Genomic DNA, 57,671 nt, shown 5'->3' on the forward strand with positions numbered 1-57,671 from the left:
CTCGGTTTACAATTCATCTCCTAGTAAAAAATGTTAGTATGATTTTACCATAAACCCTTCAATGACGCCACTATTTTTTATCAATTTTTATTCAATTTTTATTCGATTACAGCAATTTTCATCATGTTGCTTACACCGTCTCGTGTTTTCTTCATAACCGGTGAAGGGATTCCCGCTGTCAATACAACAATGTCTCCCGTTTCTACTAACTGTTTTGCATTAACCAAATCAATTGCATCATTACAAATGTCTTCGGTTGTATGATATTCGATAGATTTGATTGGCAGAACTCCCCAGTAAATCTGCATTTTACGAAGAGTTGCTTCATTTGGAGTCACCCCGATAATATCCGCTTTCGGTTTGAATTTTGAAACTACTCTTGCAGTAGCTCCGGATAATGTTGGTGTGATGATACATTTTGCGTTAAGATTCATCGCAGTGGCAACGGAAGAATATCCGATGGCGCTTGAAATTCCTTTTCTTCTGTGTTCCTGCGCTTTCTCCAATAAAATGTCATAATCTAAGTGTTCTTCCGTATTTTCCACGATATGGACCATCATTTCCAACGCTTCCAAAGGATATTTTCCCTGTGCTGTTTCACCGGATAACATGACCGCATCAGTTCCGTCATAAACTGCATTGGCAACATCAGTCACTTCCGCTCTTGTCGGTCTTGGATTTCTCATCATGGAATCAAGCATCTGTGTTGCGGTAATAACCGGTTTGAAGTTATCATTACATTTTTTGATTAACATTTTCTGTAAATACGGAACTTCTTCTGCCGGAATTTCTACACCCAAATCGCCTCTGGCTACCATAATTCCGTCCGCACAGTGAATGATCTCATCAATGTTTCTGATTCCTTCTGCATTTTCAATTTTAGCAATAACAGGCAAAAACGGAGCGCCGCATTCTTTCAACAATGCCTTAATTTCAAGAACCCCTTCCACAGAGCGGACGAAAGATGCTGCGATAAAGTCTACTCCCTGTTCTACACCAAAAATAATATCTTCTCTGTCTTTCTGTGTTAGTGCCGGAAGACGCACAGGTACATTCGGAACATTAACCCCTTTTTTAGAGCCAAGTTCCCCTCCGTTTAATACTTTACATGTAATCTCTGTACCATTTATTCCTTTTACTTCCAGTTCAATTAATCCGTCATCAATCAAAATCTTTTTCCCCGGTTCAACATCTTCCACAAGGCCTTCATAACTGACGGAAACACGCTTGTTATCTCCCTCTATTTCTTCTGTTGTAAGAGTAAACGTATCTCCTTCTTCCAAAAATACTTTCTTATCTCCTTTAAGTACGCCGGTACGAATCTCCGGTCCTTTTGTATCCAAAAGAATGGCAACCGGTTTCCCTAACTCTTCACGGATTCCCTTTAACATATCCATTCTGCTTTTTTGTTCTTCGTGGTCTCCATGAGAGAAATTAAAACGCGCAATGTTCATGCCCTTTTCTACCATTTTCTTCATTAGTTCACGATCGTTTGTGTTTGGTCCCATTGTACATACAATTTTAGTTTTTCTCATCTTCTTATCCTTCCCTTTTTTCTTATATAATGAAGCACTTATTTGATATGTTCATGCGTAAATAAGTGATCCTGACAATATTCGTACGCGCCATTACATTTTGAGCAGTACCTGAATTCCAAATTCGGATCATCTAACTCTGTTCTTCCACAAACGGCACAGCGGTGTTTTGCACCAGATGCATGTGCCGCTGAATTTGCATTGGCATTGCGTATATCTTTTTGAAATTGTCTTCTGCGATGCATCTGTTTTGGTGAATGCTCCTTGAAACTTCTTGATGATAAATAAAAAATCACAAAGTTTAAAATGGATACACCCGCTGCTATTGCATCTGATTTTGTGATAAGTCCCATAATTCCCGTGCTGTATGCCGGAAGAAATGCCTGCACGATCGTGTAACCAAAAAGTACACCGTCAATGATGGCGAGCCATTTCACTTTTATCGGCAAAACGAAAAAGAAAAGAAACTCCATATCCGGATACATTGCGGCAAAAGCAAAAAACAGTGATAAATTCAAATATGCCGTTCCGATAGGAAACGATATTCCCGTGACAAAATAAGCAATAAATGCTGCAATTACATGGAAAAGCACGCCCGTAAAGAAATACAGATTAAATCGGAATGCACCCCATGTCGCCTCCAGATGCTGACCTATCATATAGTATAAATATAATGCAAACACCATAAAAATCGGACTTGACGAAGGTGGCTGCATTAAAAATGTGACAACTCTCCAAATCTGTCCGTGCATAACCGCCCCAGCGTCCATCGCCAGATATTGATAATAAAACTCAGGTTTTACCAAAGAAATTACAAATCCGACACCATATAGAATGATAATATAATACATCAGATTGTGTATTGCATATCTTCCAAATTTCCGTTCTAATTTCTGAATCCAGTTCATAAAACTATACTCCTCCACAATTTACTTAACATAGAACACATTCTACCTTTTGCAAACACATTTGTCAATTCAATCCAATGACTTTACATGTTTTTTACATTTTCCATACTAAATTTCCAATTGTGTTTTTTTTCTGATTGTCGTATAATGTAGTGTATTGTAAAAAAATACGATTTCATTTTAATAGGAAACAATAGATACCTATATATAGTAAGGAGTAGTTAAATATGCAGAAAACACTACATACATTAGGAATCGATATCGGTTCTACAACAGTTAAAATCGCCGTTCTAAATGAAGAAAACGAGGTTTTATTTTCCGACTACGAACGACATTTCGCAAACATTCAGGAAACTCTTTCTGACTTACTCGGAAGAGCCGTTCATAAACTAGGCACGATAGAAGTTTCTCCGGTAATTACCGGATCAGGCGGACTTACTTTGGCAAAGCATTTAGAAATTCCTTTTGTCCAGGAAGTTATTGCTGTTTCTACTGCCCTTCAGGATTATGCTCCACAGACAGATGTGGCCATTGAACTTGGCGGTGAAGATGCCAAAATCATCTATTTTGAAGGTGGCAACGTAGAGCAACGTATGAACGGTATCTGTGCCGGAGGTACCGGTTCTTTTATTGACCAGATGGCATCATTACTGCAGACAGATGCCACAGGATTAAATGAGTACGCAAAACATTATCAGGCATTGTATTCCATCGCTGCACGCTGCGGTGTATTTGCCAAATCCGATATTCAGCCATTGATTAACGAAGGGGCCACAAAGGAAGACCTTTCCGCCTCTATTTTTCAGGCGGTAGTCAATCAGACTATCAGTGGGCTGGCATGCGGAAAACCAATTCGCGGTCATGTCGCTTTTCTGGGCGGTCCGCTTCATTTTCTGTCAGAACTCCGAGAAGCCTTTGTCCGCACATTAAAACTGGACGACGAACATATTATCGCACCAAAGCATTCACATTTATTTGCTGCGATCGGTTCTGCATTAAATTCCGGCAGGGATCTTTCCATTCAACTTACCTCTTTGCAAATGCGACTTATCAATCGCATCGAAATGGAATTTGAGGTAGAGCGTATGACTCCTCTCTTTGCAAGCAAAGAAGAATATGACGCTTTTGAAGCACGTCACGAAAAGCATCAGGTTCCCGTGAAAGATTTATCTTCCTACAAGGGAAAATGTTTTTTAGGCATTGATGCCGGTTCTACAACAACCAAAGCAGCACTTGTCGGCGAGGACGGAACTCTTCTTTACTCTTTCTATCACAGCAACGAAGGAGATCCGCTCGGAACAACAATCAGCGCAATTAAAGATATTTACGATAAACTTCCTGAAGGCGTTGAAATTGTACACTCCTGTTCCACAGGATATGGGGAAGCCCTGATCAAGGCAGCGCTCTTACTGGACGAGGGAGAGGTCGAAACAGTTTCACATTACTATGCTGCTGCGTTTTTTAACCCTGAGGTAGATTGTATTCTCGATATTGGCGGTCAGGATATGAAATGTATTAAAATCAAGAACCAAACCGTAGACAGCGTGCAGTTAAATGAAGCATGTTCTTCAGGCTGCGGTTCGTTTATCGAAACATTTGCCAAATCCTTAAACTATTCCGTAGAAGATTTTGCTCACGAAGCACTGTTTGCAAAAAATCCTATCGATTTAGGAACACGTTGTACCGTATTTATGAATTCCAAAGTAAAACAGGCACAGAAAGAAGGGGCTTCCGTAGCAGATATTTCTGCAGGACTTGCTTACTCGGTTATCAAAAATGCCCTTTATAAAGTTATCAAAGTTTCTGATGCCTCAGAACTCGGAAAACACATTGTTGTTCAAGGCGGAACTTTCTATAATAACGCGGTTTTAAGAAGTTTTGAAACAATCGCTGATTGTGAGGCAGTTCGCCCCGATATTGCAGGTATTATGGGGGCTTTCGGCGCTGCTCTAATTGCAAGGGAACGTTACGATGAAAGCAAAACAACGACCATGCTCTCCATCGGAGAAATTAACGCCTTGGAATATAGTACAAGTATGACAAAATGTAAAGGCTGTACAAATAACTGTCGTCTGACAATCAATAAATTCAGCGGCGGACGAAGTTTCATCACAGGTAACCGATGCGAGCGCGGACTTGGAAAATCAAAAACAAAAAATGATATTCCGAACCTATTCGCTTACAAAAATAAAAGATATTTTGATTACACTCCTTTATCCGAAACAGATGCGAAACGCGGAACGGTAGGACTTCCACGCGTCTTGAACATGTATGAAAATTATCCTTTTTGGTTTACTTTTTTCGATGCATTAAAATTTAGAGTTGTTTTGTCACCTGCTTCCACAAGAAAAATATACGAATTGGGAATCGAATCCATTCCAAGTGAATCCGAATGCTATCCTGCCAAGTTAGCACACGGACATGTAGAATGGCTTATTCAAAATGGGGTTTCATTCATCTTCTATCCTTGTATTCCTTATGAAAGACAGGAATTCAAAGATGCAAATAACCATTACAACTGCCCTATTGTTACCTCATACGCAGAAAATATCAAAAACAATATGGACGAGATCACAAGCGGCAAAGTTGATTTCATGAACCCATTTTTATCTTTTAAAAATGAAGAGACACTGGATGAACGTTTGACAGAAGAATTCAGCGGAAAGTTTTCCATTACAGAGGCAGAAGTCAAGCAGGCTGTACATTTAGCATGGGAAGAACTTAAAAAATGCCGTGAAGATATCAGAAGAAAAGGTGAAGAAACGATTGCTTACCTTGACAAAACAGGTAAAAGAGGTATTGTTCTGGCCGGACGTCCTTACCATATCGACCCAGAAGTAAATCACGGCATTCCGGAATTAATCAATTCCTATGACATCGCCGTGTTGACGGAAGATTCCGTCTCACACTTGCACCCTGTGGAACGTCCTCTTCGTGTTATGGACCAATGGATGTATCACTCCAGATTATATGCAGCCGCAAATTATGTAAAGACAAAAGACAATCTTGATTTAATTCAATTAAATTCTTTTGGTTGTGGACTAGATGCAGTTACGACTGATGAGGTATCGGATATTTTAACACATTCAGGTAAAATTTATACTTCTTTGAAAATTGATGAAGTAAACAATTTAGGAGCAGCAAGAATCCGTATCCGCTCTCTTCTCTCTGCCATTCGTGTGCGCGAGAAAAAACATATAGAACATTGTATTCAGCCGTCTTCCATCACAAAAGTACCATTTACAAAAGAAATGAGAGAGACCTATACAATATTGTGTCCGCAGATGTCACCGATTCATTTTGAACTTGTCGAACCCGCTTTCCGCTCCTGCGGGTACAACATCGAAGTTTTAGGAAACGACAGTAAATCTGCAATCAATACAGGACTTAAATATGTAAATAATGACGCCTGCTATCCTTCCCTGCTTGTTGTCGGACAAATCATGGAAGCAATTCTTTCAGGACGATATAACACAGAGAAAATTGCAGTTATTATTACGCAGACGGGAGGAGGCTGCCGCGCTTCCAACTATATCGGATTTATCCGACGCGCATTAGAGAAAGCGGGGTACGCACAGATTCCTGTTATTTCCTTAAATCTAAGCGGACTGGAAGAAAATCCGGGATTTAAACTTACACTCCCGCTTGTATTAAAAGGAATGTATGCTGTTGTATTTGGTGATATTTTCATGCGTGCCGTATATCGTGTTCGCCCTTATGAGGTAACACCGGGAAGTACAGATGCGCTTCACGAAAAATGGAAACAAAAGTGTATCACATTTTTAACACAGAAACACCCGAGCCGCCGTACATTCAACAAAATGTGCAAAGAAATTATAGAAGATTTTGATAATCTTCCAATGAACAACGTAAAAAAAGTGCGTGTCGGTATCGTAGGAGAAATATTGGTAAAATTTCACCCAACTGCCAACAACCATTTAGTTGAATTACTCGAACAGGAGGGGGCTGAAGTTGTTGTACCTGATTTGCTTGACTTCTTCATATACTGCTTCTATAACAGTAATTTCAAAGTTTCCCACCTGGGTATGAAAAAATCAACTGCATGGAAAGCGAATTTAGGTATCAAAGCGTTGGAATGGTTCCGTTCCCCTGCGAAAAAGGCATTTGCACAGAGCAAACATTTTACACCGCCTGCTGATATTACAAATTTGGCAAACATGGCAAAAGAAATCGTTTCCCTGGGAAATCAGACCGGTGAAGGTTGGTTCTTAACCGGAGAAATGTTAGAATTAATCGAGAATGGTACAACTAACATAGTTTGTGCACAACCGTTTGCCTGCCTTCCAAACCATGTAGTAGGTAAAGGGGTAATTAAAGAATTGCGTCACCGTCACCCTCTCGCAAATATTGTCGCCATAGACTATGACCCGGGAGCAAGTGAGGTAAACCAGTTGAATCGAATCAAACTAATGCTTTCTACTGCAAATAAAAACTTACAGGAAAATCATTAAAAAAATAGCCAGACTTGGATATTTCCATGTCCGGCTATTTTTTACGCTTATTTCACTAACAATGATTTTCCTGTCATTTCTTTCGGCTGTTCCATTCCCATTAATTCGATAAGAGTTGGGGCGATATCTGCAAGGCAGCCGCCTTCTCTTAATTTATATGAAGGGTCAGCATTCACCAAAATAAACGGTACTTCATTTGTTGTATGAGCAGTAAACGGTTCACCTGTTTCATAATCAACTAACTGTTCTGCATTTCCGTGATCCGCACAGATAAACATCTGTCCGTCAACTTCTTTTAATGCTTCCACAGTTTTACCTACACACTCATCAACAGCTTCAATCGCTTTGATCGCTGCCGCTTCCACACCTGTATGTCCAACCATATCCGGATTTGCAAAGTTGATGATAATTACATCGTATTTATCGGATTTGATTGCTTCCATTAATTTATCACAAACTTCATATGCGCTCATTTCCGGCTGCAAATCATATGTTGCAACTTTAGGAGATTTCACTAAAATTCTGTCCTCCCCTTTGTTCGGCTCCTCTACACCGCCGTTAAAGAAAAATGTAACGTGAGCGTATTTTTCTGTCTCGGCAATTCTCGCCTGTGTCATATTATTGTTTGCCAAAAATTCTCCGAATGTATTTGTAATTTCTGTTTTGTGGAAAGCAACTAATTTATTTTCAATTGTCACATCATATTCAGTAAAGCATACATATGTTGTTTTGATGCGTTCTCCTCTGTCAAATCCGTCAAAATTGTCATCACAGAATGTTCTTGTAATTTCTCTTGCTCTGTCCGGTCTGAAGTTAAAGAAGATGATAGAATCGTTGTCTTTGATCGTTGCAACAGGTTTTCCGTCTTTTACAACAACTGTAGGAAGAACAAATTCGTCTGTTTTATCTGCGTCATATGAATTCTGAACTGCGCACACCGCACATTCCGCTGTTTCTCCCTCTCCTTTTACCATTGCATTATATGCTAACTCAACACGATCCCAACGGTTATCTCTGTCCATTGCATAGTAACGTCCCATAACAGATGCGATTTCACCTACACCGATTTCTTTCATCTTATCTGCCAATTCCTGCACATAATCTTTTCCTGATGCAGGAGGTGTGTCACGTCCGTCTAAGAAGCAGTGTACATATACTTTTTCAAGTCCCTGTTTCTTAGCAAGTTCTAACAAACCATAAATATGTGAATTATGGCTGTGAACGCCACCATCAGATACCAATCCGAACAGGTGAAGGGCTGAATTGTGCTCTTTTGCATTATTGCACGCTGCAAGCAACGCTTCATTCTCAAAGAAATCTCCGTCCTGAATAGATTTAGTAATCTTTGTTAAATCCTGATATACAATACGTCCTGCACCCATGTTCAAATGTCCTACTTCAGAGTTACCCATCTGTCCGTCAGGAAGCCCCACTGCCATTCCGCTTGCATTACCTTTCACAAACGGACACTCAGCCATTAACTTGTCCATAACAGGTGTTTTTCCCTCATAAACGGCATTTGCTTCGTGTTTGTCGTTCAAACCGTATCCGTCAAGAATCATTAAAACTGTTGGTTTTTTACTCATAGTATTATCTCCTTTATGTTAATTCATTAACGTTTTCTTTACCTGAATTATTTTACATGATTTTCTAATCGGTTGCAAGTTTTTCGCCTTTAAATACTCTCCAAAAAATCAAATACTTTCCCGTCAGGTGTATGTAAGAAGTGCATAAGCATATACGCACACATAATTGCAACGTTCTCTTCCCGCAAAATTCTTCTCACTTCTTTTCGATCAGCAAGTACAATTTCAATTTCTTCATTTTCTTCCTGTCCCGCTTTGGACGGTTTTCCTTTTGCATAGCCGTACACCGTTCCACAGGACTCGTCAGTCATTCCAACTGTAGTGAAAAACGGCTTCGTAAACATATCTTTTGCATTAATTGGTGTTAAATCAAGCCCCGTCTCTTCTTTCAATTCACGCACACCTGCCGCCTTAAAATCTTCTCCTTCATCTACCAGACCCGCCGGAAATTCATAAATATAGTCGTCCAGCGGACAGCGGTATTGACGAATAAGTACAATTTTTTCTTCATCATCATTTTCATCTTGATATAAACTGTAGATAATTACTCCGTCCGCTCTGTTTTGTCTCGTTGTTATTTTTAACTCATCAATGTTTTTTGCCCTGGACGCCACATAGTACGTACTTTCTTTTCCCGTATCACTCTTCATTTGCAGTGTGTACATATTCAGAAAACGATTATTTGTTGTCTGGCTTATTTTTTTAATTCTTCTCATACATGCCTCCTTGCATTTTCCTGTAGTCACAAAAAAGAAGCAGGATCTATATCCCGCTTCTTTTTATCAATAGGCATTATTTCCAATTAACAATCTTTCCGAAATCTGTTTTTAAAGAAGCGCCTCCTACAAGTCCGCCGTCAATATCAGGCTGAGCAAATAATTCAGGAGCGCTGTCTGCTGATACAGATCCGCCGTACTGGATACGGATTGCTTCTGCAGTTGCTTCATCATAGATTTCAGCAATACACTGACGAATTGCAGCACAAACTTCCTGAGCCTGTTCTGTCGTGGCAACTTTTCCTGTTCCGATTGCCCAGATTGGTTCATAAGCGATTACTGCTGTTTTAGCCTGCTCTGCTGTTACATCTAAGAAAGCAATTTTAATCTGCTGACGAATAAAGTCAATAGTAACACCCTGTTCTCTCTGTGCTAATGTCTCACCACAGCAGATGATAGGTGTAATACCGTGTTCAAATGCTTTTTTCACTTTTTTATTTACAGTTTCATCTGTCTCTGCAAAGTATTCACGTCTCTCAGAATGTCCGATGATAACGTATTTTACTCCAACGTCCGTAAGCATATTTGGAGCGATTTCTCCTGTATATGCTCCACTTTCTTCGAAATACATATTTTCAGCGCCAATGCAGATATTTGTTCCTTTTACAGCCTCCATTGCCGGAATAATGCTGATTGCAGGTACACAAAATACAACGTCTGCATCTTCTGTTGCTACTAATGGTTTTAATTCATTCAATAAAGTAACTGTTTCACTAGGAGTTTTATTCATTTTCCAGTTACCTGCAATAATTTTTCTTCTTGACATTTTATCGTCTCCTAATTTTATATATTTTGAGGTATATACCGATGAAGTTTTTTAAAGTATGTTCGGTCTACTTATCGTTTGCTGCTGCTACACCCGGTAATTCTTTTCCTTCAAGGAATTCAAGAGAAGCACCGCCACCTGTAGAAATATGAGTCATTTTATCTCCATATCCTAACTGGTTTACTGCTGCGGCAGAATCTCCACCACCAATAATTGTTACGGCATCTGTCTCTGCAAGCGCTTTTGCAACTGCTTCTGTACCATTTGCAAACTTAGGCATTTCAAAGCAGCCCATTGGTCCGTTCCATACAACTGTTTTTGCATCTTTAACAGCGTCAGCAAAAAGAACCTCTGTTTTTGGTCCGATATCCATACCTTCCCAACCGTCAGGGATTTCTCCACTTTCTACAACCTGTACGTTTGCATCGTTAGAGAAATCATCACCGATACGGTGGTCTACAGGAAGAAGTAATTTAACTCCTTTTTCTTCTGCTTTTTTAAGCATGTTTAAAGCGTATTCCATATAATCATCTTCGCAAAGAGAAAGTCCGATTTTTCCGCCTCTTGCTTTAGAGAATGTGTATGCCATACCACCACCGATGATAAGTGTATCTACTTTGTCAAGTAAGTTTTCGATAACAGAAATTTTACTTGATACTTTTGCTCCACCTAAAATAGCGACAAATGGTCTTTCAGGATTATTTACTGCGTTTCCTAAGAAATCAATTTCTTTCTGCATTAAGTACCCAACTACTGCTGTATCAACGAACTGAGTTACACCAACATTTGAGCAGTGTGCTCTGTGTGCTGTACCAAATGCGTCATTTACAAATACGTCACATAAAGAAGCAAGTTCTTTGCTGAATTCTTCTCCATTCTTTGTTTCTTCTGCTCTGTAACGAGTATTTTCAAGAAGAATAATATCACCGTCATTCATTGCTTCTACTGCTGCTTTTGCATTTTCACCTACAACAGTTGCATCTGCTGCAAATTTAACTTCCTGTCCTAATAATTCAGATAATCTTACGGCAACAGGTGCTAAAGATAATTCCGGTTTTGGTTCTCCCTTTGGTTTTCCAAGGTGAGAGCAAAGAATGATTTTCCCTCCGTCTGCAACTAATTTCTTGATTGTAGGAAGTGCTGCTACAAGACGGTTCTCATCTGTAATTTTTCCATCGATTAAAGGAACGTTAAAGTCACATCTTACAAGAACTCTTTTTCCTTTTACATTAATGTCGTCCACTGATTTTTTATTAAGCATAGATTGTGCCTCCTTATTTGTATAAATAAAGGGACCCAGTCCTATAAGACCGGACCCCTTTTGGAATCTTTATCTCTAATTTAAAATTATGCTAATTCAGAGAAATATTTGATTGTTCTTACCATCTGGCTTGTGTAAGAATTTTCGTTGTCATACCAAGATACAACCTGAACTTCTGTTGTTCCGTTGTCTAATGGAAGAGCCATTGTCTGTGTAGCATCGAATAAAGAACCATATCTCATTCCTACGATATCGCTTGATACGATTTCATCTTCGTTGTATCCGTATGATTCGTTTGCTGCTGCTTTCATTGCTGCGTTGATTTCTTCAACTGTTACATTTCCTTCAACAACTGCTGTTAAAATTGTTGTAGAACCTGTTGGAGTTGGAACACGCTGTGCAGATCCGATTAATTTACCGTTTAATTCCGGAATAACTAATCCGATTGCTTTTGCAGCACCTGTGCTGTTTGGCACGATATTAACTGCTGCTGCACGAGAACGTCTTAAATCACCTTTTCTCTGTGGTCCGTCAAGTGTCATCTGATCACCTGTGTATGCGTGGATTGTACACATAATTCCGGATTTGATTGTTGCTAATTTGTTTAATGCGTCAGCCATTGGTGCTAAGCAGTTTGTTGTACAAGATGCTGCAGAAATAACTGTATCTTCCGGTTTTAATGTGTCATGGTTTACATTGTAAACGATTGTTGGAAGGTCATTTCCTGCTGGAGCAGAGATAACAACTTTTCTGGCACCTGCTTTGATGTGTGCTTCTGCTTTTGCTTTTGATGTATAGAATCCTGTACACTCTAATACAACGTCAACACCGATTTCTCCCCAAGGAAGTTCTTCAGCGTTTGCTTTTGCATAAATTTTAATTTCTTTTCCATCTACAGTAATTGAATCTTCACCTGCTGTTACTTTATCAGCTAAAGCATATTTTCCCTGAGATGAGTCGTATTTTAATAAGTGAGCTAACATTTTTGGAGATGTTAAGTCGTTGATTGCAACTACTTCATATCCTTCTGCTCCGAACATTTGTCTGAATGCAAGACGTCCAATACGTCCAAATCCATTAATCGCTACTTTTACTGCCATGATTAATTCCTCCTAAAGTTTAATTATAAAATCACTGTTCAACAGTATATATGTGAGATTCTTTTTTCTTTGTTAAAGAATCATCAGCCTTTTAACATTGTACTAAATTCAAAACAAAAATTCAAGGTTATTTTGCATTTTTATCCAACTTGTATAAAAATTGGTTTTCTTCCCTTAAATTCTGTATAATATTTAAAACCACTGTCTTTTAAAACTTCTTTTGCCCTGTCAAAATCATAAGCAATATTCTCGGGCTGATGAGCATCTGACCCGACGGTAATAACTTCCCCGCCTAACTCTTTATATCTTTTCAAAATAGAAATATGAGGGTGGGCAAATCCAAGACCATACTTAAATCCTGCCGTATTCAATTCTATTCCCTTTCCCTGCATAATTAAAGAGCGCAGTATCTCATCTGTTATTTCCGCATAGTCCTGAAGAAAATAGGATTTTTCTTTTTCCTTTCCATATCGGACAACATAATCCATATGCCCCAAAACATCAAAATCCATCTGTTGTTTCACATATTCAAGAATATTCTCAAACCCATTCCGATACAGAATCGAATCTTCCATCTGATTTTCTTTCTCCTGATGCGGATCTTTCCCGTCAATCAGATGAACGGAGCCAATAACGAAATCAAACGAATATTTCTTCACATAGTTCCCCACAAATGTTTTTAAATGCGGTTGCAGCCCCATTTCAACTCCAATACGGACATCTATCTTTTGACGATACTCTCCCTGCAATTTCCTTAATGTTGAAAAATATTCTTCCGGACAAAAGACAAATTGTTTTCCCTCTTTGTCGTAATCTTTATCCATATGATCTGTGATACATACGGTCGTCAGCCCCTTTTTTATTGCTCCCAGAACCATTTCTTCCGGTGAACAATGGGCGTCTGTTGAAAACTCTGTGTGCATATGAAAATCTGCTCGCATCTGTTACACTCCTATAATCGTACCGCCGCCAATTACATATTCGTCGTCATAGAACACTACCGCCTGTCCCGGAGTAATCGCACGCTGCGGTTCATCAAAAGTACAAAGCACTTCATCTTCCGATGTTTTTTTGATTGTACACCATGCGCCTTTGTGATTGTATCGGATTTTTGCGAACACATGCATTTCCCCTTCCAAATCAGAAATGGACATAAAATTCAAATGGTTGGCACGCAAAGTATATGACATGGCATCTTCATTTGTACCTATAACAACTTCGTTTGTCTCCGGACGGATTTCCAGTACGAAAGCAGGGCGTCCCAAAGATAGTCCAAGACCTTTCCGCTGCCCGACCGTATAATGGATAATCCCTTTATGCTGTCCGAGAATATTACCGTTTAAATCAACAAAATTCCCTGTCTGTATTCTTTCTCCTGTCGTCTCTTCAATAAATGAAGCGTAATCTCCGTCCGGCACAAAGCAAATGTCCTGACTGTCCGGTTTGTTGGCCACCTGTAAATGAATCTTTTCTGCTATCTGACGGATTTCATCTTTCGTATATTCACCCACAAGCATCAGCGTGTGAGACAACTGGTTTTGTGTCAGATTATAAAGAGCATACGTCTGATCTTTTGCCAATGTTGCCGAACGCTTTAGTGTGTAACGCCCGTTTTCCAATTTGACAATTCTGGCATAATGACCTGTTGCAATATAATCCGCGCCAATATCCATACTTCTTTTTAAAAGAGATTCCCATTTTACATAGCGATTACAGGCAATACACGGATTCGGAGTTCTTCCCTGACGGTATTCCTCAATAAAATAGTCGATGACCTCTTTTTTGAATTCTTTTTTAAAATTCATCACATAGTAAGGAATCTCCAACTGACCCGCTACGCGTCGTGCATCGTCAACTGCACTGAGACCACAACAACCGCCGTTTTCTTCCTGAATGGCTCTGTCCTCGTCCTGCCATATCTGCATGGTAACACCGATCACATCATATCCCTGCTCCTTTAACAGATGAGCAGCCACCGATGAATCTACGCCTCCCGACATTCCTACAACTACTTTTTTCTTTTCCATATTAATATTCTTCTACCTCTTCTTCATCTTCATGAATATCTGATTTTGGTTTTTCTAATCCTTCAATTTTAATTCCGTTTTTTTCCGCGTAATCCCACAACGCTGCGTGAATGGCTTCTTCCGCTAACAATGAACAGTGTACTTTTACCGGCGGAAGTCCGTCAAGAGCTTCCATAACCGCTTTATTTGTCACTTTTAATGCTTCATAAATTGTTTTTCCTTTTACTAATTCTGTAGCCATACTGCTTGTTGCCACGGCAGCGCCACAGCCAAACGTTTTGAATTTAACATCTTGAATTACCTGATTTTCATCAATATCCAGATACATTCTCATAATATCTCCGCATTTTGCGTTACCTACTGTTCCCACGCCGCTTGCATCTTCTATTTCTCCTACATTTCTTGGATTTTGGAAATGATCCATTACTTTTTCTGTATACATATTCTTGTCCTTCTTTCTTATTTATTTTGTTTTTTTACAAAGTCTTCGTATAGTGGTGACATACTTCTCAATTTACTTACAATATCTTTCAAATTATCTATTACATAATCAATATCTTCTTTTGTTGTTTCCTCGCTCAATGTCATGCGAAGTGAACCGTGTGCAATCTCGTGCGGCAGACCGATTGCCAACAGAACATGCGACGGATCCAGAGACCCCGATGTACATGCCGAACCGCTTGATGCACAGATTCCTTTCATGTCTAACATGATTAACAAAGATTCTCCCTCGATAAAACGGAAACTAAAGTTCACGTTATTTGGAAGTCTTTTCTTTGCATCTCCATTTAATTTCGCATATGGAATTTCTTCAGAGATTCTTTCAATCATATAATCTCTTAATTGAATTTCTTTATCCGTGCGTTCTTTCATTGTGTCAACTGCAAGTTTTACGGCTGTTCCAAACCCTACGATTCCCGGAACGTTTTCTGTTCCCGCACGGCGCTTTCTCTCCTGTGCCCCGCCATGTACGAACGAACGGATTTTTACGCCTTTTCTAATATAAAGAAAACCGATTCCTTTTGGTCCGTTTAATTTGTGACCACTTGCACTGAGCATGTCAATGTGACATTCATCTACATTTACCGGAATCTGTCCGAATGCCTGCACCGCATCTGTATGGAACAAGATACCATGTTCTTTTGCAATCTCTCCAATTTCCTTTATCGGCTGTATTGTTCCGATTTCATTATTGGCAAACATAATGGAAATAAGAATCGTTGTCGGCCGGATTGCTTTCTTTAACTCGTCCAACTTTACAATACCATTTTCGTCTACGTCCAAATATGTCACTTCAAATCCCTGTTTTTCCAAATATTCCGCCGTGTGCAAAATAGCATGATGTTCAATCTTCGTTGTGATGATGTGATTACCTTTATCTTTATAAGCCTCCGCCGTCGCTTTTAATGCCCAGTTATCCGACTCTGAACCTCCGGCAGTGAAATATATTTCATTTGCCGAAGCCCCAAGTACATCTGCTATAATCTCACGCTGTTTTGTAATGACCTCTTTATTTTTAGAAGCAAAACTGTAGACACTTGATGGATTTCCATAATGTTCAGTAAAATATGGAAGCATTGCTTCTACAACTTCAGGTGCCGTTTTTGTCGTTGCCGCATTATCTAAATAAACAAATCTTTCCATTTTTTCTGTCCTCCCGCTTATTTGTTACAATCTCTATGTTCACATTTTTCAATAGAATTCATCGCTTTGCTTTCGCGCACAAGCTGGTCAAGTTTGATTTCATCAACTGTATTATTAATGCTTTCATTGATTCTCTGCCAGACATATTTCGTTACGCAGCCACCAGCTGCCTCACAACTTTCTTCCGCCGAAAACCCCGAGCATTCTACAGGTTCTAACTTTCCTTCCAGCGCCCGCAAAACATCTCCTACCGAAATATCTTCTTTTTCTTTCGCCAGTACATAGCCTCCTCCGGCTCCTCTGATACTTTTTACCAGCCCTGCTTTCTTCAGCAGTGCCATTAACTGTTCTAAATATCTCTCGGATATTCCCTGACGCGCCGAAATACTGTTAATCGAAACCGGTTCTACTTCGCTATACTGCGCTAAATCAATCAAGGCTCTTAACCCGTATCTTCCTTTTGTTGATAGTTTCAAGTTTTCACCTTCTTTATTTCCGTTTTTCAAATCCCTACTACTTTACTAGGAATTCCTTTTGTAGAATATCACTCCTTTTTTGTTCTGTCAAGGTCATTTCATGAATATGTTTTAAGGAAACAATATCGGAGTCATTTTATGTCCAAAAAAAATGCAATTATTAAAGGAACTTTTGTTTTGACTGCAACCGGTTTTCTCAGCCGGTTTATCGGATTTTTTTACCGGATTTTTTTAAGCCATACCTTTGGTGAAGAAGGTGTCGGATTATATCAACTTATTTTCCCTGTTTTTGCACTTGGATTTTCCCTGACAACAGCAGGCATAGAGATTGCCATTTCCCGTATTGTTGCACAAAAACACTCTCTCCACAGACATGCTGAAGCCCGCCGGACATTGTTTGTTGGACTTACAATGTCTTTTTGTCTTTCTTTTTGCACAATGTTTTTTTTACAAAAACATGCTTTTTTTATTGCAAAAAATTTTCTGCACGATACCCGCTGTACAAATTTACTTCTCGCTGTTTCTTATGCTTTTCCATTTTCCTCCATACACAGTTGTATTTGCGGATATTATCTCGGTTTGAAACGAACCCGGGTTCCCGCCCTTTCTCAGTTGGCAGAACAGATCTCGCGTGTTCTTTTCGTATACGGTGTATGTTACCTGATGTCCAAAAAACATATGGCGCCGTCCGTTTCCATCGCTGTCTTCGGACTTGTCTGTGGAGAAATCATTTCCTCCCTTTACTGTGTTTTTTATTTTTCCCGCAAAAAACCTTCAGGCAAAAATACCGTTTCAAAAATGCAGGGGACGCTTTCTGCCGGTATCGAACTGTTTCGTCTGTCTGCTCCGCTTACCGCAAACAGGATACTGTTGAATATTCTGCAGAGCATTGAAGCCGTCTCGATTCCTTCCTGTCTCATTTTATACAGACTGACAAACTCCGATGCACTAAGCACTTATGGAGTATTGACAGGAATGGCGCTGCCCTGCATTTTATTTCCATCTGCCATCACCAACTCAGTCTCCACAATGCTTCTTCCGACTATCGCTGAAATACAGACACAAAATGATAAAATGCACCTCATCACTCTTGTTAAAAAAGTCACTCTTTACATATTTACTTTAGGCTTTCTCTGTACGATAGGTTTTCTTATGTTTGGGAATTTTATTGGAAATATTCTTTTTCACAGTACACTTGCAGGTAAATTTATTTTAACTCTTTCATGGATTTGTCCTTTCTTGTATACGAACAACACTTTAATCAGCACATTAAACGGACTAGGAAAGACTACGACTACATTTTTCATCAACACGACCGGTCTTCTTATCCGTATCGCAGGCATCTTCATATTGATTCCCAAATTCAGTATCATCGGATACCTTTGGGGACTTCTCGTCAGTCAATGTCTGGTTACTTTTCTGTCCGTTGTTTTTCTTAGAAAATATCTTTCTTCATAAAAACAGGCCGCATATTACTGCGACCTGCTTTTATATGGTTCGTACAAACATTTTCATCAAAATAGGATTCACATATATTTCTGTAAGAATACCAAACAGCATCATACAGACAAGAAAAGCCGTTTTACCGTAATTCCATCTGGACATTGGATATGTGTAAAAATACCAGATAACAACCACATACGCTAATATGTAAAAGATAAACTGGGGCATAATTCCTATGATAAACAAAAGAACTCCCTTCATTCCCATGCGGAAAATAGCAGACACAATCAGAATTCCTCCCGAAAATCCTGTCCAAAAAAGGAAAATGGAAATGACTGCTTTTCTTATTTTCGTCTGACCAAGCAGAATCAGAAAAAGCAACGGAACAACCCTTATCCGTAAAATATAAAAAAGATATTCTTCCGGAATAATTTCAATCGAAGGATATTGGCTTAGAAAATATTCACTGAAAATCCCCGATGTACTAAAAATTTGATTTGAGACGATATTGGCATATAAGATACCCGTGAAAAACCCCAATACACAAAACGCTGTTATATAGGCTTTGCTTTGATGTACTTTCAATTAGATTCCTCCATTCTTTCAGATATTTCATTATATGCCTTGTCTTCTTTTTTATTCTTTTTTCTGCCACACCTCATACGCAAGTAATGAAGAAATTGTCTTTGCGTCCTGAATTTCTCCACTAAAAATTTTTTCTTTTAGTTCCTCCATTGTGAACGCTTCCACGTTGATAAATTCATCTTCATCTAAGCACTGGGCAGTGGATTTTAACTCCTCCGCCACATACACCTCTATTTTCTCGTTTGTAAAGGCAACCCATGTGCGCAAAGTAATCAGATGACTCATTTTTCCGGCAACATATCCTGTTTCCTCCTCCAATTCGCGCATGGCGCATAACAAAGGCTTCTCATCTTTATCCTCTAACTTGCCGGCAGGAATCTCCAACGTTTCCCTATCAAGCGCATTTCTATACTGGCGCACCATCAAAATCTTTCCGTCATTTCTGACCGGAATAATAGCAGTCGCACCATTATGATGAATATAATCCCAGTGTGTTTTCTTTCCGTTTGGAAGCTGTATTTCATCTGTATATACTTTTAAAATAGAACCTTCGTATTTCAACGTTCTGTCTGTTCTTTTCAATTGTTCTCCCATTTTTTTCCCTCTTTCAGTAGTATGTTTTACCGGCATAAGATTCTTCATGAATTTCTCATGCCATTAAAAAACCCTTGTCATCTGACAAGGGTTCTATTTCTCTTATTTTGCATAATCCGTAACACGTGATTCACGAATCACATTTACTTTGATTTGTCCCGGATATTCCAATTCAAATTCAATCTGTTTAGAAATATCTCTAGCCAAAAGTACCATATCTGCATCTGATACTTGTTCTGGAACTACCATAATACGAATCTCTCTACCTGCTTGAATAGCAAAAGATTTATCGACACCTTTAAACTGATTTGCGATGTCCTCTAATTGTTTTAATCTGTTTGTATATGTTTCTAATGTTTCTCTTCTTGCACCCGGTCTTGCGGCAGAAATAGTATCTGCTGCCTGTACGATGCAAGCAATTAATGTCTCAGGTTCCACATCACCGTGATGTGATTCTACGGCATTGATTACAACTGCTGATTCTTTGTATTTTCTACACAAATCAACACCAATCTGAATATGTGATCCTTCCACATCATGGTCAATAGATTTACCAATATCATGTAAAAGACCGGCACGTTTTGCCATTCTGACATCTAACCCAATCTCACCTGCAAGCAGTCCTGACAGTTGCGCAACTTCTATAGAATGTTTCAACGCGTTCTGACCATAACTTGTTCTGAATTTCATTCTTCCCAACAGACGAATCAACTCAGGGTGAATTCCATGAACACCTACTTCAAGTGCTGCATTCTCACCTTCTTCACGAATCATCGCTTCCACATCTTTCTGCGCTTTCTCAACCATCTCTTCAATTCTTGCCGGGTGAATACGACCGTCAAGAATAAGTTTTTCCAATGCGATTCTTGCAACTTCTCTTCTGATAGGATCAAATCCTGATAGGACAACTGCCTCCGGAGTGTCATCTATAATGAGTTCTACTCCCGTCAGTGTTTCCAAAGTACGAATATTTCGTCCTTCTCTACCAATAATTCTTCCTTTCATCTCATCACTTGGAAGTTGCACAACCGAAATAGTTGTCTCTGCAACATGGTCTGCCGCACACTTTTGGATAGCGGTAACAACATACTCTCTCGCCTTTTTCCCTGCCTCTTCTTTTGCCTGCGTTTCTAATTCTTTGATCATCTTCGCAGTGTCATGCTTTACATCTTCCTCAACAGTTTTTAACAGATATTCTTTTGCTTGTTCGGAGGTAAGTCCTGAGATTCTTTCCAGTTCCTGCACACGTTGTTTGCTAAGCTCTTCTACTTTCACTTCACGCTGCTTGATTTGTTCTTCTCTTGCAACAAAGTTTGCCTCACGCTGCTCAATTACATCTGCCTTTTTATCCAGCGCTTCTTCTTTGGAAAGCACACGTTTCTCATATCGCTGTAATTCTGCTCTGCGTTCCTTTGTCTCTTTTTCAAGTTCGTTCTTCGTCTTAATAGACTCTTCTTTTACTTCCAAAAGAGCTTCTTTCTTAGTTGTTTCAGCTGTTTTCAATGCGTCATCTATTATTTCTCTCGCTTTACTTTCCGCATTGCCAATCTTGGAATCTGCATTCTTCTTCAAATTGGAAACGGTAGCAAAGTAAGTAACGATTGCCGTTATAACAAGTGTAATAACTACAGCAATAATTATACTAATACTTGGCACAGGAGCACCTCCTTATTTAATTTTCATTGTACAAATACAACACTTAAATTTTATACTGTTTTGCTAAATCTGTCAAGCATTCCAGTCAGAAATTTGTATCACCTGACGGATACTATCATACGAAAAACCTTTTCTCGCCAGATATCCATATATCTTCTGTCTCTCACTGTCAGTAGCATTATATGGATCAAAACGCTTTTTTTCAACCAGTTTTTTTATTGCGGTTAACTCCTCGCCATCTTCATAGCACTCTTCCATGGCGTTCGCAATCACATCTTTTGCTATACCTTTCTGGCATAATTTTGCATAGATTTCTTTTCGACTTTTACTGTCCTGTCTGCTTAAAACAAACCGCTTCGCATAGGCACTGTCCTCAATATATCCAAAAGATTTCACATAAGAAATTGCAGTATCAATCATGTCATCTGTATAATGTCCCTGTCTTAACTTCGTCCTTAACTGCTCTTCCGTCCTATCCATCTGATTTAAAAGATGTAACGCCCGCAATTTGACTCTCTTCAAAATCACTTCATTCTTTATCTTCTCATAGATTTCTTCTGAAACATCTTCTCCCTGCACAATACGAAAACGGGAAAGCTCACCTTTGTATAATACAAAAGCGAACTTTCCGTCAATATAAACCTTCCATTTTGTCTTTGTCAGAGGTTCTATCTGAGTAACAACCATTTTACTCTTCCTCTTTATCTTCTTTTGTGACGCCAAGTCCATAGTGTTCACGGACTTTTGCTTCCAGTTCTTCCATAATCTCAGGGTGTGTGTGCAGATAAGTTTTGGCATTTTCACGTCCCTGACCGATTTTCTCTCCGTTATAGGCATACCATGAACCGCTCTTATTTACTAAGTCAATACCTGTCGCCAAATCTAAAACATCGCCCTCTTTGGAAATCCCCTTTCCAAACATAATATCAAATTCCGCTTCCTTAAACGGAGGTGCTATCTTATTCTTGACAATCTTGATTCTTGTACGGTTTCCAACCATCTCACCGCTTTGTTTCAATGTCTCGATTCTTCGCACGTCCATACGAACAGAAGCATAGAATTTTAACGCACGTCCACCTGTTGTCGTCTCAGGGTTACCAAACATCACACCGACTTTTTCACGCAACTGATTAATGAAAATAACAACGCAGTTTGACTTACTGATAACAGGAGTGAGTTTTCTCAAAGCCTGCGACATAAGTCTCGCCTGAAGTCCCACATGGCTGTCTCCCATATCCCCTTCTATTTCCTGCTTCGGAACTAACGCTGCCACTGAGTCAATAACTACAATATCCATTGCTCCTGAGCGAACCATTGTCTCTGCAATCTCAAGAGCCTGGTCACCGCTGTCCGGCTGAGAAATATACAGTTCGTCAATATCAACCCCTATATTCTTCGCATATACAGGATCCAATGCATGTTCCGCATCAATAAATCCCGCAATTCCTCCTCTTTTCTGAACTTCCGCTATCATATGTAAAGTAACTGTTGTCTTACCGCTTGATTCAGGACCGTATACTTCTATTACACGTCCCTTAGGAACTCCTCCAAGTCCTAATGCAATATCAAGACTTAAAGAACCTGTAGGAACAGTCTCTACTGACACGTTAGCACCGGCATCACCCAGTTTCATTACCGTCCCTTTACCAAAATCTTTCTCTAATTTAGATATCGCTGCATCTAATGCTTTTAATTTATCGTCTGTTGCCATAATAATCTCCTTTTCATGCGAACCTATGTTCGTTTTCTAGTAATATAGTAGTATACTTTTTTTCAAATGTCAACACTTTCTTGCCGCTGTCACCTTCTTTATTCTATTTTAAATTCTGCGGGAAATGGGAGTGAGATACTCCTTGTCTGAATTGTCTCTTGTAGAATTGTATATACCATATCACATTTATATCATTTTCTCAAGAAAAATATCTCCGCCCTTATCATTGCGGAGATATTTTAACATTTTATTTCATCTGACTGACACGTTCTTCCACTTTTTTATTAAAATTTTCAACTCTTCTGTTATAAGTTGTCGTCATATATTTTGAGTGCAGCATAAAATCTGCCGTAGACAGATTATTTGCAATCGGTATATCATAGACTACCGCTATACGAAGCAGCGCTTTTACGTCAGGATCATGTGGCTGTGCTTCCAGAGGATCCCAAAGAAAAATCATAAAATCAATGTTACCCTCTACAATTTTCGCGCCAATCTGCTGGTCGCCTCCAAGTGGTCCACTGTTATATCCTTTTACTTTAAGTCCTGTTCTTTCTGTAATAAGTCTGGAAGTTGTTCCCGTTCCGCACAGAGAATGTTCTCTTAAAATTTCTTTATTTCTTTCGCACCATTCGACTAATTCTTTTTTCTTTCCATCGTGGGCAACCAGTGCGATGTTTTTTCTCTTGCCTATTTCAAATGTAACAAAATTTTCTTGAAGCATTATCTTCCCTCCTAACTTTAACCGGCCTGTTCCATCTCACCAAATCTTGAAGATGCCAAAAGACCTATCAATATCACCATTAGTATACTATAAATTAGTATAACTGGGAAGAGCAACCTCATACTGATAAATATTCCCGCTACAGCGCCAAATAGTGCCCCCATGCCAAGCGTTGCCGACTGAAACAGCATATAAATCATATTTCTTACGTTTACTCCCGAAGACGCGCCTAATATAGAGTCTGCCAGTACACGCATATACAGTTTATTTGCCTGCAGCACAACATAAATGGCAATCGCCAAAACAATTTCAAATACAGGGATTTTCCATGCAATTCCAAGAGAAACCGCCAATATACTGCCATCGATAAACGAGCGGATATGTTCTATTACCGTTGCATACCACATTTTTCTCACAGGGGTATCCGGAATAAGATATAAATATGGATTTTTCAACTCTTTTTCCCATTTTCCGGTATAACCGGTAGCACAGAAAATAATGTACGCCATAACGAGTAACAGCATCACCTGAGGAGGTATCCCGTTCTCAACCCCTATTATTTTTATAAATAAAAACGCAATGCCAATTATTACAAGAGTCATGCCTCCAAAAATGAAAAATCGTTCCTTTTTATATTCTAATAACTGGCGATAAAAAATCGCTTTCGCTCCCGACGCTTTATAGTCCATTTTCACCGCTTTTTTAAACGTTTTCTTTTTTCCGATGGACATTACCATCTCACCGTTTTTGCTCTTATTACGAAATTCCACATAATCATCGGCAAATTTTGCCGCTTCCTCATAATATCCGCCCGTACATTTCATTTTGTAAGCAATAAAAAACATAATTGCAACAGACAGAAAATATAAAATACTGCAGATTACGTTTAACGTTGTTGCCCCTAAAAACACCATACGGTAAACGGCTATATTCCACCCAAGAAACGGAATCATCTGAATAACGGGATAATCCACAAATTGAGTAAGCGTTTCCGGTGACATTCCATTTTCTCTGAAATAGAAAACAGCCACGCACACTACCCCTAAAAGAAAAACATAAATACTTCTGCAAATCCACGTTGTCGTTTTGAAAGACATTTTTTCGTTTGCATACAAAAATATAATCAGGCTCATCTCAAAGATCAGTTCCAAAATAAGCATACCAAACGAAGTAAGCAGTGCTTTTGGAAAACTGATTTGAAAAACAACCAATTCTCCGTAAAAAATAATGAGTGTCATAACAAAACTGAACATATAGTTTTTCATTGCTCCCATGAGAAGAATCGCTTTAGGCGATATTGGCGCAGTAAAAATAAAATGTGTGTGGCTCGGTTTAAAAATAATTCCCTTTTTCTTCGCATAAGTAACAAAATTAGTAAAGAAAATAAATGTAGTCCATATTGTCAGCAAAGTAACCAATGCTATATTTTCAGTAAAAATACCTGATACCCTCCATGCAAACGCCCCGCTGCCCAAAATAATGGCATATATAAAAATAACAGCGAGAAACAGATAGGTGGTTGGTTTTTTAACTGCCTTTTTCATAAAGTTAATTCCGCTTCTTTTCGTCACATACCAAAGCGCTTTCATTACTCATCACCGCCTGTCAATTCAAAGAACACATCGTCAATATCTTTTTCCCCCAACTCTTCTTTTGTATATGTTCCGATAATTTTTCCTTTTTCCATTACATACATAATATCCCACAGTTCTTTAACCATCTCCAGCATATGTGTGCTGATTAAAACAGTGACATTATTATCCCGCAATTCCAATACAACTTCTTTTAACTCTTTGATAGCTTTAGGATCTAATCCAACCATAGGTTCATCAAATAAAATTACTTTTGGCTGAAGTGCCAACGCACAACAAATGCTGACTTTCTGCATCATACCTTTCGATAATTCATTCCCCAACTTATCCTGTTTATCCCAAAGTTCAAATCTATCCAATACTTGTTTTATCTCTTCGTCCGTAATCCTGCTTTCATATGCTTTTCGTATGTATTCAATATGCTCTCTTACCGTAAGCGCCTCAAACATCGCCGGAATTTCCGGAACATAAGCAAAAAGTTTCTTTGCCTCCAGCGTTTTTGAGGAAAGTCTTTGAATTCCGATTCCACCTTCATATTTCAAAAGACCTGCGATACTTTTAATAATTGTCGATTTTCCTGCCCCGTTCGGTCCAAGCAAAATACCTACCTTCCCATCAGGGACGGTAAAACTTACGTTATCTACCGCCAAATATTTACCATATCTTTTCCTTAAATTCTGTACCTCCAGCATCTCATTTCCTCCTGTCCGTCACTCAGCAGAAAAGCCAAGTGTATTATCTGTTTGGTACAATAATACACTTGGCTTTTTAAATTGTCAATAAATTTTTATTGCTTTTCCGCAATTTCTCCCTGTTTTTTATATATGGATTTTGCCGGAACATATCCTCTTACCATGGACAGCGGATAAATATTTGTATGGCTTCCCACAACCGTTCCCGGATTTAATACTGAGCCGCAGCCCACTTCAACTTCATCTCCCAATATTGCTCCGAATTTTTTCAACCCGGTCTCTACAATATTTTCTTCTGTTCTTATCGTCACAAGAGTTTTATCAGATTTCACATTTGAAGTGATCGAGCCTGCACCCATATGAGATTTATATCCCAAAATAGAATCTCCGACATAATTGTAATGCGGAACCTGTACTTTATTAAACAAAATTACATTTTTCAATTCTGTTGAATTTCCTACTACCGCACCTTCGCCGACAATTGCATTTCCTCTAATAAATGCGCAGTGACGTACTTCCGCATTTTCTCCAATAATTGCCGGACCGTGAATGTAAGCGGTTGTCGCTACCGTGGCATTTTTAGCAATCCAAATATCCTTATCGCGTTTCTCATATTTCTCTTCATCTAATGTTTCACCGAGTTCTACAATAAATGCACTGATTTTAGGGAGCGCTTCCCACGGATAAGTAACGCTGTTCAGTAAATCTTTTGCAATTGTTTCATTCAAGTTAAATAATTCTTTTACCGTTAATTTTTCCATATTTATTTTCCTTTCTTATAAAATCGTGCAGCCGCATCGTAGCAACTACGCAGTTGATATTGATTATTTAGCCCCAACACTCCATGTGTTCTGCTTTTAATGAAATTTTCTAATTTTACCATATACTCTTCCGAGGTAATCTCTCCCTCGGCTACATATGTAAGCCCCTTTTCCCAACTGGCTGTCAGTTCAGGGTTCAGCAGAGAGCGAATGGAATGTTTTACCACATCAAAAATCATCTCGCCCAGCAATGTAGGAGTAATCATCTGTGTCTTTTTATTCAATGACAAATATTTAATGCTCAACAATTTTTTTAAAATCTCTGCCCTTGTTGCACTCGTACCTATCCCGCTTCCTTTAATCTGCGCTCTCAATTCTTCATCTTCTATCAGTTGTCCCGCATTTTCCATCGCTAAGATAATAGAACCGGAATTATATCTTTTTGGAGGTGAAGTCTCGCCCTCCTTTATATTCAACGCCTTTATCTCTAAAACCGAACCTTTCTTCAACTGTTGCACAACTGCAAACAAACCGGAATCCGATGTGTTTTCCTCAGATTCAGCGTCCTTTTTCGTCTGTGGGATTCCAACTACTTTTAAATAGCCTTCCTCTGCAAGCACTTTAAAATTAGAGAAAAACTGTTCTTCACTTATTTTTGTTACAATACTTACCTTCTGATAAACCGCAGGCGGATAAAAAATGCTCAAAAATCTTCTCACAATCGTATCATATACCTGTTTTGAAGTCGATGAGACAGACTGTAAGGCAGATAAGCCCTGACCTGTTGGAATGATTGCGTAGTGGTCTGTTATTTGCTTATCGTTTACATAACGGGTTTTTTCTAAACCTTTGTGGCTTCCAAAACTTAAAATATCACTCAAATAAGGTTTCGCCGTCTCATACTTAGATAGACCGTTTAGATTTTTGGATATTTCTTTTGCAACGGCCGTTGACAATACTCTCGCATCTGTTCTTGGATATGTGACGAGTTTTTTCTCATATAACTCCTGAACAATCCTAAGTGTCTCGTCCGGGCTGATTTTAAATCTTTTGGAGCATTCATTTTGCAATTCCGCAAGATTGTATAAAAGAGGAGGATTTTTCTTCTCCTTCTTCTTCTCAATAGATACCACCTGAGCTGTAAGAGGAGTCTCCTCACTCAAATATGCAATCAGTTCTTCCGCCTTTTCTCTGGTTTTAAAGCCATTTTCCTTATATAAATCAAAAGATTCAAAATACTTAGAGCCTTTCACCGCTTTCCATTCCCCGTCAAAACTTTGTTCGTCTAATTTCAATGTACTCAGTACACGATAAAACGGTGTCTTGACAAAGTTGCGAATTTCGCGTTCTCTTCTAACTACCATTCCTAAAACACATGTCATAACCCTTCCTACTGAAATAACAGTGAATTTCGTATGCCGATAGTTAGAAATACTGTTACCGTATTTCAGAGTCAGCAGTCGTGAAAAATTAATTCCCATAAGATAATCTTCTTTTGCCCGCAGATATGCAGAAGCTGAAAGATTGTCATACGCCGATAAATCTTTCGCCTCCTTAATTCCTCTTAAAATTTCTTCTTCCGTCTGCGAATCAATCCACACTCTTTTTCTAAGTTTGTTTTTTACCTTATCTCCAGCCATCTGCTCTACAAGCCGATAAATATATTCTCCTTCGCGTCCGGAGTCGGTGCAGACATAAATAGTGTCTACGTCATCACGGGTTAAAATTCCACTGACCGTCTTAAACTGTTTTTGCACTGCCGGAATAATTTCGTATAAAAATTCTTTCGGCAAAAACGGCAGCGTTTCCAACCGCCATCGTTTCATTCCCTCATCATACACTTCCGGATAACTCATTGTAACTAAATGTCCCACACACCATGTAACAACGGCTTCTTCCGATTCCAAATAACCGTCTTTTCTTTTTGTATTTAATTTTAATGCCTTTGCAAATTCCTGTGCCACACTCGGTTTTTCTGCTATATATACTGCTTTTCCCATAAAATTACTCTACACCAAACTTAAATACTGTGATGGTTCTGTAATTTTCTCCGGCAGGACAAAGAGGACTTTTGAAATTGTCTTTATTAATCGCATCAGGGAAATACTGTGTTTCAAAGCAGACTCCGTGACGCACATCATAAACCGCCCCATTTTTCCCAATTTCATTTTCAACAAAATTTCCTGTATATAATTGCATTCCGGGTAAGTCCGTATACACTTCCATGACAATTCCGCTTTCATTTGAAGACATTTCAGCCACCTTATCGAATTTACCATTATTTTCCAATACCCAGTTATGGTCATAGCCTCTACCGAAAATAAGTGGTTCATACTGTTCCTCTATATCTCGTCCCAGTGGTTTTTTCACACGGAAATCCATAGGTGTATCTTCAACTGCAACAATTTCCCCTGTCGGAATGGACTGTATATCTGTTTTCGTAAAGTATTCAGCGGCAATTCCCACTTCCTGATTCATGGCACTTCCTGAATCATGCCCGTTCAAATTGAAGTAACTGTGGTTTGTCATGTTGATAATCGTATCTTCACTCGGAACACTGTAATATTCTATTTTAATCTCATTATTTTCTGTAAGCGTATATTTTACTTCCATATCCAGCGCTCCCGGGAATCCCTGATCGCCGCCCCTGCTGTGCAAAGTAAATGTAATACTCTCATAATTTTTTGAACGGACTTCCCACATTCTTTTGTTATAGAAATCTGTTCCGCTGTGCAAGTTGTTGCTGTAATCATTTTTTTCCAAATAATATGTCTTGCCGTTAATGGTAAATTTTGCTCCTCCTATACGATTTGCACATCTTCCTACACTCGCACCAAAAAACAGCGTTCCATTTTCATATCCCGTAACATTGTCATATCCTAAGACAACGTCTAAATACTCATCATTTTTATCCGGAACCATAACCTTCACTAATGTTGCCCCGAAATCCGTAACGGAAATACTCATTCCCGATTTATTTGTAATTGTATATAAAGTTGCCTCTTTTCCTTTTGAAGTCACACCAAAACTTCCAGAAATCATACCCATTATTCATCTCTCCTTTTACTTTAATTATTTTGCCTGAATATAACCTTGCGCAGTTAATGTCTCTGCACAAAGAATTGCTCCCCCTGCTGCCCCTCTGACTGTGTTGTGTGACAGCCCTACGAATTTAAAATCATACACCGTATCTTCTCTCAGTCTTCCAACAGAAATACCCATACCATTTTCAAAATCTACGTCCAGTTTTACCTGAGGGCGGTTCTCTTCTTTCAAATATTGAATAAACTGTTTTGGTGCACTTGGAAGGTGCAGTTCCTGTGGAGTACCTTTAAAACTTAATAATCTGTCAATCAACTGCTCTTTTGTCGGTTTCTTTGCAAATTTTACAAACACGGCAGAAGTATGTCCGTTTAAAACCGGGACACGGATACATTGTGTTGTAATTACAGGCATCTGCGCCTTTACAATCTCTCCTTCAACTACTTTACCCCAGATTTTCAGAGGCTCCTGCTCACTTTTTTCTTCTTCCCCACCGATAAACGGAATAATATTTTCTATCATTTCAGGCCACTCTCTAAAAGTTTTACCCGCTCCCGAAATTGCCTGGTATGTTGTTGCAACAACCTCTGTCGGTTCAAACTCTTTCCATGCGGTGAGAACAGGCGCATAACTTTGGATAGAACAGTTTGGTTTTACTGCAACAAAACCTCTTGTTGTGCCGAGCCTTTTCTTCTGCGATTCAATCACTTTAAAATGCTCCGAATTTATCTCTGGAATTACCATAGGCACGTCCTTTGTCCAGCGGTGTGCGCTGTTGTTAGAAACAACAGGTGTCTCCGCCTTTGCATAAGCATCTTCTATATCTCTTATTTCCTCTTTCTTCATGTCAACCGCACTGAAAACAAAATCCACCTGCGCCGCAATGTTCTCTACCTCATGCACATTCATCACTGTGAGATGTTTCACTTTTTCAGGAATGGGCGTATCCATTTTCCATCGGTTTCCAACCGCTTCCTCATATGTTTTCCCTGCTGATTTAGGGCTTGCCGCTACTACCGTTACCTTATACCACGGGTGATTTTCAAGCAAAGAAATAAACCGCTGTCCAACCATACCTGTTGCCCCCAAAATTCCTACTCTTAATTTCTCTGTCATCTTTGCATTCCTCATTTCCTATCGTCTTTTGTTGTCGTTTATCTTTCTCTCCTGCATGGAATATACGCAGCCGCAATAATCCTGCCGATAAAGATCATATTCTTTTGAAAGTTCAATTGAACGTTTGTATCCGTTTTTCTTTTTAAAATCAGACTGTAAATATTCCACCCCATATTTTCTTCCCAGCATAGTGCCGATTTCGTTTAATTTGTCTGCATTTTTCATCGGACTGATGCTGAGTGTAGTCGTAAAATAATCAAATTCACCCTCCCTGGCAAGTCTTGCAGTTTCTTCCAATCTGAGAGCGTAACACTTAAAGCAGCGTTCCTTCCCCTCTTTTAAATGTTCCAACCCCTTTGCCATTTCATAGAATTTCTCTTTGTCATAATTTCCTGCAATAAACGATACCGGATATTTCATTTCCCCGATAAGTGTCTGCTGCTCTAAAATACGCTTTGTATATTCACTTTCCGGGAAGATATTCGGATTATAATAAAATACCGTAATTTCAAAATGCTTTGATAAATATTCCAGTACATAACTGCTGCACGGTGCACAGCAACTATGCAATAACAGTCTTGGAGTTCGTCCTTCTTTCTCCAATTTTACCAGTAATTTTTCCAATTCTTTTTGATAGTTCATTGTCTTTCTCCATAAATACTTTATTTTATAGATTATACTCTTTCTCCTCACTGCAATCAAGCACTCATTTTGAAATCTCACATAAACTACTATATACGGAAAATGGAGGTTTTTATGGAAAATATATTAGAAATTAAAAATCTGAGTTATACTCATCACACTTTGGAGGGGGAAACACCGGCATTGGATAATATTTCATTTGCCTTAAAGGAAGGAGAATTTTTATCTGTTGTAGGCCCGTCAGGGTGCGGCAAATCCACCCTTCTCTCTATTATCTGCGGATTGCTGACACCTGATGCTCCTTCCGTTTTCTTTCAGGGAAAATCACTTAAAGAAAACAATGACAAAATAGGTTATATGCTTCAACACGACCACCTTTTTGAATGGCGTACAATCTATCAGAACGTTCTGTTAGGATTGGAAATTCAACACAAACTCTCCGTGAAAACAAAAGAAAAAGCAAAAAAACTGCTTGAGACTTACGGTTTGAAGGAATTTTCCAACGCAAGACCATCAGAATTATCCGGAGGTATGCGCCAGCGCGCCGCTCTTGTCCGCACTCTTGTTTTAGATCCTGAACTTCTTCTCTTAGATGAACCTTTTTCTGCACTGGACTATCAAACAAGATTAAAAGTAGGTGATGACATTGGACAGATTATCCGAAAAGAGAAAAAAACTGCCATTTTGGTCACGCACGATTTGTCCGAAGCAATTAGTTTAGGGGACAGAGTTCTTGTTTTATCAAAACGTCCCGCCACCATTCAAAAGACAGTTGAACTTCGTTTTAATTTAGAAAATGACACGCCTCTTCAGAGAAGAAACACGCCTGAATTTAAAGATTATTTTAATTTAGTATGGAAGGAGTTAAATAAAAATGAATGACATCTCTACCGCACAAATGCTTTATTTAAAAAAGCAAAAAAGGCATAAATATATTGTCTCTTTTTCCCGTGTACTCATTTTAATACTTTTCCTGCTTTTATGGGAATTTACCGCGCACTATGAAATCATTGATTCTTTTGTCTTTAGCAGCCCGTCAAAAATCGTAAAATGTTTTTGGTCAATGGTTTTGGATAAAAGTATTTTTTCTCATATTGGCATTACGCTTTATGAGACAATTTTCAGTTTTCTTTTCGTTATTTTTTTCAGTATACTGATTGCCATTTTACTATGGTCCAGCCAAAAGTTATCAGATATTACCGAGCCTTATCTTGTTGTTTTAAACAGTCTTCCAAAATCGGCTCTCGCACCGCTTTTGATTGTATGGCTTGGGGCAAATCCAACAACCATTATTGTCTGTGGAATGTCCATAGCCATTTTCGGAAGTATTTTAAATTTATATACAAATTTTGTTCATGTGGACGAGGAAGAAATAAAACTTATCTATACTTTACACGGAAACCGATTTCATGTTTTAACAAAAGTTGTTTTGCCAAGTTCTGTTCCCGCTATTATGAACATGATGAAAGTAAATATAGGACTTTGCCTTGTGGGTGTTGTAATTGGCGAATTTCTGGCGGCAAAAAGCGGATTAGGATATCTTATTATCTACTCCAGTCAGGTCTTTAAAATGGATTGGCTTCTTATGTCCATCGTTCTTCTCTGCATTATGGCAATGGTACTTTACACATTTATTTCCTTCATTCAAAGGCAGTATCAAAAAAGACTGTAAATTATAAACAGTTGCGGAAAACCGCAACTGCATTACATATCTGTTTTATTCTTCTTTTGCCCATTCATAGGAATATTTTACGGCCTTATTCCAGCCTTTAATTCTCTTTTCTCTTTCTTCCTCCGTAATCTCCGGTACAAAACTTTCGTCTTTCTGCCAGTTTTTAACAACATCTTCTTTATCTGCCCAATAACTCACGGCAAGACCTGCAAGATACGCCGCTCCCATCGCTGTCGTCTCCACACATCTCGGGCGGATTACAGGCGCATTCATAATATCTGCCTGTACCTGCATCAGAAAATTATTGGCGCTTGCTCCACCGTCTACTTTAAGGGCAGGAATGGAGATTCCCGAGTCTGCTTTCATTGCTTCCAACACCTCATGCACCTGATAAGCGAGAGATTCCAATGTCGCCCGTATAATATGATAGCGATTTACTCCTCTTGTAATTCCAACAATTGTTCCTCTTGCGTACTGATCCCAGTGGGGCGCTCCAAGCCCTGTAAAGGCGGGAACAACATAGCAGCCGTTTGTATCTTTTACCTTTTGTGCCATACTTTCAGATTCTTTCGCTGAATCAATCAGTTTCATTTCATCTCGCAGCCATTGAATCGCGGCGCCCGCCACAAAAATAGACCCTTCCAAAGCATAATTTACTTTTCCGTCTAATCCCCACGCGATTGTTGTGACTAACCCGTGATTGGAAAATACCGGTTCCTCACCTGTGTTCATTAAAAGAAAACACCCTGTCCCATAAGTATTTTTTGCTTCACCCTTCTGAAAACAGGTTTGCCCAAACAATGCTGCCTGTTGGTCTCCCGCCGCACCGGCAATGGCTATCTCGTCTCCAAAAAACGATGAATCCGTCATACCATACACGCAACTTGACGGTTTTACTTCCGGAAGCATCTTTTTAGGAATCTGTAATTTTTCCAATATTTCATCGTCCCACTCTAATGTATTGATATTAAACAACATTGTTCTGGAAGCATTTGAGTAATCTGTAACGTGTACTTTCCCTTTCGTTAATTTCCAAATAAGCCACGTTTCTACCGTTCCAAATAAAAGTCTGCCTTCCTCCGCTTTTTCTCTCGCGCCCTTCACATTATCCAGAAGCCATTTTACCTTTGTAGCAGAAAAGTAAGCATCAATAATAAGCCCTGTCTTTCTGCGGAAAAATTCCGTCATGCCATCTTCTTTTAATTTGTCACAGTAATCCGAAGTTCTTCTGCACTGCCATACAATTGCATTGTATATGGGCTCTCCTGTTTCCTTGTCCCACACAATTGCCGTTTCTCTCTGATTCGTAATTCCTATTGCCGCAATATCCTTTGCGGAAGCACCGATTTTATTCATAGCCTCCACCGCCACGCCTAACTGGGTAGACCAAATTTCATTGGCATCATGCTCCACCCAGCCCGGTTGTGTAAAATATTGTGTGAATTCTTTCTGTGCCGCGCTGCACATTTCTCCTTTTTCATTAAATAAAATACATCGATTGCTCGTTGTCCCGGCATCAAGCGCCATAATATATTTTCCCATACATATCTCCTCTGTTTATGGGGAAATTGCCTCTACAATCAGATGAAATCCGTTCACCTTTGAAATAATAACATTTTGGCCTTTTTTAATTTTATCATGAGTGACTCGCACTTTCTGAACTTCGCCGTCAATATTTGCCTTTCCTCTGTAGTCAATGTCTGTTATTGCAATCCCCGTCTTATATAAATACCGGTCTGTTTTCTTCGCCTGACACTTTCCAATCATATCCCGCTCAAAGTAAACAACCAATCCTATTATAACGGATAATATAAGCCATTGCCAATATTCTTCTGAGAAAAATGCAATTCCCGCCGCACAGATTGCATATGAATTCATTGTAGAGCCACCACTCTGATTCTTAAAATAATAGAAAGAAAGGTTCGCCCATTTTTCAGATGCCGCTGCGATAACTCCTCCCAACATTAATATTACTCCTACTATTTTTATCATAACCGTGTATGTATCTAATGTTCTCAAGCACCAAATCAAAGCGAGACCTAACAGTGAAAATATAGAATAATAAATCATATTTTTCTTTTCCGAAGTTAAATTATAAATTGTTGCGAATGCATCGCCCACCTCTTTAGGACTTCCCATGGACAAAATTGCCTGCTCCAGAGCCGCTTTTTCGTCCATGCCTTCTTCCATATATGCTTCTTTTTGCTCTTCGATATGACCTTTGATTTCTTCTGCTACCGCCAACTTTACTTCCTGACTTTGAATCGGCTTAATCAGACTTTCAATATAATTATGCAGTTCCATAACAGGTCCCTCCAATAATCTGTGTCACAGCCTTAGAATATTCATTCCATTCCCTTTTCTTTGTTGCAAGTTGTTTTCTGCCTTCTTCCGTAATCTGATAATATTTTCTCTTTTTTCCCTCCGCTTCCTGCTCATACGATGCAAGTAGTTTTTTCAATTCCATGGAATGCAGCAGAGGGTAAAGAGTTCCTGCCTTTAACTCAAACACATTCTCAGAACGTTCCCTCAACGTTTCCATGATTTCGTAGCCATACATATCTTTCTCGCTCAACAGTTGCAAAAGCAGCATAATATTATTTCCTGACAAACTGCTCTTCTCCGCCATATCTGTTCCTCCTTTCATATGTAGATTATCTATATATGAATCATATATCGAACATCTATATATGTCAATACTTTTTCGCCATAAATTTCAAAATATAATAACGACAAAAAAAGCCACAGACTATATCTGTGACTTTCTCCTATTCAAGCTGAAAATCGGACTTGAACCGACGACCCCTTCATTACGAGTGAAGTGCTCTACCAACTGAGCTATTTCAGCATCTGGCTGCGCTTAACGCAGCCACAAATAATATTATATACGATTTTCAGAATTTTGCAACTGTTTTTTTTCTTCATTTTCTTTCATATGGAGTGTAATCTGCTGATATGGGATTTCAATATGATTTTCATCTAAAGCCAACTTAATTTCTTCCAGCAATCTCCATCTTGTCGGCCAGTATTCTTCCGTTTTAACCCATGCACGTGTTCCAATAACAACAGAACTTGCGCCCAACTGATCTACAAACACTAAAATTTCTTCATCTTTCAGAATACTTCCATCTGCTTTCAGAAGACCTTCAATAATCTCTTTCGCTTTTCGCAAATCAGCTTCATAAGCAATATCGATGCTTAAATCCAACCTTCTGACGTCCTTTGCCGTCACGTTTGTCAAACTCGTGTTTGCCAGTGTTCCGTTTGGAATAACAATCGTTTTGTTATCAACTGTTGACAATTTTGTATAGAAAATCTGTATTTCCTTTACCGTACCTTCATTCTTCTGACTGTCTTCTATGATGTAATCTCCTACCACAAAAGGTTTTAATAAAAGAATCAAAACACCTCCCGCAAAGTTAGATAAACTCCCCTGCAGGGCAAGACCGATCGCCACACCTCCTGATGCCAGCAATGCCGCAACAGACGCCGTATCTACACCAAACTTCGCTGCGATAGAAAAAATCAGCAGTGCATACAGAACAACTTTTACCATCGAATCAATAAACTGCTGCACTCCTTTATCCGCGCTTGAGCGCTCAAAAGAGCGTTTTATAAGTTTACGGATAATTTTAATTACTTTTCTTCCGATAAAGAAGAAAATAATAGCCAAAAGCACTTTCACTCCAAAGCCTATCAGTGCCGGAATATTGTCATTAATATATTGTGCGAATTTCCCCATTTCCTTTGCGGCTTCACTCGTCACTTCCGTTACTTCTTTTGTCACTTCCCCATTTGCCGTTTTTTCTAATAATATCATTCTTACCTCCTTATCGAATAGTTAAAAATGCCGCTAAGTTTCCTCTTCGCCCACATGATGCGCGATGAGAGAAAAACACTTCGTCATTGCAGCAGGTACACACATTTGACACAGCCATATGTTCTTTTTGAATTCCCGCCTCCAAAAAAACATATTCATTTGCCTTCCAAAGATTTAGTTGATACTTTCCGTTTTCTTTGCGATAGAACAAGTCTCTCCATTGTTCCCCGTCAAACGCTTTCTTAAATTCCTCAATCACATCTTCGCTTACCTCATAACAGTCCTGACAGATAGAAGGCCCTATTGCCGCGAGAATATCCTTTGGATTTGAGCCGTACTCTTCCTGCATTTTCTCAACTGTACTCTTCCCTATCTTGCCAACTGTTCCCCTCCAGCCGGAATGACTGAGTCCGATTACTCTTTTCACCGGATCAACAAAAAACAGCGGGACGCAGTCTGCATAAAACGTTGTGAGGCAGATGCCCGGAATATTGGTTACAAGACCGTCCACGTCATCGTAATCTAACGGTTTTATAAGTCCCTTTCCTCTGTCCTCTTCTGTGACAACACGGACATTTGTCGTGTGCGTCTGATTTGAAAAAACAATATTCTCCTCCTGTACTTCCAATGCGGCCGACATTCTTCTAAAGTTCTCCCGTACGTCCTCTTCCCTGTCTCCTCTGGAAAAACTAAAATTCATTGTACTGCATACCCCTTTGCTCACTCCGCCCAATCGGGTAGAAAATCCATGTTTAACCATTTTGGTCTCTTCAAACAACGGGTAAGTCAAATAATACACACCATTTTTCTCATTTTCCTGAAATATTTTCTCTTTGTTTTTATATATAATATTCATTTTCTCACCTATGAAATGTAATCAAACGCATTTTTTATTATTTCTATCTTTTCTCCGGTAATGCCAATAACATCAAATCGGCAGGCTGTATCGGTTATCTGATGTTTTGTCATATAATATAATGCCGCTCTGCATATTTTTTTCTGTTTGCTGACTGTTACTGCCTCAAAAGGTGTTCCTTTTTGATTATCGGAACGGTATTTCACTTCACAAAATACAAGCGTTTTACCGTCACAGGCAACAATATCAATCTCTCCCATTCTGCACTGAAAATTATATTCTATAATGGAGTAACCTATTTTCTTCAAATACTCTCCCGCCTGCTTTTCAAAGGCACTCCCTATTTCTCTCTTATTACTTTTCATCATTTATATAAAGTTTTTGATAAATGTTTTGCGGTGGATCAGTGTGGCACCATTTTCTTTCAATGCCTGAATATGTGCCGCAGAACCGTACCCTTTGTTACTCGCAAAGTCATATCCCGGAATTACTTTATCGTATTCTTTCATCAGTCTATCCCTTGTCACCTTAGCAATAATGCTGGCGGCTGCAATGGATACGCTTTTGGCATCACCTTTGATAATCGGTATTTGCCGTATATTTACAGACGGTATGGTGACTGCATCATTTAAAAGTAATGTAGGTTGTACTTTCAAATTGTCGATTGCCATTCTCATCGCCTCGTAAGTTGCCTGCAAGATATTAATTTCATCAATTCTCGCCGGACTTACAATGCCAATCCCTGCCGCAACTGCCCTCTCCATAATAATATCATACAGTTCTTCCCTTTTTTTCTCTGAAAGTTTTTTTGAGTCATTCAAATATAAAATCATCTCATCTTTCGGAAGAATAACCGCACCTGCAACAACCGGCCCCGCCAGGGGACCGCGTCCCACTTCATCTATCCCGCAAATATATTCCTCCATGCAGTTTTCCTGCTCATAGCGGCTCATCTCTTCGATTCTTTTTATCTCCGCCTGCAGTTTTTCTTCTTTCTTTTTATATTTAGCAATCAGGCTGACAACACCTGTTCTGCTATCCCGGGCATATTGCTCATATAATAACGGTAACTTTTCTTTGTCAGCCTGCTCAAATTCATGTTTAATTTCACTAATACTTTTATTCATGGGAAACTACTCCTATCCTGTCAAGAGGCCAAATCCTTACCCATGCTCTCCCCAGCAAATCTTTTCTTTTCAGCACACCGACATTTGGCACTCTGCTGTCAGAACTGTGATTTCTGTTATCTCCCAGCACAAAATATTCATCTTCTCCAAGTGTAATCGGTTCCTCTGCAATTCCCGAATCCTGCATAACTTCTGCACCGTAGTCCTTTTTTAACTTTTCTCCATTGATATACACATAGCCGTCTATAATCTGTACTGTTTCTCCGGGAAGACCGATAATTCTTTTAATATAATATGTATCTTCCTCATATTTGTATGGAAATACAACGATTTCATATCGTTTCGGATCCCTAAAACGATATGTCAATTTATCCACTAAAAGATTATCACCGTCATGTAATGTCGGCTGCATAGACTGCCCGCTTACCCTTGTGCGGACTCCCACATAAGTAATAATGAGATAGGTAAATAACAGGATAATCCCAATATAAATTACCCAATCCAGTATCTCTTTAAAAATGCTCTTTGATTTTTCCTTATCTTCCATACCCTATTTCTATTCCCCTTTATTCATAGTCTTCCGGAAATTCAAGTGTAATTTTTCCCAGTCTTCCATTTCTGAAATCATCTGTCAGAATCATTGCTGCCTTTTCCATATCCAATTCATTTCCTCTCAACAGGCAATGTCTGTTCTTGGCAATTTCCATAAGACATGCATATGAATCTTCCTGCTCTTCTATTCCGTATTTTTCTGCTAAAACACCTGTATAATGTGCATTTAAAAACTTTATCAACTCTCCTGCCAATTCTTCCGTATTTAAAATCTCATCTTTAATTGAACCGATAAATGCCAATTTCAACCCGACCTGCTGATCTTCAAACTTAGGCCATAAAATTCCCGGTGTATCAAGCAATTCAACATTCTTATTCAGGCGAATCCACTGCTTCCCTTTTGTCACACCCGGTTTATTTCCCGTCTTCGCACAGGCTTTTCCTGCCAATGCATTGATGAAAGTTGATTTTCCCACATTTGGTATACCGACAACCATCGCCCTGACCGGACGGTTTAAGATACCTCTTTTTCTGTCTCGCTCAATCTTTTCCTTACATGCTTCCTGAATTACCCCTTGAATCGATTTAATTCCCCCGCCTTTTTTCGAGTTCACTTTCACGACAGAATATCCCTTCCCACGAAAATATTCTGCCCAGGCATCTGTCTGTCTGTCTTCTGCCAAATCCGATTTATTTAGCAAAATAAGTCTCGCTTTATTTTTCCCCAGTTCATCTATATCTGGATTTCTGCTGCTCATCGGAATTCTTGCATCTACAAGTTCAATTACCAAATCAATCAATTTTATATTTTCCTGCATCATGCGCTTTGCTTTCGTCATGTGCCCCGGATACCATTGAAAATGCATACTATTTCTCCTCTATATGTTGAAAAAGGGACAAGATACACTATTGTATTTGCCCCTCTCTCTCATTTACTATTTTACTAATTCTTTTACTTTCGCTCTCTTACCAACGCGTTCTCTTAAGTAGTTCAATTTAGCTCTTCTTACTTTACCTCTTCTTACTACTTCAACTCTCTCTACGTTTGGTGAGTGTAATGGCCATGTTTTTTCAACGCCGATTCCGTTAGAATTCTTTCTTACTGTAAATGTTGCTCTAGTGCTTCCACCCTGTTTCTTTAATACAGTACCTTCAAAAATCTGAATTCTTTCACGGTTACCTTCTTTGATTTTACCGTAAACTTTTACAGTATCACCTACGTTAAATTCAGGCACTTCTGCTTTTAACTGTTCTGCTTCAATTTTCTTAATAATATCGTTCATCTTGTGTGACCTCCTTATAATTTGGACGTTCTTAATACAACTTTTGTATCAGAGGACCATCTCTGTTCTTCTCACAACGTCAGTAGTGTATCACATTTCTTAACTGTTTGCAAGCATTTTCTTTTCTTTTTCCGTTAATTCCGCTTTCTCCAACAAATCCGGTCTCGCTTTTGCCGTTCGGAGAACGGATTGTTCACGTCTCCATTTTTCTATATTGGCATGATGTCCTGACAATAAAATCTCCGGCACTTTTTTCCCCCGCCATTCTTCCGGACGTGTATACTGGGGATATTCCAAAAGGTTATCCTGAAACGTCTCAAATTCAGCCGACACATTATTGTGCAAAACTCCCGGTATCAGTCTTGAAATAGCGTCTATCATAACCATAGACGGCAGTTCCCCGCCCGTCAGCACATAGTCGCCTATGGAAACGTAATCCGTTACAATTTCCTCTAAAACCCTCTCATCTATCCCCTCATAATGGCCGCATAAAAATACCAGTTCCTCTTCATTCGCAAACTCTTCCGCCATTTCCTGCGAAAATGTTTGTCCCTGAGGGGAAAGATAGATAACTCTCGGCGCTTTTTTACATTTTTCTTCGACAGATTTATATGCAAGATAGACAGGTTCCGCCTGCATTAACATTCCTGCACCACCGCCATATGTATAATCATCTACGCGATTATGCTTATTAACCGCAAAATCTCTTATATTCACCGCCTCAATTGTCAGAAGATTATTTGCAATCGCTCTTCCGATAATACTTGTATTCAATCCGTCCATAACCATGTCCGGAAATAAAGTTAATATATAAAAGTTCATTTTTATACCAATCCTTCTAGCAAATGAATCACCATTTTACTTTTTTCAATATCTACGTTTAAAATACACTGCCTGATTGCAGGAACCAAAACTTCTCCGTGTTTCTCGGAAGAAATGACATACACATCATTTGCCCCTGTTTCAATGACGTCTTTTAATACTCCGAAGAATTCGTCCTCCTCTGTATATACATTCATTCCTATCATATCCGCAATAAAATATTCGTTCTTTTTTAATTTTACCGCATGTTCTCTATCCACAAAAAGGCTTTTGCCTTTATATTTTTCAATATCATTTATATTGTCTATTCCTTTAAATTTCAGAATTGCAAACTGCTTGAAAAATTTCACACCCTGCACTTCCAAAACCATCTTTTCTCTTCCCGTATCAAGGATAACCTGTTTTAATTTTTTGAAACGATTTATATCATCTGTTGTCGGGAAAACTTTTACCTCTCCCCTTACACCATGTGTAGAAGATATAATTCCAACTTGTAATAACTGTTCCATACGTTCTCCTTTTATCTGCACCAAAGTTGCAAATAGACATCGCTTATGCGATGTCTACTACTACTTTCTTGTCTTCTTTTGCAGCTGCTGCTTTTACAACAGAACGAATTGCTTTTGCAATACGACCTTGTTTTCCAATCACTTTACCCATGTCAGCATCTGCCACGCGTACTTCGATTACAATTGTCTTTCCTTCTGTTTTTTCTGTAACAACAACACTGTCAGGGTCATCTACCAATGCTTTCGCAATTACTTCTACTAATTCTCTCATTACGCGTACCTCCGCGAGTCAGATTATTTTTCAATTCCTGCTGCTTTAAAGATTTTTCCAACTGTTTCTGTAGGCTGTGCACCGTTCTGTAACCATTTTTTAGCGGCTTCTTCGTCTACTTTGAATACACTTGGGTTTTGGTTTGGATCATATGTTCCGATTTCATCGATAAATCTACCATCTCTTGGTGATCTAGCGTCTGCTACTACGATACGATAAAAAGGAGCTTTTTTCTGTCCCATTCTTTTTAATCTAATTTTTACTGCCATTTCATTCACCTCTTCTTAAAATTCTTTTATCTATGTGTTAAAAAGGAAATCTGAATTTACCTTTCTTACCACCTTTGCCACCCATCAGTCCCGGAATCTGTTTCATCATTTTTTTAGACTGTTCAAACTGTTTTACCAGTCTGTTCACTTCACTTATATCCACACCTGCACCTTTTGCAATTCTGTGCTTTCTCGACGGATTTAAAATATCCGGATTCTGACGTTCTTTTACTGTCATTGAGTAAATAATCGCCTCAATTCTAGCCATTTTCTTCTCATTCTCTTCGGAATCCAAGTCTTTCAACTGATTTCCCTTCACTCCCGGCATCATACTCAATATGCTTGAAAGCCCGCCCATATTTCTCATCTGTTTCATACTTTCTAAGTAATCCTCAAAATCAAACTGAGCTTTTTTCATTTTCTGAGCCATCTGTTTTGCTTTGTCTTCATCAATCTCAGCACTTGCCTTTTCGATGAGACTAAGCACATCGCCCATTCCTAAAATACGCGAAGCCATTCTGTCAGGATAAAACTGTTCTAAATCCGATAATTTTTCTCCCATACCGACATAAAAAATCGGTTTTCCGGTTACTGCTCGAATAGATAAAGCCGCACCGCCTCGGGTATCACCGTCCAATTTCGTAACGATTACGCCGTCAATTCCAATCTTGTCATTGAACGTCCCCGCTACATTTACAGCGTCCTGTCCCGTCATGGCATCTACCACTAATATCGTCTGATGTACGGTAACTGCTTCTTTGATTTGCTGCAGTTCTTCCATCATCTCTTCATCAACATGAAGACGACCTGCCGTATCCAAAATCACGATGTTATTGCCATTTTTTGCCGCATGTTCCAATGCTGCTTTTGCGATATTCACAGGTTTATGGTTCTCACCCATTGTAAAAACTTCAACACCCTGTTTCTCGCCATTTACCTGCAACTGTTTAATTGCCGCAGGACGATATACATCACAGGCAACAAGCAGTGGTTTCTTCCCTTTAAGTTTAAACTTTCCTGCAAGTTTTGCTGTTGTCGTCGTCTTACCTGCACCCTGAAGACCTGCCATCATAATAACTGTTGTGGCCTGCCCGGGTTCTAATTTAATCTCTGTTGTCTCGGAACCCATAAGTTTTACAAGTTCTTCATTTACAATTTTGATTACCATCTGCCCAGGATTCAACCCGCTCATTACGTCCTGTCCAACCGCACGTTCCTGAACGTCTTTTATAAATCCTTTGACTACTTTGAAGTTTACGTCCGCCTCTAAAAGAGCCATTTTAACCTCTCGCAATGCCGTCTTCACGTCATCTTCCGTCAGGCGTCCTTTACTTCTTAAGTTTTTAAATACATTCTGTAGTTTCTCTGTTAAACTGTCAAACGCCATACTATAACTCCTCCAGGATTTCTGTTGATATTTTCTTAATATTGTCTATCAACATTCCCATCTCTGTCTGTTCTGCTTCCAAAACTTCATTAATCTGATGAACCTTTTCCTTTATCGCCAAAAACTTCTCTACTAAATGTAGTTTCGCTTCATAGCCGGCTAACGTCTTATTGCACCGCTTTATCAAGTCATGAACACCCTGCCTGCTGATTCCTTCGCTTGATGCAATCTCACTCAAAGATAAATCTTCCAATATAAACTGTTCATAAATATTCTTTTGATGTTCATTCAGCAATTCACCGTAAAAATCATACAATAAAGCCTGCTCTAAAATGTTATTCATTTTCATCACCTTTAGTATAATACATTATATTCAAATTGGTGTCAAGTATTTTTTCTTGACACTTTATTTTACTGACAGCAGTTTTTTTATGTTGAGTTCTCCCCACCCCTGCTGGTTTTTGCATTTACCTAAATCTACACAGGTCTGACGCAGTCTTAATTTCACTTCCACATTTGTCATTTCGGGATATTTTGACAAAAGTAATGCCACTGCTCCCGATACAACAGGCGTTGCCATAGACGTTCCGCTTTTATGCGTATACGCCCTTCCTTTTTTTCCATATCTGCTATTGCAGGAATAAATTTTTGATCCCGGTGCTACCAAATCCGGTTTCATAACACATTCCTCCGTAGGCCCTCTCCCTGAATAGTCCTGAAGAGGTCCCTCTATAGTAAAAAGTTCTATTCCATCATCGGAAGCGCCTACGGTAATTACCTTTTTGCTTACTCCCGGAACTGTGATGCTCTGTCTTTTTGGTCCATAATTACCTGCCGCAACTACAACGACCATTCCTCTGTTCCACAATTCTTCTACCGCTGTGAGCAATTTTTCTTCCTCGGCTTTTTCCGTATTGGGAAGTGTTCCGACAGAAATATTTACTACTCTTATGTTATATTTTTCGCTATTTTGTAATATCCATTTAATCCCTTCTATAACATAAGTAATTTCCCCATTCCCTCTTTTATCCAACACTTTTAATGGAATCAGATTGCATTTTGGCGCGATTCCGCTGTAAACACCATCGGATAATTTTCCGCTTCCACCTATAATGCCCGCAATGTGTGTCCCATGACCATTATCATCATAGAGCATTTCCTGCTTGTTTACAAAATCTTTAAAATAAGTAATTCTGCTGTCAAAATCAGGGTGCAGTGCAATACCTGTATCCAATACGGCAACCCCTATCCCTTCGCCTTCCACTCTGTAACTTTTCGTATCTTCACACCAATAGGAAACCTTCTCTTTTACCTGTTCCATTTTTATTACCCTTTTTGTTTAATTTATTCATGTACACGCAGTTTTGCAATAAAAGAAAAATATTTTCATTCTTTTTTCCTTTTTAAGAAACATAAATAACCCCTCTCACATATCATAACATTGTAAATAAACAATTTATGGAGGCTTTAATATGAGCGATTTAAGTGCAACAAACTGTGGCTGTGGCTGTAACGAAGGAAGAGAATGTGGATTTAACAACAATTCATGCCTGTGGATTATCCTGCTTTTATTCTTCTGTGGCGGAAATAATGGCTGTGGTAATTTTAACAACGGCGGAAATGACTGCTGTCTTTTAATCTTATTACTTTTATTCTGCTGTGGCGGTAACGGATTCGGAAACAACAATGGCGGTTGTGGCTGCTGTTAATAATTTCTGGCAGAAAATCGGGGAATTCATCACGAATTCCCCTGCTTTCTATAAACTATCTAAAACTCTTCTCGCCTTGCGAACGCGCTCTTCACTCGTTCTCCATATCTCATACTCACTCATGGAAGCCAATCCCATATTTACGTCCGGATTTCTATATTGCATCTCACTTTCCAGAGAGAGTTTTCCTGACATATGATATGATGTTGCATTTGTTTCTCTATAAAGAGACTCGATTACATTTCCGTCAACACCGCCTCCAACAAGAATTTCTATTTTATTTTCACTTTTTTCCACCAACTGTTTCAAAAGTTCTGTGCCTTCTGCCGCACAATTCTTCTGCCCCGACGTCAGTATTGTATCAATTCCAAGTTCTTTTGCCTGTTCTAATGTTTCCAGCGGATTTTTACACATATCAAATGCTCTGTGTAAAGTCACTTTCATTTCTCCCGCCTCTTCCATAAGTTCTTTCATCTGATTCATATTCAGATTCCCGTCCGGTGTAAGACTTCCGATAACAACTCCGTCTGCTCCTAACTGTCGAAACATTCTCACTTCCTCTTTTAATATTTCATGCTCATACTCCGTATAACAGAAATCACCAAATCTGGTTCTCAGCAATGTTCTGATTGGTATATTCACCGTTTCTCTTATCTTCTGAAACAGTGCTTTTGATGGCGATAACCCACCGATAACCAATCCACTGCACAATTCTATTCTGTCTGCCCCTCCCGCTTTTGCTGCCACGGCAGATTCCACTGAATCTACACAACATTCTAATACGCTTTTCATACTGTCCTCCTTGCTTCCAAAGTAAAAAGAATAAGGAAATGCTATCCTGCATTTCCTTATTCTCCGGTTATGTATTTTCCCTAATTATAGGAATTATTTACATAATAATTTGAATTCATCTGCAACGTGCTGTACCTGTGTTCCGATGATTACCTGTACGCTTGTTTTTCCAGGACGGATTACACCTGCAACACCTGCTGTTTTAATTTTCTTTTCGTTTACTAAAGTATTGTCTTTAACTTCAAGACGAAGTCTTGTAATACAGTTATCAATAGAAGTAACGTTTTCTTTTCCGCCTAAACCTTCTAAGATGATTTTTGCAACTTCTGTAAAGTCATTGTTTGCTAAAACTGCTTTTGATTCTGCTTCCACATCATCATCGTCTTCTCTACCCGGAGTTTTTAAATCAAACTTTGTGATAGCAAAACGGAATACTACGTAGAAGATAATGAATGCAGCAATACCTAAAGGAATGATCATCCATGTCTTCTGAGCAGCCGGTAATGAAGATGAGAAGAATAAGTCAGTTGCACCTGCTGAGAATAAAAATCCTGCACGGAATCCTAAAGCTGCAGTAACTGCTACGAAAATACCGTATAATAAAGCATATACTACATATAATGCCGGTGCCAAGAACATGAAACCAAATTCGAATGGTTCTGTAACACCACAAAGGAATGCACAAACAGCTGCTGAAGCAACTAAACCGATTGCAACTTTTTTCTTGTTGTCTTTTGCTGTGTGAATCATAGCTAAAGCAGCACCAGGAACACCAAACATCATACATGGGAAGAATCCTGACATGTACATACCTAAACTCCAAGAAACATCTGCTGATGTTTTTCCAGCCCAGAATGCCTGTAAATCACCAAGTCCGATTGTATCAAACCAGAATACGTTGTTCAATGCGTGATGTAAACCTGTTGGGATTAACAAACGGTTTAAGAATGCGTAGATACCAGCACCTACTGCATCTAATTTCACGATTGATTCACCAATTGTAACAAGACCAGCGAAAATAATTGGCCATACGAATAACAATACTGCTGATGTCAAGATAGAAACAACACCTGCAACGATTGCTACGCTACGTTTTCCACTAAAGAATGCAAGCCATGAAGGTAATTTTGTTCCTTTGAACTTGTTGTAGCAAGTAGAACCAATAATACCGGAAATAATACCGATAAATGGGTTAGCAATTTTCTGGAATGCAAGTAAATATTTTGCATTTTCAGCAACTGATGGTCTGATAACTGTTACTACACCTTCTGAAAGAAGTGTTGTAATCATTAACCAAGATACCATAGCAGCAAGTCCTGCTGTACCATCATTATCGTCTGACATACCAACACCAACACCGATTGCAAACAGGATAGCCATGTTATCAATTAACGCTCCTCCTGCTTTAACAAGAAACATACCAATGATTTCTTTCATACCATTGATATCACCACCCTGCATAGTTGCAGGACATAAAAAGTACCCGATACCCATAAGGATACCACAGATAGGTAAGCATGCTACTGGAAGCATTAATGCTTTACCAAGTTTTTGAAGATATTTCATAACTCTTTCCTCCTTTTCTCTCATTTCTCATGATTATCTTCTCTTATATAAAACCTCGTATGACGAAGTTCAATACCTGTACTATTTGATGATCGTCATCACTTCATCTTTCGTATTTACCGTTTTTCCTGTTGTAGTTTTGATTTCACTATAATCAGCAGTATTACAGATAATTACCGGAGACACTACTTCTAAACCTGCATTTTTGATTGCTTCAATGTCAAATTCCAATAATAAATCTCCCACTTTTACCTTATCACCGGCTGCCACATGTTCTTTGAACGGTTCACCTTTCAATGTAACCGTATCCAATCCTACATGAACAAGAATTTCAATTCCGCTCTCGGATTTCATTGAGATTGCATGTTTTGTATCAAAAACCATTTCTATTGTTGCATCAATTGGAGCATATACTTTCCCAACAGACGGAACAATCGCAATACCTTTTCCTAAAATTTCTTCGCCAAAAGTAGGATCACTCACTTTTGCAAGTTCGATTGCCTCTCCCTCGATTGGAGCATATAAAACTTCTCCTTTTTTACCAAATCCTAATTTCTCTTTTAATGAACCTAGCATTTCTTTCTCCTCTTCTTTACTTCATTTCCCGAATGATTTTTCTCAATTTCAAAATCATGGACGGAGCGACTGACAATTCATCTACTCCCATTTTAACAAATGTTTCCGTCAACTCTGTATCTGCACCGAGTTCCCCACAGATTCCTGTCCATTTACCCGCTTTATGCGAATTGTCTACAACCATCTGAATCATTTTCAGAACGGCTTTATGATGCGGATTGTAGAAAGAATCTAATTTTTCATTCTGACGGTCAATCGCAAGTGTATACTGAGTCAAATCATTTGTACCTATACTGAAGAAATCTACCATCTCAGCCAGTTCATCGCTAATCATAACCGCCGCAGGAGTTTCTATCATCACGCCCTCTTCCACATCTTTATATGGAATATCGCATTCGTAAAGTTCTTTTTTTACTTCTGCCACAATCCGCTGAATCTTCTCCACTTCCTCCACAGATGTAATCATCGGATACATAATGGAAATATTGCCATATGTGGACGCTCTGAAAATTGCTCTTAATTGTGTTTTGAAGATTTCCGGCTGTGAAAGGCAGATACGGATTGCTCTGTAACCAAGTGCAGGATTTTCTTCTTCACCTAAGTCCAGATAGTCAGCCTGCTTATCAGCGCCAATATCCAATGTTCTGATAATCACTTTCTTGCCTGCCATATTCTGCGCAACCTGTTTGTATGCCTGGAATTGTTCTTCTTCGCTCGGAAGTTCATTGCGGCCTATATATAAGAATTCACTTCTAAATAAACCGATTCCTCCTGCATCATTTTCCAAAACATATCCCACATCGGAAGCACTTCCGATATTAGCGTAAATTTCAATTTTCTTTCCGCCAAGTGTTATGTTTTCTTTTCCCTTTAATTCTAAAAGTAATCTTGTTTTTTCTTCTTCTTCGGCAATTTTTGTTAAAGTGGCATTTCTCACTTCTTCTGTCGGCTCTAAAGTCATCTCACCTTCAAAACCGTCTACAACCGCTTCCATGCCTGTCTTTAACTCTTCTAAATTCATATCTACGCCAATCAGCGCCGGAATATTCATCATACGCGCTAAAATAGCCGTATGGGAATTTGTCGAACCATGTACCGTAACAAAAGCAAGTATTTTTTCTTTATCCATCTGCACGGTTTCACTTGGAGTCAAATCATCTGCAACTACAATTACAGGCTCATCAAAGTCCATATCATTTTCTTCGCCGCCGATAAGGTTTTGTACAAGTCTTTCTGAAATATCTTTAATGTCTGCCGCTCTTGCACGCATGTAATCATCGTCCATACTTGCAAACATCTCTGAAAAACTGTCTCCTGCGGAAGCAACCGCGTATTCAGCATTCACTTCCTGAGTGCGTATGATATTTTCAATTGCCTCGTTAAAATCGGCATCGTCCAACATCATCTGATGCACTTCAAAAATCGCAGCGCTCGCCTCTCCCACTTCTTTTAAAGCCTTTTCATATAATTTCTGTAACTGGGCACAGGCAAGTTCTTTTGCCTGACTCACTCTCCCGATTTCCCCTTCTACATCGTCTGCCTTTGTTCGTTTGACAACGTAGTCATTTTTCTTTAACACGGAAATCTTACCGAGAGCAATTCCTTTATAAACTGATTTTCCTTTTAAACATTCCATATTTCCTGTTTCCATCGCCTCTTGTAAATCTTATAAATTTGCTTCAAAAAATGCTTTCACACCTTCAAATGCTGTATCTTCGTCTTCACCCTCTACAGAAACTTCCACAGTCTGTCCACATTTTACCGCCAATGACATAACTGCCATAAGTCTTGTTGCCTCTGCTGATTTACCCTCTTTTGTAATTGTAATTACACTCGTATAGTTCTTTGCTTCTTTCGCAAGCATTCCTGCCGGTCTCGCATGAATTCCTAATTCATCTTTAATTGTGTACTCAAATTTTTTCATTGTTCTTAACTCCTTTTTAACTCTTTTTGTATATCATTTATGGAATAATGATCGTTTGAATATGTACCGCAAGAAAACCTTCTTCTTCTCTTATAACCGGCACTTCTAATTTTCTTTCCACTTCTCTGCATATGTGGCGTGCAATCATGCCTGCTTTTGCATACTTTTCCTCAACAAATTGATTCAAATCTATATTGATTTTTTCTTTTGCCTTAGATCTTGCAATCATATAATACAGATGACTCATCAGCCTGATGCCGCCCAATGATTCACGGCTGATATGCTGATCAAGCATCTTTTCTATATCCAACATACATTCATCAATAATTTGTGTAATCTTAAGTGTCTCTGACACTTCCGCATCAGACAATCCCGAGTGAACGTGCAATGCAATAAATCCCGCCTCGTCATCTGTAATTCTGTAGCCCGTCATCTCTTCAATAATTTCACGGCTTTTTACAACCACTGTATACTCTTTCCCAAACAACGCTTTAATATCTGCAATAAAAGGATTTGGAAGATAAATATTCTCCTCTGCTCTCTTCGCTGCAAACGCAATATGATCCGCTAACGGAATCAATATATCCGGATTGATTGTTTTGAAAACGACTTGCGCTTCATCAATAACCCGTTCTGCCGCCTCTAAATATTTTGGTTCAATACCTTTCACAGCATTGATTACCGAACGTTCATTTTCCCTGACTGCCAAAGTGTAGATCTTCGCATCTTTGATTGCAGTAAATGTATCGCCTGGTTTTTTTCCAAACCCAATCCCTTTTCCCACTAAGATTCTTTCACCCTCATCGTGTTTCGCAAGAAAGGCATTGTTATTCAACAATTTTATAATTTGATACATGAACCGAACTCCTTCACTTCTTCAATTAAAAAAGACATAAACATATTCTAATAATCCAACCGCCACTATTATGCAATTGAACTACGGAATAGTTTATGCCTGCTTATCAGTAACACACTATTATCTGCACTCTCGATTATCTTTTTTAACTATATCATATTGTAACAATATAGGCAAGTTGTATTTTTTACGAAAGCATCATCATTTTTTTGTCGAGATTGCACAAATAATATTTAATATTATGAGTTTTGTTCTTCCTTTTTTTTGTTTTGCAAATTCTTTTTTTCTCCCTCGTTTTGTTTTTCTGAAAGTTTTTTCTTAAGCATACAGTTTTCGTCCAGTTCATATACCGCATTTCCGTCAATAATCAGTTTTCTCATTTCTTTTCGCTCCTTTCACTCTCCTGTTATTACTATATGAGCATTTCATATTTTTGATTTTTTATTCATATATATCTACAACGTTACATTTTTAAGGAGTGCTAATGGACGAAACGATAACAGATAAAATGACGCCCTTTGACAGGATCATTTCATCGAAAGAATTGCAAATGATGAAATTAATCATTCCTTATACACCTCCGGCGAACCAACATATGCTGGCAGTCTATGTGAAATTTCTGGAATTGAAGCGTACGATGACCATGTTTCGTCAGACTCATCAAAACATACATACTCAGACCTTTGAAAAAACCATCTCTTCCCCTCTGGATATTATTGACGAAATTCGTCCCTATCTGTCCGAAACGGAGAGAAATTCAATAGACTCTATTTTAAATGTATTTAATATGATGCAGATGCTCTCCACTATGGAGCAAATGTCTTCTGACGCGGGAACTTTCAATCCAATGGATATGGTAAAAGAGATGCTCACACCGGAACAGCAGAATATGTTTGAGATGTACAGTACGATGTTTCAGGAAAATGAAGATAATCAAAATGAGGAAGGAGATTCTTAATATGGAAGATTGGCTGAACCGCCCGGAATTGAAACAAATCGATCCCGTCAAATTAGAATTAATGAAAACAGTTATTACAAAAACAAAAGGAAAATCAGGAAATGATTTAGCCCCTATTTTGCTTTCATTGATTATGACTGCAAATAAAAAGGGAATACGTTTCTCCACTGATGAAATTACTTTTATTATGGATTTAATGAAAGAGGGAAAAACTTCCGATGAACAGGCTCGCATCGACAAAACAGCACAAATGATTCAATCGGCACTAAAGAAAAAATAAAATCGACATTTCTTATAAAAATCTGTTATACTGAAACAAATTCAATGTACAAAGGAGTTCTTTACAATGCGAAATATAAAATTAACACTTGAATATGACGGAAGCCGCTACCAGGGCTGGCAGAGACTTGGCAAAAATGAGTCTTCCAATACGATTGCGAATAAAATCATAGAAGTAATTAAAAAAATGACAAACGAAGACGTGGAACTTTTCTGCGGTGCAAGAACTGAAGTCGGTATACACGCATACGCGCAAATTGTCAACTTCAAGACAACTTCCGACATGAAACTTGGGGAAATCAAACAGTATTTAAACCGCTATCTTCCGATGGACATTGCCGTTACCGATATTGAGGAAAAACCGGAACGTTTTCATGCTTCTTTAAACGCCACATCAAAGATTTATATGTACCGCATGGCAATCGGAGAAGTGCCGAGTGTTTTTGAACGCAAATATACTTATTATGTTTTCAAAAAACCTGATGTCGATGTCATGAAACAGGCCGCCCTTCTTCTTGTCGGTAAACATGATTTCAAAAATTTTTCCACAGTAAAGAAAAGCAAATCGACTGTCAAAGAAATATACGACATCGATATTTATACTGATGATGAGGAAATTCAAATCACATTACATGCCAACGATTTTCTGCACAACATGGCTCGTATGGTTATCGGCACTTTAATTGACATTGGACTTGGAAACCGCAAAAAAGAAGAGATAGAGGATATTTTTAACCCGGAATCTTCCGTGCAGGCAAGTTCACCGTGTGACGCAAAAGGTTTGTATTTGCAGGAAGTATTGTACGAGAGATAAGTTAAAAAGGGAATGCGACTCACCGCATTCCCCTTCCATAGTTATCCGCTCTATCCAAGATATTCTGTCAACTCATCATATCTTCTTTCCATTTCCTCATGGCCATGTCTGTAAAATTCTTCTAATTTTTCCATATTTCTTTCCAATCTGGAAATCATTGCAACTTCCGGACGAATCACAAATATTTTTCCTTCTTCTTCCAACTGCTCAATCTTATCCATTGTCCGATTATATATTACAGGACGTTTTATCAGCGTTTTTACAAGTTCGGGATATTTTTTGTAGGCTGACTCATACAGTTTCCTCTTCGCTTTTGTGACGAATTTCTTTCTGTAACCTTTATTTTTCGTCAGGACAATGACCATTTTTTTATTGCCATACTTCATCGCTCTTCTTATTGGAATGGAATCCGATAATCCACCGTCCAAATATGGAATTCCATCTATATTGACAATCGGCGAAATCAGAGGCATGCTGCTGGAAGCACGGCAGATTTTCATCAACTGCTCCTTACTATCTCTCGAATCCATATATTCCGCCTTTCCCGTAAGGCAGTTAGTTGTTACCCATTCCGTATATATATCCGAGTTAAAATAAGTATCATAGTCAAAAGGAAAAATCTCATTTGGAAATTTATCAAAAATCATATCCATATTAAGCAGGCTTTTTTCTTTAATAAACTTCCGTATTCCCATGTAATAATCGTACTCGTCTTCCTGATGTATCATGCACTTTTTCGTTCTCTCAATTTGTCGGGAAACATAGTTTACTCCATTACAAGTCCCCGCAGAAACACCTACGACATGGGAGAAATACAAATCCTTTTCCATGAGGTAGTCCAACACTCCTGATGTAAACACTCCCCTTACTGCTCCGCCTTCCAAAATCAAAGTTCCTTTTTTCATCTATATCACTCCCCATTTTTTTATTTTTCTAAATTATATACCCATTTTTCTTTCGTGCAAACATATTTTTCAAATTTTACTTTATTTTTAGAATTATAGTTTTTCTCATCAAAACTTTTGTAAACCTTGCCATTTTACTGCTCTCATGCTAAGATAAGCGTTGGAATAATTATTATTAGGAAACAATATTTTAAAATAAAGGAGAGTCCATTATGATTAGTGCAAATAATGTCACATTGCGTCTTGGCAAAAAAGCCTTATTTGAAGATGTAAATATTAAATTCACCGCCGGCAACTGCTACGGAATGATCGGAGCTAACGGTGCGGGAAAATCTACTTTCTTAAAAATCCTCTCAGGACAAATTGAACCGACAAGCGGTGAAGTAGTTATTTCCCCGGGCGAACGTCTTTCTTTCTTGCAGCAGGATCACTTTAAATATGATGATTATCTTGTACTTGATACCGTTATTATGGGAAATGCAAGATTGTATGAGATTATGAAAGAAAAAGAAGAAATTTACGCTAAAGAAGATTTCACTGACGAAGACGGCATGAAAGCCAGTGAATTGGAAGGCGAGTTTGCTTCCATGAACGGTTGGGAAGCGGAATCTGATGCTGCAACTTTATTGAACGGTCTTGGAATCGAGACAGATTTACACTACAAATACTTAAGAGACTTGACAGGTGCCGAGAAAGTCAAAGTACTTCTCGCTCAGGCTTTGTTTGGAAACCCTGACATTCTTCTTCTCGACGAGCCTACAAACCACTTGGATCTAGACGCTATTGCATGGTTGGAAGAATTTTTAATCAACTTTGAAAATACGGTTATCGTTGTATCTCACGACAGATATTTCTTGAATAAAGTATGTACACAGATTGCTGATATTGACTACGGTAAAATCCAACTTTACGCAGGTAACTATGACTTCTGGTATGAATCAAGCCAGTTAATTATCCGTCAGATGAAAGAAGCAAACCGCAAGAAAGAAGAAAAAATCAAAGAATTACAGGAATTTATTTCCCGTTTCAGCGCCAACGCTTCAAAATCCAAACAGGCTACATCACGTAAAAAGGCTTTGGAAAAAATTCAACTTGACGATATTCGTCCTTCCAGTCGTAAATATCCTTACATCGACTTCAGACCAAACCGCGAAATCGGAAACGAAGTTCTTACGGTTGAAAACCTTTCCAAAACAATTGACGGTGTAAAAGTTTTGGACAACCTTTCCTTTACAATTACACGTGAGGAAAAAGTTGCATTCGTCGGCGGAAATGAATTTGCCAAAACAGTATTATTCAAAATTTTAGCCGGTGAAATGGAAGCCGATGAAGGTACTTATAAATGGGGTGTTACGACTACACAGGCATACTTCCCTAAAGACAGTTCTAAAGAATTTGACAACGATTACACAATCGTTGACTGGCTTACACAATATTCAGAGAACAAAGATGCAACTTATGTTCGCGGTTTCTTGGGCAGAATGCTCTTTGCCGGAGAAGACGGTGTGAAGAAGGTAAAAGTTCTTTCCGGTGGAGAAAAGGTACGATGTCTCTTATCTAAGATGATGATTTCAGGGGCAAACATCTTAATTTTAGACGAGCCGACTGACCACCTGGATATGGAATCCATCACTGCCTTAAACAACGGATTGATCAAATTCCCGGGTGTGATTTTATTTGCTTCCCGTGACCACCAGATTGTGCAGACAACCGCAAACCGTATTATGGAAATTGTTCCGGGCGGTAAATTAATCGACAAAATCACAACTTACGATGAATATCTCGCAAGTGATGAAATGGCAAGAAAACGCCAGACTTACTCTGTGGATAATTCTGAAGTAGATAACTAATACAAAAGCGTTATGCAGTCACTTAAATCATTGACCGCATAACGCTTTTTTCTACATCATCTGTTTTTGTTCAGCCTCTTCCATCGTTGTATATCCGTAATACTCCGTCGTCTGACGCATAATTTCCTCCACCATATTTATCTCTTTCTTTGCAAACTCTACAACCATCGCCGCATATCTGACAAGAGTTTCCATCGAATATGTTTTTAACTCTCCTCTCAGATAAGTTTCAAAAGAAATATTATTCATCTCATCTTCCGAGGTGTGAATCAATCTCGCCTGCCCTGATAAATGGGGATATTTTTTTGCGAACTCTTCTCTCCACTCCACCTGTATCGGAATAATTCCTTCTATTATTTTAAGTTTTTGTTCCCCAACTGCAGGAAGGTTCTCCTTAATCCCATCGTACTCTTCTTTCGACGCACTCTCCATCATATAGGCGTATTTTTCCATAACTAAATTACGCCCGCATTTTTCTCCCTCTTTCAAATCTTTATAATAGGAATTTAGTAATTCCCCGTTCCACACGGAAAACTGACTTTTTCTCATAATATCAAATGTATCAAAATCGTCCTGGCAGGAAGCGCGACCTCCTGTATTCCTCACTTTTTGAAACATTGTCCACTCTAACTTTACAATCTCTTCTATTACATACATCTTGTTTTCCCTCCGTAATATTCTTTCCACATGACATTCAAGAAAGTCTTCCTCCCCTTCTGTCAACTGCTGTTCTTTTAACTCCTGCAAAATCATAGCACAAATTTTCTCTATAATAAAACTTTTTTCTTCGGGTGTCTGCACAGAAAATAATTTATCAAACCAAACTTTTGCTTCCGACAATTTCGGAAGATTTTCCATTTTTCTAAATACCCATTTATAATAAGGCATAAATGTGTTATTCAACAGATAAATCAGATTACACCCGGCCTGTACAAATTCGCGAAGCGCCATTTCCCCCGCCGCATACTCTCCTCTTTTTACGCACCGGAGATAATTGTATTGTCCCGCCTGCGCGGTCAGCGCGGTCATCTGCGCGATTTTGCGAATCCACACTTCACGTGGATAACCTTTTTTCAACTCTTTTTGCACATACGAAAATCTTCCCTCTCCATCTTTAAAGAGTTCACCGGCAGTCACCTGTGCCAATGCCGTTTCAGATACGGAAAACCACGCCCGCTCTTTTTCTTCTTTCGTATGTTTATCCGGATATAACAAAACTTCATATAATTCTTTTCCGAGAAACTCCTCATAAAACGTACTTACATTTAGTACGCCCACTCTGTTCTTTCCATGAGTTGTAATTTCCCGTGGCGGCAGATTCCCAAACGCTTTCGGAAGTCTTTCATATTCTCTCTGTACATCGCTTCCTATTTTTTTATAATCCTCTTCCTCAAGCCAGATACAAAATGCAGGTCCAAAATCATGATCCCTGGAAAACGTATCATCAAATCCAAAACATTCTGAACCATGTCCCATAAGTCCCACCGTTATCTTATCAAAATATTTAGGGAATTTTTCTTTCAGCATTTTCTCTCCAAACATTTCATAATACATGCGTGAAATTTCCATTCCCTTTTTCTGTTTTACTCGCGCTGCCCAAGCCTTTTGGCGAAGATACTGCGCCTGCTTACCATATCCGCTTTCCTCCAATACAATCGCACAATTTTCACATGTAATAGCATAATTTTCGCACTCTCCATAGTGTTCCAATATCTCTTTTAATGCGTTTGTATAATACGCAACAGATTGTCCATAATCTTTTTTC

General features: G+C 38.8%; 60 protein-coding genes and 1 tRNA gene (1 of these 61 running past the window's edge). 9 read left to right on the forward strand and 52 right to left on the reverse strand.

Annotation, left to right across the window (positions count from 1 at the left end; genetic code table 11):
- Positions 1 to 98 precede the first annotated feature (98 nt).
- Both pyk and ACYQ35_RS06935 read right to left on the reverse strand, forming a co-directional pair.
- Positions 99 to 1,535: a pyruvate kinase gene (gene pyk / locus ACYQ35_RS06930; protein ID WP_009756948.1), complete on the reverse strand. Its 1,437-nt coding sequence runs from the start codon at positions 1,533 to 1,535 to the stop codon at positions 99 to 101.
- 38 nt (positions 1,536 to 1,573) lie between these two features.
- Positions 1,574 to 2,443 carry a hypothetical protein gene (locus tag ACYQ35_RS06935; protein WP_459831575.1) on the reverse strand — a complete coding sequence of 290 codons (870 nt, stop codon included), beginning with the start codon at positions 2,441 to 2,443 and terminating at the stop codon, positions 1,574 to 1,576.
- A 227-nt stretch (positions 2,444 to 2,670) separates the two neighbouring features.
- Here ACYQ35_RS06935 and ACYQ35_RS06940 point away from each other — a divergent pair, with 227 nt between their 5' ends.
- Positions 2,671 to 6,915, forward strand: a complete 4,245-nt coding sequence (locus ACYQ35_RS06940; RefSeq protein WP_459831578.1) for an acyl-CoA dehydratase activase-related protein — start codon at positions 2,671 to 2,673, stop codon at positions 6,913 to 6,915.
- A 47-nt stretch (positions 6,916 to 6,962) separates the two neighbouring features.
- Here the strand turns inward: ACYQ35_RS06940 and gpmI are convergent, their stop codons facing one another.
- The 10 genes from gpmI to ACYQ35_RS06990 all read right to left on the reverse strand — a co-directional run bounded on the left by gpmI (position 6,963) and on the right by ACYQ35_RS06990 (position 16,551).
- On the reverse strand, positions 6,963 to 8,501 hold the full coding sequence (gene gpmI, locus ACYQ35_RS06945) for a 2,3-bisphosphoglycerate-independent phosphoglycerate mutase (protein ID WP_459831581.1): 1,539 nt from the start codon (positions 8,499 to 8,501) through the stop codon (positions 6,963 to 6,965).
- An 89-nt stretch (positions 8,502 to 8,590) separates the two neighbouring features.
- Positions 8,591 to 9,217: an NUDIX hydrolase gene (locus ACYQ35_RS06950; RefSeq protein ID WP_459831584.1), complete on the reverse strand. Its 627-nt coding sequence runs from the start codon at positions 9,215 to 9,217 to the stop codon at positions 8,591 to 8,593.
- A 76-nt stretch (positions 9,218 to 9,293) separates the two neighbouring features.
- The gene (gene tpiA, locus ACYQ35_RS06955; protein WP_009756943.1) at positions 9,294 to 10,043 is read right to left on the reverse strand and encodes a triose-phosphate isomerase; all 750 of its coding nucleotides are present in this window, start codon (positions 10,041 to 10,043) and stop codon (positions 9,294 to 9,296) included.
- 67 nt (positions 10,044 to 10,110) lie between these two features.
- On the reverse strand, positions 10,111 to 11,304 hold the full coding sequence (locus ACYQ35_RS06960) for a phosphoglycerate kinase (RefSeq protein WP_009756942.1): 1,194 nt from the start codon (positions 11,302 to 11,304) through the stop codon (positions 10,111 to 10,113).
- A gap of 86 nt (positions 11,305 to 11,390) precedes the next feature.
- Positions 11,391 to 12,404: a type I glyceraldehyde-3-phosphate dehydrogenase gene (gene gap / locus ACYQ35_RS06965; protein ID WP_009756941.1), complete on the reverse strand. Its 1,014-nt coding sequence runs from the start codon at positions 12,402 to 12,404 to the stop codon at positions 11,391 to 11,393.
- A gap of 140 nt (positions 12,405 to 12,544) precedes the next feature.
- On the reverse strand, positions 12,545 to 13,345 hold the full coding sequence (locus tag ACYQ35_RS06970) for a histidinol-phosphatase HisJ family protein (protein WP_459831593.1): 801 nt from the start codon (positions 13,343 to 13,345) through the stop codon (positions 12,545 to 12,547).
- 3 nt (positions 13,346 to 13,348) lie between these two features.
- On the reverse strand, positions 13,349 to 14,431 hold the full coding sequence (mnmA, locus tag ACYQ35_RS06975) for a tRNA 2-thiouridine(34) synthase MnmA (protein WP_459831596.1): 1,083 nt from the start codon (positions 14,429 to 14,431) through the stop codon (positions 13,349 to 13,351).
- Position 14,432: 1 nt separating this feature from the next.
- On the reverse strand, positions 14,433 to 14,873 hold the full coding sequence (gene nifU / locus ACYQ35_RS06980; RefSeq protein WP_009756938.1) for a Fe-S cluster assembly scaffold protein NifU: 441 nt from the start codon (positions 14,871 to 14,873) through the stop codon (positions 14,433 to 14,435).
- A gap of 17 nt (positions 14,874 to 14,890) precedes the next feature.
- Positions 14,891 to 16,075 (reverse strand): cysteine desulfurase NifS, encoded by a 1,185-nt coding sequence (gene nifS, locus ACYQ35_RS06985; RefSeq protein WP_016361559.1) that lies wholly within the window; start codon positions 16,073 to 16,075, stop codon positions 14,891 to 14,893.
- A gap of 17 nt (positions 16,076 to 16,092) precedes the next feature.
- Positions 16,093 to 16,551: an RrF2 family transcriptional regulator gene (locus ACYQ35_RS06990; RefSeq protein WP_009756936.1), complete on the reverse strand. Its 459-nt coding sequence runs from the start codon at positions 16,549 to 16,551 to the stop codon at positions 16,093 to 16,095.
- A gap of 138 nt (positions 16,552 to 16,689) precedes the next feature.
- Between ACYQ35_RS06990 and ACYQ35_RS06995 the strand changes: the two genes are divergently transcribed.
- Positions 16,690 to 18,009, forward strand: a complete 1,320-nt coding sequence (locus ACYQ35_RS06995) for a putative polysaccharide biosynthesis protein (RefSeq protein ID WP_459831603.1) — start codon at positions 16,690 to 16,692, stop codon at positions 18,007 to 18,009.
- Between the two features lie 30 nt (positions 18,010 to 18,039).
- Here ACYQ35_RS06995 and ACYQ35_RS07000 read toward each other — a convergent pair whose 3' ends face one another.
- The 13 genes from ACYQ35_RS07000 to ACYQ35_RS07060 form a co-directional block, all read right to left on the reverse strand.
- Positions 18,040 to 18,579 (reverse strand): stage II sporulation protein M, encoded by a 540-nt coding sequence (locus ACYQ35_RS07000; RefSeq protein WP_459831606.1) that lies wholly within the window; start codon positions 18,577 to 18,579, stop codon positions 18,040 to 18,042.
- A gap of 51 nt (positions 18,580 to 18,630) precedes the next feature.
- Positions 18,631 to 19,173: an NUDIX domain-containing protein gene (locus ACYQ35_RS07005; RefSeq protein WP_009756933.1), complete on the reverse strand. Its 543-nt coding sequence runs from the start codon at positions 19,171 to 19,173 to the stop codon at positions 18,631 to 18,633.
- Positions 19,174 to 19,275: 102 nt separating this feature from the next.
- A complete protein-coding gene (gene rny, locus ACYQ35_RS07010; protein ID WP_009756932.1) occupies positions 19,276 to 20,829 on the reverse strand; it encodes a ribonuclease Y in 1,554 nt (517 codons plus the stop codon).
- A gap of 72 nt (positions 20,830 to 20,901) precedes the next feature.
- Entirely contained in the window at positions 20,902 to 21,516 is a 615-nt protein-coding gene (locus tag ACYQ35_RS07015; protein WP_009756931.1) for a regulatory protein RecX, read from the reverse strand.
- 1 nt (position 21,517) lies between these two features.
- On the reverse strand, positions 21,518 to 22,540 hold the full coding sequence (recA, locus tag ACYQ35_RS07020; RefSeq protein ID WP_459831614.1) for a recombinase RecA: 1,023 nt from the start codon (positions 22,538 to 22,540) through the stop codon (positions 21,518 to 21,520).
- Positions 22,541 to 22,787: 247 nt separating this feature from the next.
- Positions 22,788 to 23,264 carry a methylglyoxal synthase gene (locus ACYQ35_RS07025; protein ID WP_009756929.1) on the reverse strand — a complete coding sequence of 159 codons (477 nt, stop codon included), beginning with the start codon at positions 23,262 to 23,264 and terminating at the stop codon, positions 22,788 to 22,790.
- Positions 23,265 to 23,281: 17 nt separating this feature from the next.
- Entirely contained in the window at positions 23,282 to 24,853 is a 1,572-nt protein-coding gene (locus ACYQ35_RS07030) for a putative ABC exporter domain-containing protein (RefSeq protein WP_459831619.1), read from the reverse strand.
- On the reverse strand, positions 24,853 to 25,548 hold the full coding sequence (locus tag ACYQ35_RS07035; protein WP_009756927.1) for an ABC transporter ATP-binding protein: 696 nt from the start codon (positions 25,546 to 25,548) through the stop codon (positions 24,853 to 24,855). The genes ACYQ35_RS07030 and ACYQ35_RS07035 overlap by 1 nt, the downstream gene beginning before the upstream one ends.
- A 95-nt stretch (positions 25,549 to 25,643) precedes the next feature.
- Positions 25,644 to 26,309, reverse strand: a complete 666-nt coding sequence (locus tag ACYQ35_RS07040; RefSeq protein WP_459831625.1) for an acyltransferase — start codon at positions 26,307 to 26,309, stop codon at positions 25,644 to 25,646.
- A 2-nt stretch (positions 26,310 to 26,311) separates the two neighbouring features.
- Entirely contained in the window at positions 26,312 to 28,309 is a 1,998-nt protein-coding gene (locus tag ACYQ35_RS07045; RefSeq protein ID WP_459831628.1) for a DNA topoisomerase, read from the reverse strand.
- A gap of 4 nt (positions 28,310 to 28,313) precedes the next feature.
- Positions 28,314 to 29,357 (reverse strand): aldose epimerase family protein, encoded by a 1,044-nt coding sequence (locus ACYQ35_RS07050; RefSeq protein WP_009756924.1) that lies wholly within the window; start codon positions 29,355 to 29,357, stop codon positions 28,314 to 28,316.
- 24 nt (positions 29,358 to 29,381) lie between these two features.
- Positions 29,382 to 30,467: an aspartate-semialdehyde dehydrogenase gene (gene asd, locus ACYQ35_RS07055; RefSeq protein ID WP_009756923.1), complete on the reverse strand. Its 1,086-nt coding sequence runs from the start codon at positions 30,465 to 30,467 to the stop codon at positions 29,382 to 29,384.
- 18 nt (positions 30,468 to 30,485) lie between these two features.
- The gene (locus ACYQ35_RS07060) at positions 30,486 to 31,109 is read right to left on the reverse strand and encodes an epoxyqueuosine reductase QueH (RefSeq protein WP_009756922.1); all 624 of its coding nucleotides are present in this window, start codon (positions 31,107 to 31,109) and stop codon (positions 30,486 to 30,488) included.
- A 114-nt stretch (positions 31,110 to 31,223) separates the two neighbouring features.
- Between ACYQ35_RS07060 and ACYQ35_RS07065 the strand changes: the two genes are divergently transcribed.
- Both ACYQ35_RS07065 and ACYQ35_RS07070 read left to right on the forward strand, forming a co-directional pair.
- Positions 31,224 to 31,991, forward strand: a complete 768-nt coding sequence (locus ACYQ35_RS07065) for an ABC transporter ATP-binding protein (RefSeq protein ID WP_459831634.1) — start codon at positions 31,224 to 31,226, stop codon at positions 31,989 to 31,991.
- Positions 31,984 to 32,781 (forward strand): ABC transporter permease, encoded by a 798-nt coding sequence (locus ACYQ35_RS07070; RefSeq protein WP_009756920.1) that lies wholly within the window; start codon positions 31,984 to 31,986, stop codon positions 32,779 to 32,781. Before ACYQ35_RS07065 ends, ACYQ35_RS07070 begins: the two co-directional genes overlap by 8 nt.
- A 45-nt stretch (positions 32,782 to 32,826) precedes the next feature.
- Here the strand turns inward: ACYQ35_RS07070 and glpK are convergent, their stop codons facing one another.
- From glpK to ACYQ35_RS07160, 18 genes are all read right to left on the reverse strand, one after another.
- On the reverse strand, positions 32,827 to 34,323 hold the full coding sequence (glpK, locus tag ACYQ35_RS07075) for a glycerol kinase GlpK (RefSeq protein WP_459831642.1): 1,497 nt from the start codon (positions 34,321 to 34,323) through the stop codon (positions 32,827 to 32,829).
- A 15-nt stretch (positions 34,324 to 34,338) separates the two neighbouring features.
- A complete protein-coding gene (locus tag ACYQ35_RS07080) occupies positions 34,339 to 35,085 on the reverse strand; it encodes an NfeD family protein (protein WP_009756918.1) in 747 nt (248 codons plus the stop codon).
- Positions 35,072 to 35,410 carry a PadR family transcriptional regulator gene (locus ACYQ35_RS07085; protein ID WP_009756917.1) on the reverse strand — a complete coding sequence of 113 codons (339 nt, stop codon included), beginning with the start codon at positions 35,408 to 35,410 and terminating at the stop codon, positions 35,072 to 35,074. The genes ACYQ35_RS07080 and ACYQ35_RS07085 overlap by 14 nt, the downstream gene beginning before the upstream one ends.
- Positions 35,411 to 35,556: 146 nt before the next feature.
- Positions 35,557 to 35,629 (reverse strand) — tRNA-Thr (locus tag ACYQ35_RS07090).
- 33 nt (positions 35,630 to 35,662) lie between these two features.
- On the reverse strand, positions 35,663 to 36,601 hold the full coding sequence (locus ACYQ35_RS07095; protein ID WP_009756916.1) for a mechanosensitive ion channel family protein: 939 nt from the start codon (positions 36,599 to 36,601) through the stop codon (positions 35,663 to 35,665).
- Between the two features lie 10 nt (positions 36,602 to 36,611).
- The gene (gene pgeF / locus ACYQ35_RS07100; RefSeq protein WP_009756915.1) at positions 36,612 to 37,457 is read right to left on the reverse strand and encodes a peptidoglycan editing factor PgeF; all 846 of its coding nucleotides are present in this window, start codon (positions 37,455 to 37,457) and stop codon (positions 36,612 to 36,614) included.
- An 8-nt stretch (positions 37,458 to 37,465) separates the two neighbouring features.
- Complete coding sequence (locus tag ACYQ35_RS07105; protein WP_009756914.1) at positions 37,466 to 37,822, reverse strand: YraN family protein; 357 nt, start codon at positions 37,820 to 37,822, stop codon at positions 37,466 to 37,468.
- A gap of 3 nt (positions 37,823 to 37,825) precedes the next feature.
- Entirely contained in the window at positions 37,826 to 38,584 is a 759-nt protein-coding gene (locus ACYQ35_RS07110; RefSeq protein WP_009756913.1) for a ribonuclease HII, read from the reverse strand.
- The gene (lepB, locus tag ACYQ35_RS07115; protein WP_009756912.1) at positions 38,577 to 39,131 is read right to left on the reverse strand and encodes a signal peptidase I; all 555 of its coding nucleotides are present in this window, start codon (positions 39,129 to 39,131) and stop codon (positions 38,577 to 38,579) included. The genes ACYQ35_RS07110 and lepB overlap by 8 nt, the downstream gene beginning before the upstream one ends.
- Before the next feature lie 19 nt (positions 39,132 to 39,150).
- The gene (gene ylqF / locus ACYQ35_RS07120) at positions 39,151 to 40,002 is read right to left on the reverse strand and encodes a ribosome biogenesis GTPase YlqF (protein WP_459831656.1); all 852 of its coding nucleotides are present in this window, start codon (positions 40,000 to 40,002) and stop codon (positions 39,151 to 39,153) included.
- A 69-nt stretch (positions 40,003 to 40,071) separates the two neighbouring features.
- A complete protein-coding gene (gene rplS / locus ACYQ35_RS07125) occupies positions 40,072 to 40,419 on the reverse strand; it encodes a 50S ribosomal protein L19 (protein ID WP_009756910.1) in 348 nt (115 codons plus the stop codon).
- A 99-nt stretch (positions 40,420 to 40,518) separates the two neighbouring features.
- A complete protein-coding gene (gene trmD / locus ACYQ35_RS07130) occupies positions 40,519 to 41,241 on the reverse strand; it encodes a tRNA (guanosine(37)-N1)-methyltransferase TrmD (RefSeq protein WP_459831660.1) in 723 nt (240 codons plus the stop codon).
- A 2-nt stretch (positions 41,242 to 41,243) separates the two neighbouring features.
- The gene (gene rimM / locus ACYQ35_RS07135) at positions 41,244 to 41,750 is read right to left on the reverse strand and encodes a ribosome maturation factor RimM (RefSeq protein ID WP_009756908.1); all 507 of its coding nucleotides are present in this window, start codon (positions 41,748 to 41,750) and stop codon (positions 41,244 to 41,246) included.
- A gap of 43 nt (positions 41,751 to 41,793) precedes the next feature.
- A complete protein-coding gene (locus tag ACYQ35_RS07140) occupies positions 41,794 to 42,021 on the reverse strand; it encodes a KH domain-containing protein (RefSeq protein ID WP_009756907.1) in 228 nt (75 codons plus the stop codon).
- 23 nt (positions 42,022 to 42,044) lie between these two features.
- Positions 42,045 to 42,290: a 30S ribosomal protein S16 gene (gene rpsP, locus ACYQ35_RS07145; RefSeq protein ID WP_009756906.1), complete on the reverse strand. Its 246-nt coding sequence runs from the start codon at positions 42,288 to 42,290 to the stop codon at positions 42,045 to 42,047.
- Between the two features lie 37 nt (positions 42,291 to 42,327).
- Entirely contained in the window at positions 42,328 to 43,677 is a 1,350-nt protein-coding gene (ffh, locus tag ACYQ35_RS07150; protein WP_009756905.1) for a signal recognition particle protein, read from the reverse strand.
- A 1-nt stretch (position 43,678) separates the two neighbouring features.
- Positions 43,679 to 44,020: a YlxM family DNA-binding protein gene (gene ylxM, locus ACYQ35_RS07155; RefSeq protein ID WP_009756904.1), complete on the reverse strand. Its 342-nt coding sequence runs from the start codon at positions 44,018 to 44,020 to the stop codon at positions 43,679 to 43,681.
- Between the two features lie 63 nt (positions 44,021 to 44,083).
- Entirely contained in the window at positions 44,084 to 44,998 is a 915-nt protein-coding gene (locus ACYQ35_RS07160; protein WP_009756903.1) for a S8 family peptidase, read from the reverse strand.
- A gap of 151 nt (positions 44,999 to 45,149) precedes the next feature.
- On the opposite strand from ACYQ35_RS07160, the gene ACYQ35_RS07165 reads away from it, so the two are divergent.
- Entirely contained in the window at positions 45,150 to 45,386 is a 237-nt protein-coding gene (locus tag ACYQ35_RS07165; RefSeq protein ID WP_009756902.1) for a hypothetical protein, read from the forward strand.
- A 48-nt stretch (positions 45,387 to 45,434) separates the two neighbouring features.
- On the opposite strand, the gene ACYQ35_RS07170 is transcribed toward ACYQ35_RS07165, so the two are convergent.
- The 7 genes from ACYQ35_RS07170 to ACYQ35_RS07200 all read right to left on the reverse strand — a co-directional run bounded on the left by ACYQ35_RS07170 (position 45,435) and on the right by ACYQ35_RS07200 (position 51,480).
- The gene (locus ACYQ35_RS07170; RefSeq protein WP_459831672.1) at positions 45,435 to 46,178 is read right to left on the reverse strand and encodes a copper homeostasis protein CutC; all 744 of its coding nucleotides are present in this window, start codon (positions 46,176 to 46,178) and stop codon (positions 45,435 to 45,437) included.
- 93 nt (positions 46,179 to 46,271) lie between these two features.
- Positions 46,272 to 47,744 (reverse strand): N-acetylglucosamine-specific PTS transporter subunit IIBC, encoded by a 1,473-nt coding sequence (gene nagE, locus ACYQ35_RS07175; protein ID WP_459831675.1) that lies wholly within the window; start codon positions 47,742 to 47,744, stop codon positions 46,272 to 46,274.
- 81 nt (positions 47,745 to 47,825) lie between these two features.
- On the reverse strand, positions 47,826 to 48,320 hold the full coding sequence (locus ACYQ35_RS07180; protein WP_459831679.1) for a PTS sugar transporter subunit IIA: 495 nt from the start codon (positions 48,318 to 48,320) through the stop codon (positions 47,826 to 47,828).
- A gap of 16 nt (positions 48,321 to 48,336) precedes the next feature.
- On the reverse strand, positions 48,337 to 49,956 hold the full coding sequence (ptsP, locus tag ACYQ35_RS07185; RefSeq protein WP_459831772.1) for a phosphoenolpyruvate--protein phosphotransferase: 1,620 nt from the start codon (positions 49,954 to 49,956) through the stop codon (positions 48,337 to 48,339).
- 30 nt (positions 49,957 to 49,986) lie between these two features.
- On the reverse strand, positions 49,987 to 50,244 hold the full coding sequence (locus ACYQ35_RS07190; protein ID WP_009756897.1) for an HPr family phosphocarrier protein: 258 nt from the start codon (positions 50,242 to 50,244) through the stop codon (positions 49,987 to 49,989).
- 37 nt (positions 50,245 to 50,281) lie between these two features.
- Positions 50,282 to 51,100, reverse strand: coding sequence for a PRD domain-containing protein (locus ACYQ35_RS07195; RefSeq protein WP_459831684.1), 819 nt, complete (start codon positions 51,098 to 51,100; stop codon positions 50,282 to 50,284).
- 239 nt (positions 51,101 to 51,339) lie between these two features.
- Positions 51,340 to 51,480 (reverse strand): hypothetical protein, encoded by a 141-nt coding sequence (locus tag ACYQ35_RS07200; protein WP_459831689.1) that lies wholly within the window; start codon positions 51,478 to 51,480, stop codon positions 51,340 to 51,342.
- Between the two features lie 104 nt (positions 51,481 to 51,584).
- Here ACYQ35_RS07200 and ACYQ35_RS07205 point away from each other — a divergent pair, with 104 nt between their 5' ends.
- The 3 genes from ACYQ35_RS07205 to truA all read left to right on the forward strand — a co-directional run bounded on the left by ACYQ35_RS07205 (position 51,585) and on the right by truA (position 53,151).
- On the forward strand, positions 51,585 to 52,058 hold the full coding sequence (locus tag ACYQ35_RS07205; protein ID WP_459831692.1) for a hypothetical protein: 474 nt from the start codon (positions 51,585 to 51,587) through the stop codon (positions 52,056 to 52,058).
- A 1-nt stretch (position 52,059) separates the two neighbouring features.
- Entirely contained in the window at positions 52,060 to 52,338 is a 279-nt protein-coding gene (locus ACYQ35_RS07210; protein ID WP_009756893.1) for a hypothetical protein, read from the forward strand.
- A gap of 66 nt (positions 52,339 to 52,404) precedes the next feature.
- Positions 52,405 to 53,151 carry a tRNA pseudouridine(38-40) synthase TruA gene (gene truA / locus ACYQ35_RS07215; RefSeq protein ID WP_459831695.1) on the forward strand — a complete coding sequence of 249 codons (747 nt, stop codon included), beginning with the start codon at positions 52,405 to 52,407 and terminating at the stop codon, positions 53,149 to 53,151.
- Positions 53,152 to 53,201: 50 nt separating this feature from the next.
- Here the strand turns inward: truA and ACYQ35_RS07220 are convergent, their stop codons facing one another.
- Positions 53,202 to 54,056: a patatin-like phospholipase family protein gene (locus ACYQ35_RS07220; RefSeq protein ID WP_459831698.1), complete on the reverse strand. Its 855-nt coding sequence runs from the start codon at positions 54,054 to 54,056 to the stop codon at positions 53,202 to 53,204.
- 212 nt (positions 54,057 to 54,268) lie between these two features.
- Here ACYQ35_RS07220 and ACYQ35_RS07225 point away from each other — a divergent pair, with 212 nt between their 5' ends.
- Positions 54,269 to 55,906 (forward strand): ABC-F family ATP-binding cassette domain-containing protein, encoded by a 1,638-nt coding sequence (locus ACYQ35_RS07225; protein WP_009756890.1) that lies wholly within the window; start codon positions 54,269 to 54,271, stop codon positions 55,904 to 55,906.
- A gap of 51 nt (positions 55,907 to 55,957) precedes the next feature.
- Here the strand turns inward: ACYQ35_RS07225 and ACYQ35_RS07230 are convergent, their stop codons facing one another.
- Positions 55,958 to 57,671 carry the 3' portion of a DUF4125 family protein gene (locus tag ACYQ35_RS07230; protein ID WP_009461232.1) on the reverse strand. It continues 662 nt past the right edge of the window, so 1,714 of the gene's 2,376 nt are visible here — the last part of the coding sequence; its start codon lies beyond the right edge, outside the window — the gene reads right to left on this strand; its stop codon occupies positions 55,958 to 55,960.

Source organism: Faecalimonas hominis (genome assembly GCF_054660755.1).

Coding starts and splice junctions, on each gene's coding strand:
- pyk (WP_009756948.1), bottom strand. CDS start 1,535: ATGAGAAAAACTAAAATTGTATGTACAATGGGACCAAACACAAACGAT.
- ACYQ35_RS06935 (WP_459831575.1), bottom strand. CDS start 2,443: ATGAACTGGATTCAGAAATTAGAACGGAAATTTGGAAGATATGCAATA.
- ACYQ35_RS06940 (WP_459831578.1), top strand. CDS start 2,671: ATGCAGAAAACACTACATACATTAGGAATCGATATCGGTTCTACAACA.
- gpmI (WP_459831581.1), bottom strand. CDS start 8,501: ATGAGTAAAAAACCAACAGTTTTAATGATTCTTGACGGATACGGTTTG.
- ACYQ35_RS06950 (WP_459831584.1), bottom strand. CDS start 9,217: ATGAGAAGAATTAAAAAAATAAGCCAGACAACAAATAATCGTTTTCTG.
- tpiA (WP_009756943.1), bottom strand. CDS start 10,043: ATGTCAAGAAGAAAAATTATTGCAGGTAACTGGAAAATGAATAAAACT.
- ACYQ35_RS06960 (WP_009756942.1), bottom strand. CDS start 11,304: ATGCTTAATAAAAAATCAGTGGACGACATTAATGTAAAAGGAAAAAGA.
- gap (WP_009756941.1), bottom strand. CDS start 12,404: ATGGCAGTAAAAGTAGCGATTAATGGATTTGGACGTATTGGACGTCTT.
- ACYQ35_RS06970 (WP_459831593.1), bottom strand. CDS start 13,345: ATGCGAGCAGATTTTCATATGCACACAGAGTTTTCAACAGACGCCCAT.
- mnmA (WP_459831596.1), bottom strand. CDS start 14,431: ATGGAAAAGAAAAAAGTAGTTGTAGGAATGTCGGGAGGCGTAGATTCA.
- nifU (WP_009756938.1), bottom strand. CDS start 14,873: ATGTATACAGAAAAAGTAATGGATCATTTCCAAAATCCAAGAAATGTA.
- nifS (WP_016361559.1), bottom strand. CDS start 16,075: ATGGAAAGATTTGTTTATTTAGATAATGCGGCAACGACAAAAACGGCA.
- ACYQ35_RS06995 (WP_459831603.1), top strand. CDS start 16,690: ATGTCCAAAAAAAATGCAATTATTAAAGGAACTTTTGTTTTGACTGCA.
- ACYQ35_RS07005 (WP_009756933.1), bottom strand. CDS start 19,173: ATGGGAGAACAATTGAAAAGAACAGACAGAACGTTGAAATACGAAGGT.
- ACYQ35_RS07015 (WP_009756931.1), bottom strand. CDS start 21,516: ATGGTTGTTACTCAGATAGAACCTCTGACAAAGACAAAATGGAAGGTT.
- recA (WP_459831614.1), bottom strand. CDS start 22,540: ATGGCAACAGACGATAAATTAAAAGCATTAGATGCAGCGATATCTAAA.
- ACYQ35_RS07025 (WP_009756929.1), bottom strand. CDS start 23,264: ATGCTTCAAGAAAATTTTGTTACATTTGAAATAGGCAAGAGAAAAAAC.
- ACYQ35_RS07030 (WP_459831619.1), bottom strand. CDS start 24,853: ATGAAAGCGCTTTGGTATGTGACGAAAAGAAGCGGAATTAACTTTATG.
- ACYQ35_RS07035 (WP_009756927.1), bottom strand. CDS start 25,548: ATGCTGGAGGTACAGAATTTAAGGAAAAGATATGGTAAATATTTGGCG.
- ACYQ35_RS07040 (WP_459831625.1), bottom strand. CDS start 26,309: ATGGAAAAATTAACGGTAAAAGAATTATTTAACTTGAATGAAACAATT.
- ACYQ35_RS07045 (WP_459831628.1), bottom strand. CDS start 28,309: ATGGGAAAAGCAGTATATATAGCAGAAAAACCGAGTGTGGCACAGGAA.
- ACYQ35_RS07050 (WP_009756924.1), bottom strand. CDS start 29,357: ATGGGTATGATTTCTGGAAGTTTTGGTGTGACTTCAAAAGGAAAAGAG.
- asd (WP_009756923.1), bottom strand. CDS start 30,467: ATGACAGAGAAATTAAGAGTAGGAATTTTGGGGGCAACAGGTATGGTT.
- ACYQ35_RS07060 (WP_009756922.1), bottom strand. CDS start 31,109: ATGAACTATCAAAAAGAATTGGAAAAATTACTGGTAAAATTGGAGAAA.
- ACYQ35_RS07065 (WP_459831634.1), top strand. CDS start 31,224: ATGGAAAATATATTAGAAATTAAAAATCTGAGTTATACTCATCACACT.
- ACYQ35_RS07070 (WP_009756920.1), top strand. CDS start 31,984: ATGAATGACATCTCTACCGCACAAATGCTTTATTTAAAAAAGCAAAAA.
- glpK (WP_459831642.1), bottom strand. CDS start 34,323: ATGGGAAAATATATTATGGCGCTTGATGCCGGGACAACGAGCAATCGA.
- ACYQ35_RS07080 (WP_009756918.1), bottom strand. CDS start 35,085: ATGGAACTGCATAATTATATTGAAAGTCTGATTAAGCCGATTCAAAGT.
- ACYQ35_RS07085 (WP_009756917.1), bottom strand. CDS start 35,410: ATGGCGGAGAAGAGCAGTTTGTCAGGAAATAATATTATGCTGCTTTTG.
- ACYQ35_RS07095 (WP_009756916.1), bottom strand. CDS start 36,601: ATGATATTATTAGAAAAAACGGCAAATGGGGAAGTGACAAAAGAAGTA.
- pgeF (WP_009756915.1), bottom strand. CDS start 37,457: ATGAATATTATATATAAAAACAAAGAGAAAATATTTCAGGAAAATGAG.
- ACYQ35_RS07105 (WP_009756914.1), bottom strand. CDS start 37,822: ATGAAAAGTAATAAGAGAGAAATAGGGAGTGCCTTTGAAAAGCAGGCG.
- ACYQ35_RS07110 (WP_009756913.1), bottom strand. CDS start 38,584: ATGAATAAAAGTATTAGTGAAATTAAACATGAATTTGAGCAGGCTGAC.
- lepB (WP_009756912.1), bottom strand. CDS start 39,131: ATGGAAGATAAGGAAAAATCAAAGAGCATTTTTAAAGAGATACTGGAT.
- ylqF (WP_459831656.1), bottom strand. CDS start 40,002: ATGCATTTTCAATGGTATCCGGGGCACATGACGAAAGCAAAGCGCATG.
- rplS (WP_009756910.1), bottom strand. CDS start 40,419: ATGAACGATATTATTAAGAAAATTGAAGCAGAACAGTTAAAAGCAGAA.
- trmD (WP_459831660.1), bottom strand. CDS start 41,241: ATGAACTTTTATATATTAACTTTATTTCCGGACATGGTTATGGACGGA.
- rimM (WP_009756908.1), bottom strand. CDS start 41,750: ATGGAACAGTTATTACAAGTTGGAATTATATCTTCTACACATGGTGTA.
- ACYQ35_RS07140 (WP_009756907.1), bottom strand. CDS start 42,021: ATGAGAGAATTAGTAGAAGTAATTGCGAAAGCATTGGTAGATGACCCT.
- rpsP (WP_009756906.1), bottom strand. CDS start 42,290: ATGGCAGTAAAAATTAGATTAAAAAGAATGGGACAGAAAAAAGCTCCT.
- ffh (WP_009756905.1), bottom strand. CDS start 43,677: ATGGCGTTTGACAGTTTAACAGAGAAACTACAGAATGTATTTAAAAAC.
- ylxM (WP_009756904.1), bottom strand. CDS start 44,020: ATGAATAACATTTTAGAGCAGGCTTTATTGTATGATTTTTACGGTGAA.
- ACYQ35_RS07160 (WP_009756903.1), bottom strand. CDS start 44,998: ATGGAACAGGTAAAAGAGAAGGTTTCCTATTGGTGTGAAGATACGAAA.
- ACYQ35_RS07165 (WP_009756902.1), top strand. CDS start 45,150: ATGAGCGATTTAAGTGCAACAAACTGTGGCTGTGGCTGTAACGAAGGA.
- ACYQ35_RS07170 (WP_459831672.1), bottom strand. CDS start 46,178: ATGAAAAGCGTATTAGAATGTTGTGTAGATTCAGTGGAATCTGCCGTG.
- nagE (WP_459831675.1), bottom strand. CDS start 47,744: ATGAAATATCTTCAAAAACTTGGTAAAGCATTAATGCTTCCAGTAGCA.
- ACYQ35_RS07180 (WP_459831679.1), bottom strand. CDS start 48,320: ATGCTAGGTTCATTAAAAGAGAAATTAGGATTTGGTAAAAAAGGAGAA.
- ptsP (WP_459831772.1), bottom strand. CDS start 49,956: ATGGAATGTTTAAAAGGAAAATCAGTTTATAAAGGAATTGCTCTCGGT.
- ACYQ35_RS07190 (WP_009756897.1), bottom strand. CDS start 50,244: ATGAAAAAATTTGAGTACACAATTAAAGATGAATTAGGAATTCATGCG.
- ACYQ35_RS07195 (WP_459831684.1), bottom strand. CDS start 51,100: ATGTATCAAATTATAAAATTGTTGAATAACAATGCCTTTCTTGCGAAA.
- ACYQ35_RS07200 (WP_459831689.1), bottom strand. CDS start 51,480: ATGAGAAAACTGATTATTGACGGAAATGCGGTATATGAACTGGACGAA.
- ACYQ35_RS07205 (WP_459831692.1), top strand. CDS start 51,585: ATGGACGAAACGATAACAGATAAAATGACGCCCTTTGACAGGATCATT.
- ACYQ35_RS07210 (WP_009756893.1), top strand. CDS start 52,060: ATGGAAGATTGGCTGAACCGCCCGGAATTGAAACAAATCGATCCCGTC.
- truA (WP_459831695.1), top strand. CDS start 52,405: ATGCGAAATATAAAATTAACACTTGAATATGACGGAAGCCGCTACCAG.
- ACYQ35_RS07220 (WP_459831698.1), bottom strand. CDS start 54,056: ATGAAAAAAGGAACTTTGATTTTGGAAGGCGGAGCAGTAAGGGGAGTG.
- ACYQ35_RS07225 (WP_009756890.1), top strand. CDS start 54,269: ATGATTAGTGCAAATAATGTCACATTGCGTCTTGGCAAAAAAGCCTTA.